This window comes from Klebsiella sp. 10982, assembly GCF_048589245.1.
Lineage (GTDB): Bacteria > Pseudomonadota > Gammaproteobacteria > Enterobacterales > Enterobacteriaceae > Klebsiella > Klebsiella quasivariicola.
The window spans coordinates 1-57,671 of record NZ_JBMAXV010000011.1 but is presented as its reverse complement, the minus strand read 5'-3'; the positions used below and the strand labels follow the sequence as shown (position 1 = coordinate 57,671).

Below are 57,671 nucleotides of genomic sequence, written 5' to 3'. Positions count from 1 at the left end.
AACCGACTGGCCCGATTGGGAAAGCGTGAGAGAGCTATATATGGGCAAGCGAACCATAATGAAGCACGGTAGTCTATTGATCGAAGGACTTCATTTTCAAATTAAAGAAGCGCCTTAAACAAATTGTTTTCTCCCTTTTCTGGTTTGTGACAATAACGCCAACCAGAAAAGGAGAACCCCAGATGACCCCTTCAAACACATATCTAACAGTCAGTCTGACAGGCACGAAGGAAGTCGCCCCAAATGACCTGGCGGCACTTTATCGAGACTGGACGAACAATTATCTGTCCGTCGCCCGGTTCGCTGAGGATTACGGCGTCAGCGTCGCCCAGGCGGAAGTTACTATTGCAATGGGCCGTGCGGTCCACGATGCCCACGCCAACTGGCTTAAAGAGTTCGTTCGGTCCGCAGACTGAAGCGAAAGGAAAAGTGGGGATCGATGCAATAGCGATCGCCCACCATAATTGGTACTATTCAATAACATACAACCGTCTAAAATCGCCGCCCGTTGAGGCGGCTTTTTGTTGCCTGTATTAGCCAGTCGTGCCGTAAACAACTTGTTTAGTGCCTGTCTGGTTTTGAGAAAATGACTTCATTGAGACAATAGCAGCAAGGAAATAGAAATGGAAATGAGCGAACAAAAGTCAGTAGAGAAGCGCAAGGTGAAAGCTGGCTGGTGGGTGGCGCTGGGACTGGCTGTCGCACTGCCAGTTGTCGCGGCCACCAAGTTGAGCATTTTTGTTGTGGCCCCTATCGGCGCCATGCCGGAAGGCAAGACGGTGATTATGTGGAAGTCTGGCCAGGTGGATATGAACTTCATCGAGAGCCCAGAGGGTATGTGTTTATCAAAACGCAGCTTCAGCGCCTGGTGCAGCTTAGGTGCGATGAATGTTGCGGTGGCTGGAAACAAGATCCTCATGCGTCTGCCGTATAGCGCAACCCTTTACAACGCTTCAGTCCGCAACCGTCTCTAACAACATCACTCTGGGAATATTATGAAACGTATCTCCGCCGCATTACTGGCCACCATACTTCTCTCGGCTTGCGCAGAGCAGCCCGTTCAGTCCGTAGTAAGTGCGGCAACGCAGAAGACGAACGCCATGCGATACCCAGTATGCGAGTTCTATTCGAAAGACACAGGCTTCTTGCACACAGATGCCTACGTTATCGATTATGGTGATTCGTTTGCCGTAATTTACGGAGAGGGTGAGGATAAAATACTGCGCAGCTTTAGAATACAGTCGGACGGGATAAATTCGGATCTGACTGATCGCAATTCTATCTTCTCCAGATATGTGTCCGAGTACGACAGCAACATAATGACCTTTGACATTTACACAGTAAAAGATAAGCGCTTCGTTAGCCTGGACTGTGACAGAGACAAAGCGTACCCGGTGGCGGCGAAACCGTTCACCCCAATCAAATAACGTTTGACTTTACCTTGACCAAACAGATCAACTTACCCCGTAATCTATAAGAGTGAGTTGATCTGACAATCAAAACCCACCCAAACCCCTCGAATACCAGACACAGCAAGCCTTCCAGCCAATTTTCACCCATCAGACCTGCCATTTAAGACACGTCAATAAAAAGTCAAAGGGAATAGTAAAATCGACCCCAAAAATTGACTTTTATGACCCGCCAGTCTTATACCCGCCAAATCCACCACAGAACAGCCACCAGAAGAGAGTTACGATTCAACCCACGCAATCATGCAGCCCAAAAAGGGAAGCGCCCAAAACGCATTACAGAGCGTTTCACGGACCCACACCCAGAGAGAAGAATCGACCCAAGAGAGAACCAACAACCAAAAAAGACAAAACCTTCCATGATAGCCTATATCCCAATACCTGAACACAACCCACCGGAAGAACACACCCCACAAAATTCACAAGCCACCCCGCCAGACACCACCCAACATCCCAGAGGCGACATGCCAATACACACCACCCAAGTTCCCCAAGGCAAACACCACCCAACATTACCCAGGCCACAGAACACCACCCAAACTCCACAAGGCTGCCGGCACCTGCCATTACCCACACCTCAGATTCCCATTATTGAGGAAACCAGCAATACCAAGGCCCAGAGAGCAATTACCAAGGAAACAACATAATTGGAACGCAAGGAAACAACCAAACAACTAAGTTACTAAACATCACCACACGCCATTACCCAAACAACAAGGAAAACGAACGAACAAAGCCAGCCCTACATGACATTACCCACACCCCAACGAAAGAAAACTCCCAAGAGAGAACAACACAGAAACACCATAGAGAAACGATAAAGGAATCACAGATAAGGACCGCCCAATAAAAAGAACCAACACAGACAGACCAGAAGAGGAGAGGGGACAGGAAGAGAGAGAAGGGCCGGAAGAGAAGACCGTATGGGAGGAAAGAAAGAGCCGTAGAGAAAGCGATAGGTGGAAAGCCGTATAGAAAGGGAAAGGCTGGAAGGGGGAGAGAAAGGAACGACCGGAAGGAACGACCGGAAGGAAGGAAGTGTAAGAGGGTCGGAAGAAAAGGGCCGCGCCACGCTTTCCGTATAAATTACACGGCCAGGTTTCCCCTCCCTACCATCCGCCCCGACGGCCCACCATCCACACGGTCAGCCGTAGCCCATCCCTTCCGGTCCCGTCGGTCGCACCACTCCCTGTCCCGTCGGTCAGGTCCGGCCCGGAACCGCACTTCAGGAACGGGTGGAAGGTCGGTTATGGAAACGGCGAGAAACGGCCAGCTTTGCCTTTACCGAGAAACGGCCAGCTTTCGGTATATGCCGCATCGGTCCGCCGGCCGGTTGTCGGTCAGGAAGAACCAGGCGGCTGCGCGGCGCCAGGACGGGAGTGTCCGTCGGGAAGTGGTCGGGATGTCCGTTGGCTGCCAGCGAACGAAGACCACCAGCATACGGATGTTCTGTCGGGTGACAACGTGGAACATTCGGTCTAAGCCGTCGGCGCGTGGGGAGACGTTCAGACCGTCGGGACCAGTGACGCCGTAAACATCTTGTTTCCTGCCTGTCCAGTCCTGGGATAATGGGTCTACACCAACAAGAACGGAGAGAAATGCACATGACTACCAAAATGCCAGACCTGCTTAACTACTGGACCGTCGATTCTGTCGCCGAGTGTATCGACGGCGTGGGTCAGGAACTGTCCCGTAAGCTGTGGTCATTTGTCACACCGAACCATTCGCCGCTGGCGAAAGTGGCCTGGGAAACGTTTACCGATGAAGAGAAGGCGGAGCTCGTCGCCGCTATCGCTAAAGAGTTCCCGGAGGAACAATGGGACTGACTACCAAGCCTCTGCTGGAGCCAACGAAGGCGCTGATGGGTGGCTGTAATGATTTACGGCTGGTCTTCCCATACGAGGGGAATCTCACGGCGGAGAAGAAGACGGAGATGGCCCGTAAGTTGTGCAGCTGGTGGAACAGCGACGCCGGTTGGGAGACGCTGAAGAAGAACGGTCGCTTTAGAACGGACATTCGCCTTGATATGGCTAACAGCCTGGGCTTCTTTGACCGCTTCTGTGGTCGGTACAAATCCGTCGAGGCGAAGACAGTGGTTCTGACGACCGGCGCGGAGATGGTGAGTTATGCCGGTGATAACTGCGGTGGGAGTATTGAGCCGCACAACTTCGTGATAATCAAGTAAGCCCCGCCACCAGCAACGGTGGCTTTCTTCCATCCGCTGCCGTCGGCGCCCATAACTTCCCAAACACCTTGTTTCCAGCCTCTCCTATTTCCTTGCGCCTTAAACAAGTTGTTTCCTGCCTCTCTTGTTCTGGGATAATGGCTTTACACCAACAAAGAGAGAGATACACATGGAACGCTTCCACTACTTCACCACTCGCAACGCTGCCAAAAACTCCTTCACTGCGATCATCACCACGCCTGTCGATGGTCAGAACGAGTTTTACGTCGCCCACGATTTGTCTAACGTGCTGGCGATGGTCAACACGTATGGGGAAGGAGATTTCGGAACTACCCGCGTACACAATGCGGAGAAGCTCGCCCTGGTGGACTTTGACACCAGCATCGACAATCTGGCCAAAGACGCTGTGCGCATGTCGAAAGAGTACGACAATGGCGCCTCTGGTGACTTCGCTTTCAAGATGCCGGATGACGCTCGTTTCGTTGAAGAAGAAGACGTGACTTTCTACATGGACCTGGATTCCATCTAAACAAGGCGCTGGTGGACACCCACCAGCCTTTCCTTCCGCTCCCACGCCGACGGCCCAATGCATCCCATCCTTACCTTCGGGGTGATGATAAGTATCCATTTACCTACACAAAACGCTATTGTGCCTGCCCAGCGCTGGTAATATACATCCCATCGAGAGAAGAGACTCTCACCCAAACAGAGGAACGAAACGATGGCCAACATCTCTTTTATGCGTAAGCTGGAACAACACGCCCGACACGATCGCGCTGGCTTCAGGATGAAGGGAAAGGAAGTTCTGCTTGCCATGTCAGTGAATGACTGCGCCATCGAAATGTTCCGGGAAACGCTCGTTAACAATCTCGGCGAGTCCAGACAACGTCTGGTTGTAGAGCAACGCTCCCGCATCTCTGACGTGGGTTACAAGACAGTACAACGTCTGTTCCCCAATGACCATTTGAGCGCAGCACACAACGCTGTGACCGCTTTAATGGTGACGCATCACTAGTCGCTACTGAATAACCATGTGCTTTGCTGAATTTCCAGCAGCCCCGAAGAAATGCGGGGCTTTTTTATTGTATGTGTCAACATACAAGGTTAGTATTGTCGGGCTCAACAACATGGAGGATTTATGAGCTTAACTCGTAACGATATGGTCTATGACCTGTACTACGCTTCAAACACCGACCCAATGACCGCAGATCGCACCGCCACGCTGACCATTCAGCTGCGCAACGAAGCGGGAGCCACCAAACTGACCACCCAGCTGTCCCGTACCATCGTCCGTGCGACCAAAGCGAAAGTCTATGCCGTAGGGCAGCAGATGATCGTTGCCGGCGATGACGCTCTGCTGGTGGCCACCGAAGCATACCTGCGTAAAGATACCGCCAGTCTGACCGAAGATCTGATTTCCAAGGTGATGGACTTCATCGAGGGGAATATGGGCGCAGGAAGCACCTGGATGGGCGTCTACGGGATGAAAATCTTCTCAGGCGAACAACTTTCCGCACTGCTGCCGGCCAGCGTCCTGGATACCGACGGCACTGCGACCAAAGCCACCGCTTAATAGCCGTTAAGCAACCTGCCAAAGCCACGCAAGCCGTGGCTTTTTTCTTGACACCATCCAGATACCCTCCGGCTACCGCCAGGCAAATACCACCCAAATCGCCTCCGGCTGCCGCGCACCTTGTTTTATAACGCCGCAAACAACTTGTTTCCTGCCTATTTCAGTCTGGGATAATCATTCCATCAAAACGATACACACAAAAATAAAAGGAAATGCACATGAATCAGTTACTGACCGTTAACACTCGCTTTGGCTCATCCACCGCGCTGTTCAACTCCATCCATAAGCGCCTAATCAGCGTGATGTGCGGAAACGACGACGTGACCGACAAACTCATGGAGTGGGAGCGCAACTCTCTTCAGAGTGACCTGGCCAGTGGCTTCGGGTACACCCAGACCTTCAACTCAGCTCGCCTCGTCTCAGCCAGCTTCGGAACATTCGTCTTCCCGCTACGTGGCAACGACTGTGAGAGCCGCCGCTTCGAGATGGCCATCCAGATCGCAAGCTATCTCGCCGCGACACGACCGCATCAGGATAGCGACTACCAGGTAAGCGCAGCAGTCCGCGCCGTAGATAAGAGCGAACGCCACTCCAATGTCGTCTACAACGCCGGACACGATCAGTTCACCGTTATCGCCAACGGCAAGACTATGTGGAAGACGCGCCTCAAATCCGACATCATCATCCTCGAAGGGAAGTAAGCCAGAAGGAAAGGGAGACTCGTTCTCCCTCTCTTATCACCTCTGTGTCACCGCAGGGACGGTCCGGTAAAACGGTCAGAGTTCGCCGTAGGGAATCGCCCGGGAAACGGCTGAAGAAACGGGAGCACGGTTTTTTCGGGAAACGGCTGGCTTTTTACATGTACCGGGCGGCTAATCGTCGGTGGGGTGGTGCCGCTCTTGCGTCGGGAGGGACGTCGGGAGCTGGGTCGCCGCTTGGGGGTGAGATGGCGGACCTCCATCCAGATGGCTGGAAAATGCATCGACAGCTAATCAATCTCTGTGATCATTCGACAGCTAACCAATCGACTGCTAACCAATCGCGGATCATTGGCGAGCGGATACAGTATCACGGATCGCTACGCTGTAAACCATGACCGGAGAATAAGAGATAACGATAAAACGCAATATGAGCCATTCTAAGCGCGTCAATTGCACGAGTAGTACCAGTGTATGGCGTGTCTCTTTTAAAGCGCTTACAGTCGATTCTGTGCGTTATTTTGCATGGTCATTCTGCGATATCTGGCATATCGTTTACGCCAACAAAAAAAGCGCCCAATTGTGGGCGCTGTGTGACGTTGTGAACGTGGGAATGTTGGGACGTGGAGCGATGGAAGCCAGAAACGAAAAAAGCGCCCATAGTGGGCGCTGAATTGCTTGTCTGTGGTTAGCTGTTCATCAGCTTGCCCATTATGTTGCATAACGCCATATAGCGTTTTTTCTTCTCAGTCAGATACCCATCGCAACAGTCAAAGAAAGTTAAATTCATTGAATCCGCTTCATTCTTTAAAACGTCGTAAAGCTCTTTTTTAAACTCGTTATATTTGGCGCGACGTTCCGAAAGATATTTTTGTTTAGTCATTTTGAAATGCTCAATTAAAAGGATTTAAAAACGCGCCCACTATGGAGCGCGTTATATTTACAAATTACGCTGCGAAAGATTCTTTCAGATAATTGTAAAAATCATTTTTAATAAAGCGATACTGTAAGGAGCCATTTTTGACAACTCCGCTTCCTTTCACTTTCTCAATCAATCCCAGACGTTCAAACAAGCAAGTCAATTGGTTAACTTGCGTATAGCCAGCGTCCAGCTTCAAAGTGCTGTTAGCGTCCGCGTCAATGATAGACTGTTTGACTGCATTCATTTCATTCAGCAGATGTTTAAGCGTGAAAACTTCCATTTCATCCGCGATCAAATCAGTCATAAGGAAAACACGCGAAGCGCTTTTATCAGCCAGTGAATATTGGCATTTTCCTTTTGCGATGGATGAAACCAAATAAACCAGCTTTTCCAAGCTATAAGAATTTTCCATTGCTTCACGGAATAACAGTTCTGGATCTTGTTTAGTCGCTTTAATGACAAAATAAAACACGCCAGAAAGTTTTGCATCATTCAACGCGCCAACAATGTGATTATTAAACCAGTTCATTTTGGTGAATGCAGCTTTAAGATCCGCAGTATCTTTCTTGGTCACGTTGCCATTGGCGCGTTTTGATTCCATTGCTTCGGATAAGATGGAATATACAGATTCCAGATCAGCGGAAACAACCATTGCAGCGGAAAGAATGGATGATTTAGAAATGTTAGAAGTAGTCATTATTTAATTCCTTATTTAAGTGTATCGCAATTGATACTATTTTTTTCGTTTTCGCCATCGTTCTGGCTTGGGATAAGAATATGCCCAAGTGATGAAACTGGCAAGCGTTTTTTTTAAAAAAAGGAAAATAATTTTTGTCTATATAGAAAATGAAAGTCTTAGGTTTTTTGCGTCATACTAGGAAGGTGTAGGTTTAATAAATTCCCTTCCGGTAGGTTGACCCTTATATATTTAATATATTCCGCTCGGTCGCTCGTTAATATATTCCGCTCGGTAGCTCAGACAAATAAAAAGCGGCGAGAGTGACCATGAAAAATACCGACCGCTCTTACCGCTCACACCCCTTATACTTTCGCTGGACGGTTAACCAACCACCTCGATGCTCGTCACCCAATCGAAGAACACTTCAACCTTGCCCTCCATACCATTTAGGTTGTCCAACCCGACTGACCATCTGTTCAACCCGGCGACCAGCCCGGCATACTGGCGACCGGTGACGGTTGTGACCCTTATAGTTTGCTCGGCTAGTCCGGCCGCCTTACACACTTCGAAGTAGTCTGCCGATGGGGTAGGGTGTGGCGGCTGCTCCGACATCTTAATCGCCACCCTGCCTTCTGGGAGTACACTACGTTCCGCAAAATGCCGACTCTCGATGGCGACAATATTAGTCACTGACGTGATATATCTACGTCCATCAAAGTCACCAAGATTTCCAATCTCAACCTTGCCTGGGCCTCTCTTTAAATTGAGAATGTTATGAATCAACTCCTGGCCTGACGCGAAATTAATCTGACACGGTCGCTTGCTGTATTTAAAGAAGGCGAGGTTGTCCATCACTTCGTCTATATATTCTTTGGTTAGTGACATGGGTAAATTCTCTTATTCGCTTTTGATGGCTCTTATACTAACAACACTGAAACGGTTTTCACCAAAAGGAAAAAGGGCTCTCGCCCTTTCCTTTAGTCCAAATCATCCGGTTCGTACATCGACTCGATATCGGCAATCGTCAGACTGGACGACTTGATCAACTCAAGCCTTCGTTGTCTTCGCGCTCTCTCGATGCGAACACTGTTAACGGCTTTAGCCATATCCTCGGCGGTCATACACTCCAGAAGGAAGTTGAGCGTCTGCGCCTTACTCATAGATAGTCCGTTCTCGGCAAGGCTCGCTCGTATTTTTTCCAGTCTGGCGTTTGCTCGCTGTGAAAGCTTTACCTGACAGGCTATTGGTTTGTCCGACATTTACTGTTCCCCCCGTAATATCGAATCAAATTTAAATTGCTGGTTTGTTGGCTGTATGCCTTCTGCAAAACCAGGCGTAGACTCCACTATCGTTTTTCTCTCCATTGAGTGCTGGAGTAGATTTTTATGAAAACCGTCTACAAAATCGGTTATGAAGCAGACATTGGCCTTTCCTTTTTTTGCTCGTAACCCGCGACCGACACGCTGACGAAACTCAACTTCGGCCTTCCCGCCACCGGCAATTATCACTGCTCCGACGCTCGGCACATCGACGCCAACGTCGAGGATTGTCGAACCCACCAGCACATCAATCTCACCTACTGCCAGACTTTTTAGCTTTTTCTTGCGAACATCATGGCTGGACTTGCCGTTGATGAAGTCGCAGCGAATGCCTTGCTCACGCATCATTTCGACAAGGATCTGCCCGTGGCGTTCAATCCTAACAAGAGTCATGCAGTTCAACCCTTGCTTTTTGTAGCTTAAAGCACTAGAAACAATCAGTTTATTACGTGCGAGATTGTATGTAACCCCTAATTGGTACGCTTTCTGGTAAGGGTCGCGAACATTAAGACGAAAATTGATGAATTTATCGGCTTTCTCTTTGTTCAGACGGATCTCATCTGGCACGTAGGTCGAATTGTGATATTGAAAATACGGTTTTGCAAGGATGCCGCGATCAATTAGATACTTTTCAGTCACTTTGATCTCAATACGACCAGAAACAGCCATTAGACGCATATTTGCCTCTGTACTGTCCTTCATGAAGGGGGTCGCTGTCAGTGCAAGCCGGTAGTCAGCGTTCTTGCACAACTTTGCAATATCGTTAAAGCTGTTCCCGGACGACTCATGCGCCTCTTCAAGTATGAGAAGAGTTACATTTTCGAGGAACTCACGCATTTTCTGACGCCTGGCCATCTGTTTTTTATATTTTGCCGGCTCCAGACTCTTGGAGGGCTCGGCCAGCCAGCTGGAGATGGTCTGCACCGTGGCAACGTTGATGTATCGTGACGGTTTAAATTCGCCAGCTCCGACGACACCAACCTTCTGACCTTTTAAATTCGGCTCCCCATGTGCGGCGCGGTAGTCGATTGAATCCTGAAAGGCGTCTGCCATCTGGAACATGAGAAGGCTTCGAGTGGTCAGGAATAGCGTCATACGGTTGATTCGCGCCGCCGCTTTACATGCGACCTGTGACTTCCCGCCACCGGTAGCGATTTGCGCAATCATCCCACCAGACTTAACCATACGCTCAACCGTCTCATCCTGATAGGCGTAGTGCGGATTAGGTGGGAAGTTGTTGATGATCGGTTTGGCTTTCCCAAGCGGCTCAACCATTGGCTTGCGAAGGTAGGTGCATTCGATGCCTTTGTTTTTCAGGTTGTTGGCGATGGAACGCGCGAATCCAGCCGGGAAGGAGTTGGTGCTCCATGAGAACATGGTCGACGTACCCTGCCAGCCGCCACCGCCATACGGACTGTAAGCGCCTTCTTCGACCTGATAGCTCAGCATATCCTGAATCATCTTTCTAACGTCATCCCCAGCACCGCCGACGACCGCGTTCACGGCATCACAAACAATTCTGACCATTGTCAATTTCCTTTTAGGTTTCTTTGTGTTAAAGCGTATGTATAATATGTAAATGGATACTTAAAGGATTATATCAGGATATGGACATCGAACTTAAATTTTTGACGGTTGGCGTCGGCTTGCTCCGGCCCAATCCGTGGAACACGAACACCGTTGGCGCGGCCAATTTTGAGAAGCTGAAAACCTCTATCGACCGTCTGGGTTTCTTTAAGCCCGTGCTGGTTCGTGAAGTAGCCGGCGGCTTTTACGAAATCCTTGGTGGCGAACATCGCTGGCGAGCAGCTGTTGAGCAAGGTCGCGAAACTATTGCCATTAACTCGGTGGGCAAGATTGATGACGTTCTGGCTAAGCAAATGTCGCTCGTTGACAACGAACGCTACGGCGAAGACGACGATCTGGCACTGCAACGCCTAATCGAAGAGCTCCAGACCTCTCTGGATTACAACTTTTCTGAAATCATCCCAATCGACGACGAGCTGCTGGCCACCGTCTCTCGCGAAAGCGCTGCCGACTTCGAAAAACTCGAAGAGCTGCTGGCGGAATCTGGCGAAGAGGAACTTCCGAAAGACCCGCGCGAGAAGAAAGAGCGTCTGGGTGTAGACCACCAGACCATGCGCTTCAAAGTCAGCTACGACGTGGCGGAGTCGGTCACCACCATCATCAACCGCATCATCGCGGAGCAGGAAATCAACACAGGCAATGAGTCAGAAGACGCAGGGGAAGCGTTGGTGTGGCTTTGCGATCACTACAAGGACGTAACCGATGAAAAATGAGTTCAAAATCGAGTATCTGGACCCCAGGACACTCGTGCCTTACGAAGAAAACGCCAAAATCCACGATGAACAGCAGATCGCGGACCTGGTTAAAGCCATTCAGAAGCGCGGGTTTGACCAGCCGATCACGGTAGATGCCAAAATGGTCATCATTACCGGCCACGGTCGTCGCGAGGCTGCAATTCAGGCCGGAATGAAGACGGTCCCGGTGATTGTCCGTCGCGATCTGTCCGAGGAAGAGACGCGAGCGAAGCGCCTTGAAGATAACCGGCTGGCCAGCACCGATTACGACTCCCTGAAGCTGCAACGTGAGCTGAAAGAGCTGATTGACGTCGAAATTGACGTATTCGGCTTCTCTGATCGTGAGCTTTCCGTGCTGGTCGAGGATATGACCCGCGATATGGACGTTGACAGCCTGGTCAGCGATCTGGCAACCGAATCTGAGCGCCAGCGCGAAGAGCACGAAGAGATTAGCTCGACGGTGGCCGCCGGCACTGCGCGTATTACCGACGTTCTGGGCTTCAAAGAGATCCCCATGAGCGAGGCAATCACTGTCGGCGACCTGATGGCCTACATGGAGGACCAGACCGGTGAGTTCGGCGTCAGCGCCTTCATTGCTTTTGCTCGCCAGATCAGCGCCGAGATGAATGCCGATGAGTAATTACAACATCAACGTCGCATTCAAGACGCGCGTCAACAAGACCGTTCGAACGCTGGAGATCGCCGAGTCCTTTGGGCTTGGCCTCGACGAAAAAGAGTGGGTTCTCTACGACAACCTGGAGCTGAACATCGACCAGGGCGACGTCGTGTACGTTACCGGTCAGTCCGGTTCCGGTAAATCCGTTGTTCTGCGTGAGCTGCAAAAGCTGATGGCGGCGGAAGGCAAGTCTGTTGCATCCATCGACCAGTTCACCTTTGAGGACGACAAGAACGTCATCGACCAGATCGGGAAGACCACCAGCGATGCGCTGGGGCTGCTTTCTATGGCTGGGCTGAATGATGCCTATCTGTTCGTCAGAAAGCCGTCAGAGATGTCTGATGGCCAGAAATACCGTCTCAAAATCGCAAAGCTGATTGAGTCCGGCGCTGATGTCTGGGTGGCCGATGAATTTGGCGCGGTTCTGGATCGTGTGACCGCGCAGGTTGTGGCATCAAACCTTCAACGAGCGGCAAGGAAAGTGGGGGCAACCGTCATTGTGGCGACGACCCACGAGGATTTGGTCAATGCGCTGCGGCCGTCAGTGCAGATCACCAAGCACTTCAAGGAACGAGTGAAGGTGGACTATGAAGTTAAGTGATTTGAAAGAGTTCCCAATTCTCGGCGCACGAGATCAGCGCGAGCTGGTGGACGAAGAGACGTGGAAGGCGTGGATGCGTTCAAAAGGGGCGTATGTGGCCAAGATTGCCCCGTACAACTCCCGCTTTGCCGTGATGTTTGGTGAAGAGAATTACGTCAACGTCTGCCGTGACCTGTTCTCGCTGGAGATGTCCCAACACATGGAGGGCGCCGGCGGTCTTGTCACGGTTCCCGGCATGGTCGATTTCGACTACATGCTGCATACCGTGTTCCTGCCGGAAAAATACGATGCGGTGGTTTACTGGCACGAGGCGCTACACCTGGCGCTGTTTGCGTGTGAAGTGTTCGGCATTAACCCGCTGGAGCAGGAAGCCGTGACCTATCTGCAAGGCCAGATTGTCAAGGATATGGTCTATGCCCGTGAGCAGTATGTCGCGGACAAGAAGCAGCCCAAGATGGAGGATGAGCCGCCACCGAAGAGTAACCGCAAGCCAAAGGTCGTTGAGACTGAAAAACTGAAGGTCTGGAGAAAGCAATAATGGACGTCACTATCACGAGGCATCTGCCTGAATCTTTCCCCAAGCACCTCGACTTTATGGAGCGGATCATCGTCACCAGAGGCACGGTTGAGGACTGGCATTCACTGAAAGACCTTCACTACAAGACAGACGGTAAGCCGTTTGCGCCAAGTTATTACAAGGCGGAGTTGGATGGTCGGCTGATCGGCGTGATGGTGATGGCATTTCCAAAACTGCTGCTGGCCCCGCGCCACCGCATGTTTCCCAAGCTGAAGCCGACCACCAATACGACGGTGGCTAATCAGTTCTGGGGGCGCAAGGTTAACTCCGAATTTGCGGTCGTCAGCCGTCTGGTTAACGACACGCAGTATCGCGGTCTGGGTCTGTCGTACCGGTTTATGAATCTGGCGTGTCGTATGCACAACCGCCCGATCCTCGAAATTCAGTCGTCCATGAGCAAATACAACCCATTTGCCATGAAAGCGGGTTTCCAGTTCATCAAACCAGAAAAGCCCAAGTCTTACGAAAGCGCTCTCAAAGTCTTTCAGCGCCATTTTCGCTCTGATCCTGGCGATAACGAGTCTGTGATGAAAGAACTCTTCACAATGGCGGAGGGGCGCAGGAAACGCGCATTGCGAGACTTGGTTGCGGATTACCACAAAAATTCGAGTCTGGCGAAAGCTGGAAGGAACAGAGGTACGACTGTTCAGGACATTGCTGATTCGCTGGTGGATGAGGCGAGCATTGTGAAGCTGCTGAAAGAGATCCACACACTGAGCTTCACCAGTCCGCTGTATGGCGTGTACCGAAACCCGGACTTTGGACGTGAGCTGCCCGACACACTGCCGCTTCTGGCATTTGATAACCAGCCGCTGGACGCGCCGCTGGACTTAACACTTTTGAAAGGACGCTGAAGATGACCTTAACCGACAAACAAAAAGACATTATCAGGACACTGAGTTTGGGCCACGAAAGAGACGAGCTGCTTGATCTGGATGAGTTGCTTGAGCTGCTGCCCTACACAACAACCAAACAGAGCATTCAGTTTTCGATTCGTATCCTGATTAAGAAAGGTCTGGTCGAGAAGCATGGCATCCGTCAACGCGCGACGGACGGCCGCCAGCGTCGAGTTTTGGGGTTGACGGCTATCGGCCGAGCGAAAGTGAAGTTGATGCGGATCTAACGTCGAACACCCCTATATGTTTTAAAGGATCTTAAAAGAAAGTTATTAAATATATACAGAGCTAGGTCTTTTTTATCGCGAAAACAGGATGTTTTAGGCGTAAAGGAACCATAAGGCTAAGGATGGCAAGATGAGTACCGAAGTAAAGAAAAAACTCACCCCAGCTCAATGGGTTGAAGTTGAAGTTAAATGGAAATCAGGTGAATACACCCTTTCGGCTCTGGAAGAAGAGTATGGGCTCAGAACCGAGACTTTCTCTCGTTACTTCAAGAAGAAAGGCATTTCCAAAGGCTCAGACTCTGTTTCGGACATGATCCGTGAGTCTTTGAAGTCCGATTCGGAACAGCGAGCGCTGGCGCGAGCAAAGCTGGTGGAGGACCGGAGAGACAGCTTCGATAAAATCTCCAACCAGATCGCCGGTTTGACCATGAAAGAGATTCACGCGGCCAGGAGTGAAAGTCGGCCGCTTTCGGTGATCGAGGATAACCTAAAGTCACTTCAACGCGCCTCAGCGATCATCGGCAAATGTTTCGACATCTCCAGTCGCGCTTTAGGTCTGGAACGAGAAGAAATGGCAGGCGATGAAATTCCGAATCTGGTCTTCGGTGAATTGACGCCGACGCAGGTTCAAGAGCTCAGGAAGATGGACGAAGGTAATTCTCTGTCTGACGATCTTGAAGAGCTCGAAGAGCTTGAGAAATCGCTCGGCGCAATCCCGGATGAGGACGACGAGAGTGAGGACGACGAGGAAGGGGAAGAGTAATGGCCCTTCCAAGTTCGTTAAGCCTGATTCAGCTGCATTCCGGGCAGATGAAGGTATTCAAGGCGCCGCACCGCTTTAAGGTGGTGTGTGCTGGTCGTCGTTGGGGGAAGTCGATGCTTTCCATCTCGATGATCATGCGAGCGGCGGCCAAGGACCGTAAGCAGCGAGTGTGGTACATCGCGCCATCCTACCAGATGGCGAGGCAGATCTTGTGGGACGCGCTGAATGAGGCGATACCGCGCAAGTGGATTATGAAAAAGAACGACACGACGATGACCATCGTGTTGAGGAACGGTAGCGAGATCTCGCTGAAGGGGGCGGATAAGCCCGACTCCCTGCGCGGTGTTGCATTGAACTTCGTCGTTCTCGATGAGTTTCAGGATATGAAGCCGGACACCTGGTACAAGGTACTTCGTCCGACGCTGTCCTCTACTCGTGGCGGTGCGCTCATCATCGGTACGCCGAAAGGCTTCTCTGAGTTCCACAAGCTGTGGCAGATCGGTCAGGACGAGACGATGCAAGCGCGGGGCCAGTGGAAAAGCTGGCAGTTCGTGACGGCGGACTCTCCGTTCGTACCAGAGAGCGAAGTTGAAGCCGCGAAAAACGATATGGACCCGAAATCGTTCGCGCAGGAATACCTGGCGTCGTTCGAGAATATGTCCGGTCGTGTTTATTATCCGTTTGACCGTGATATCCACGTTAAGCCGCTGGCGTTCGACAGTCGTCTTCCAGTCTGGGTAGGTCAGGACTTCAACATCGACCCAATGTCGTCTGTGATATTGCAGCCGCAGCCGAACGGGGATTTGTGGGCGATTGATGAGATCGTGCTGTTCTCTTCAAACACGGCAGAAGTCTGCGATGAGCTGGAAAGACGCTACTGGCGGCAGAAGTCGCAAATTACCGTCTTCCCTGACCCGGCCGGTGCATATCGCCAGCACGCTCGCGGTGAATCGGATACCGACATTTTCAAAGAGAAAGGCTTTTTGAGAATCGATCACCCGAAAAAGCACCCGCCTATCGCTGACCGTGTGAACGCCGTAAACCGTCGTCTGATGACGGCATCCGGGGAGGTACGACTGTATATTGACCCGAAATGTAAGCACCTGATTGAGTCTCTGGAGAAGGTGATTTACAAGCCTGGCAGCCGTGATATCGATAAAACAGGCAATGTGGAGCACAGCGCCGACGCCCTGGGCTATCCGGTACACCGTAGATACCCGGTGAAAAATCGTGTTATTGTTGGCGGCAGTAGATAAGTAAACACATACATACATAGCAAGGATGCGAAATGGGATTAACAAGTAAGGATATTCAGGCACTGGTGAAGCGCCGACACCCTGAATATGAATTGAGAAAGGCACATTGGGACTTCATCGCCGCCACCTACGTCGGTGGCCGCGAGTGGTTCAAGCACAATATCTTCCGCTACTTCAAAGAAGGTGACGAAGAGTATCGCGAGCGCGTTGAACGTGCTTACCGCTTCAACCATTCGCGCGAAGTGGTCAATCTGATCAACAAATACCTCTTCAAAGAGGGGATCACCCGAACCGAGGATGATGCGCCGGAGGCAATTAAAAACTTCTGGCTGAAGGCAACACGCCAGGGCGTCACCATTGACGAGTTTATGGCGGAGCTGGACCTGCAATCATCCATCTACGGGCGGATTTGGATTGTTGTCGACAGCACATTGTCTGGTGACGTTGAGTCCGTGGCCGACCAGAAGAAGCAGAATGGTCGGGCATACGCTTATTGGGTTTCTCCGCAGCAGTTGCTCGACTGCGCGTATGACGACGACGGGCAGCTTATCTGGGCGCTTATCTGCGAAGTGGCGCGTGATGATGCAGATCCTTTCACATCGTCCGGCAAAGAGTTCCTGCGTTATCGTCTCTGGACCCGCAAGCAGTGGTATCTTTTCCGTGAGGAAGGTAAACGCGCTGGTGGATTGCCTAAAGTCGTTCTGGACGGCAGTGGCGATCATAATCTTGGCGTCGTGCCGGTCTTCCCGCTGGATTGTTCCGGGCAGGGTGAATCGCCGTACTTCAGCCCATCGCTGATTGACGACATTGCGTATCTGGACCGGGCGGTAGCGAACTATCTGTCCAACCTTGATGCGATCATCCAGGACCAGACCTTCTCGCAGCTGGCCATACCGGTTCAGGCGATGTTGCCAGGCGATGAGAATCACGCAAAGGTGATGGAGATGGGGACCAAGCGCGTTTTCTCCTTTGACGGTGAGAATGGGGCGCAGCCGTTCTATCTGTCGCCAGATCCGAAGCAAGCCAGCATCATCATTCAGGCCATTCAGCAGATCATCAACGAAATCTACCATTCGGTGGGCGTCGCAGGTGAGCGCACCAAGCAGGATAATGCCGCCGGCATCGACAACTCTTCTGGCGCGGCGAAGATGTACGACTTCCAGCGCGTGAACTCGTTGCTGGTGGCGAAATCTGGCCGCCTGAAGCTGGCAGAAGCCCGTATGATTGAACTGGCGGCGAAATGGATGGGTGTTGGTGACATTGACACGGAACGGCTGCTGACATACCCGGAGAGCTTCGACATTCGCGGTCTGACGGACGAGTTTGGCGTGGCGACCAATCTCCAGCTGCTGGGCGCACCGGATTCAGCCCGTCGTTACCAGATGGAGCTGTTGCTCGATAAGGTCTTCCCGAATCTGACCAAAGAGCGAAAAGCGGAAATCGACAGCGACCTGAAGAAGTACCCGCCGCAGCCGGTTGAGCCAGCACCAGCTGGCGGAGCGAAGAAGCCCGAGCCGACTACCTCTGCCACCAAGGAAGAGAGCGACAAGAAGGCCGAAAACGATAAGGTTCGCAAGAAAGATTAAAAACAGCCCGTCTTTTGACGGGTTTTTTATTTATTTTCTTGCATTAGCCATTTTTATGTGATTCCATTACGCCATCGTATGTAAATGAATACATACTCCATCCGGTTCGAGAAACTGAACCAAGATAGCCTCAAGGATTGAGGGTTTGCCATCCGAGAAACTGGATAGCGGATAATACAAAAGGAATTGTTATGCCTCTGTGGAAAATTCAACAACTGATGCACGGCTTTACCGGCTATATGGATGTAGCAGGGAAAGAGGAGCTGCCTGGCGGCGCTGGCGCCGATAAAGTGGAAGTTACCCCTGTAGAACCTGGCCAGAAGAGCACCGACCATGCCGGTGAATTTGATAGCCTGTCTCAAGAAGAACTCATTGCTCGCCTGAAAGAAGAGCGTAAAAACTCTGCGGATCTGCTGAAGGAAAGCATGAAGCGCAAAGGTAACGAGCAGACTCTGAAAGAGAAGCTGGCTCAGTTTGGCGATGTCGATCCTGAACGTGTGAAAGCGCTGCTTCAGGCGGAAGCAGAGTCTGAAAAACAGCGTAAGGCTTCCGAAGAAGCTGAGCTGTTACGTCGCGGTGAGTTTGACGCGGTCAAAAAGCAAATGGTTGAAGCGCATGATGCGGAAGTCGCAGACCTGCGAGCTCAACTCGAACTGGCCCAAAACGAAGCCAATTCACTGAAGCGCGGCCTGATTGAGAAAACCGTCGGCACCTCTTTCGGTGAATCCAATTTCTTGCGCGAAAAGGTTCTGATGACCCCGGCTAAAGCGCGAGTGATTTACGGTAGCCACTTTGAAGTTAATGAAGACGGTCAGGTTGTCGGTTATGACAAACCTGCTGGCGCGAAAGACCGCACCATCCTCGTTGACGGAAGCGGCAACCCTCTGAGCTTTGAACTGGCTATCGAGCGCGTATTACGTGCAGATCCAGAGGCTGACGCTCTGCTGCGTAGCGAAGCGAAGCCTGGCGTTGGCTCTCAGACCAAAGCCACCACCAAAGTCACAACCGAAGCGCCTAAATCAGCACTGGATAAGCTGGCAATGGGCTTGGGTAAATTAGGTAAGTAATCTCTAAATATAAGGATATATTGAGATGCCATTATTGCGGGAAGAAGCTGAAAAGCTGAGTAATAACGAACTTGAGCAGGGCGTTATCGAAACCATTATCGATCGCGAAGACCTGTTTGCGGTTCTGCCGTTCTTCAAAGTGAACAGCAAAGCCTATCTGTACAACCGTGAAGCAACCCTGTCCGAAGCCGGTTTCATCGACGTGAACGATGTGATCGCTGAAGGCGCAGCAACCTTCACCGAGCACACCGCGAAGCTGCGTATCATGGCTGGCGATGTGGACGTTGATAAGTTCCTGGCCTCCACTATGGCGGACACCAATAGCCAGATGGCTATTCAGATTTCTTCCAAAGTTAAAGGTCTGGCCCGCGCGTTCCGTCGTAACCTGATTCTGGGTGACGAAACCAAAGATCCGAAATCCTTCAATGGTATCGGCAAGCTGATGGCTGCTGACCAGGCGATCGCCGCCAATGCGTCCATGACCTTCTCCATGTTCGATGAACTGGTGGATGCGGTTAAAGACCTGGGCGCCGACTGTCTGATGATGCGCTCCGAGCACCTTCGTGCGTACCGCGCTCTGCTGCGTACCGTGAACGTCGGCCCGTCCGAAATCATGGTGGCCAACTTCGGTCGTCCGATGCTGACCCACAACGGCGTTCCGATCATCATCAACGACTTCATCCCGGTTGTCGACGGCGCTGCTTCCATCTACGGTCTGCACATGTCCGAAGAGAACGGCCTGTCCGGTATCTACGGCGGTGATAACGCTGGTATCGTTGTTGAGAATATCGGCACCGTTCAGAACAAAGACGCCATCCGTACCCGTGTTAAATGGTACTGCGGTCTGGTGAACAAGCACGACAAAGCGATCGCGGCGCTGACCGGCGTTAAGATTTAATTGTCTGGTATGTAAATACATACATACCTAAAGGGGGTGGGCTTTCGCCCGCCCTTTTTTTTTGAAGAAAACGGGAGAATCAAGTGCCAGAGCAAAAGATGCAGATCACGTCAGAACCTTTTGACGATTACACCGGGTCGATGTTTCGTACATCGTTCACCAACTCCATCTCAGACAGCCCAATGTCCGAGCGAGCCCAGGGCGCACTGAAGGCTTGTTTCAAGTCTAAGCCATACGTCGATGCAGCCGCTGTAATTCACGTCCAGAGCGTAACGGTTGCCCCGAAGACGGCGACTGTGGTGGTGGGTGATACGGTTCAGTTGGCAGGCTCTATTAAGCCTGATGACGCCACCGACCGCTCTTACCATTGGGTTACTGAAGATTCCGGCATTGCGACCGTCGATGTGTCTGGCCTGGTGACGGGTATCGATGAAGGCAGTGTGAAGATTCGTCTGGTAGCCAATGACGGCTCTGTATTCGGCGAAGCGGCTATCACCGTAAACAATCCAGAGACAGTCCAGGTTTAACCAAAAGGGCGTCATATGGCGCCCATATTCAGGGATAGAAAATGAAAAGTGCAAAAGTGAAGTTGCTGGAATCGACCTTTAAGGGATACACCGGTCTGCTTTGTGGCGTTCAGTTCGAAGATGGTGTTTCTGTCGAAGAGCTACCGTTTGTGGATCAGCAGCGTATCTGCGCGTCGATGCGTGCGGAAACCATCGAAGGGCGCAACGTGAGCGCGTCAGGGCAGTTCTCAGAGCGTCACAACGTCTCGCTTGAAGATGTGCTTGCCAACGAGCCCAAAGCGCCCGACGTCGCTCCTATGCAGCGTGGCGTGGTAGAGCCAGAAGTACCAAAGTTCACCCGCGAAGAGCTGGAGTCGCTGGCGGACGAGCAGGGGATCTCCGGTCTGCGTGTAGTCGGTAACCGCCTGGGCGTTAAAGCGAAGGGTATCGTTGAGATGATCGACGGCATCATGAAAGCACAAGGCGGCGTCTGATGGCTATGTTAGGGGCGTTCGAAAGCAACCAGACGGTCAATATGACCTTCTCTGTAGATATGCTGACGGTCGATACTCTGACCTACTCAGTGTTTGATAACGCAGGAAACACCTTGTTATCTGAACAACCCGCCACGCTGGATTCTGATTACTCGGTTCAGGTGGCGATCCCGGCGGAAGTGAACCAAATCGGGGATGCGGACCGGGCATTACGTCGCGTGAAACTGAAGGCCACCACCGGAACCACTACGGTCGAGTTCGAAAATGTTTACGTCCTGTTGAACAACTTTGAACTGGCCGTTTTTGAGCAGTCCTTTGCCACGCTCGATGACGCGGCAATGTACGCTATCGATATGGTTAAAGGTGATGTGATCCTGAATATGAGCCGGGTCCAGCTGCGTCGTTTGCTGATTGAAGCGACCGTCAGGCTGAAGCAGATGCCTTTCTCCATCCGCCGCATCTTTGGCGTTGATTACGACGACTACGACCGACCGATGAACATGCTGAATGTTCATAACGTCTATTGGGGTCAGGAGGGCCAGTATCGTATGGACCTGATTGACTGGAGCAAAATGTCACCAGAGCTGTATGCAGGATTACCGGATGATTTCAAGAAGACGTTGCTGGTGGCTACAGTCAACGAGGTTGCCGAGATTGCTTCAACCACCGATTCACAGTCCGCTCGTGATGAGGGCATCGTATCCGAGTCCATTGGGGAAACGACCATTGCTTATCGTCAGGGTAAGGCAGCGAATCTTACCGTCAATCGCACAACGTGGCGGCTGCTGGTGAAGTATCTCAATAACCGAACAGTTGTTCGTCGCTCGTAATCGTTCGTAATCGCAGGGAGGCGCAATGAACGTAGCGTGGCAGTTGGAAGGCTCTCTTTACCGAAAGAGCAAGGAGCTGGATGTGTACGGGGAGTCGCAGTTGAGGTTTGTCGGTCGCATAAAGTTGGGCATGGTTCGTTTCGCCGATTCGGTCGAGAAGTCATCCGTCCGCGCGGATAGTTCGGCCAGCCGTGGAAAGGCGGAGCAGGAAGAGTTTGATGCGGTAATGGTCACGCCGCTCGAATCGAAGGTTCAGCAGGGCGACATTATGCTGGTGGATGGCGTGAAGCTGCGCGTCGACATGATCCACAAGCGATTCGGGTTACGAGGGAGGCCGGGTCATCTCGAAGTGGGAGCGTCAATATGGGTTTAGAGTACAACGTAGGCAAGCTGGGCCGTCTGGCCGATCGCCTGACGAACTCCCAGAAAGCCTACAAGCGAAGCCTGATTAACGACATGACCAAGCTGGCCGTAACCGCGCAGAGGCTCGCAAGAGCCCTGGCGCCATACGAAACCGGATCGCTGGAGAACAGCATTTACGCGCGGGTTAACCGAAGCGACCTTGCCAGTCTGTCAATCGAGTTGGTTGTGATGAAAGACAGAGATAGGGTGGGTTCTCTAAATGGCGGCCGCCGGTACACTGGTGATGCAAAGGTCGGCGATTACGCAGAGTACATGGAGTCTGGCCGATACAGTCTGGGGGCTCGTTCCAGGCTTAAACAGGGTGGGAATGCGCTTAGCAGGAAGGTTGGCCGACGTTTCATGGACAGGACTGCCGAGTTTATCCGAAATGAAATGAGGCGGATCATCGCCGACAGCGCACAGAAGGCCGGCTTCGGCCGAAGGAGATAACGTGATCGTAGAACAGTTCGCGACATTGCTGGAAAAGAAGGGTGTTGGCAAGGTGGGAAAGACCATCTTCGCTAATGCGATGGGGGCGGAGGTAAAGTCTGGCGTCATGGTGGTGACTACAGGCATTGAGATTGATGGGGATCTGCACGACTTCTATCAGGACAATATGATTGTGGTAGTCCGGGACGCCAGTATCGGCGCTGCAATGAAGCGAGCTGACCTGATTATGGCCGCTTTGCCGATGTGGGATGAGGAAGAGGCCGGTGTTCGTTTTCGTTACGTCAGGCCGCTGAATTTGCCGACTTTATTCCCAAGGAACGATGCATCTCTGTTTGAGGTGGGAATTTCCGTTGAGTTTGCCGCCCATTTGTTGTAATGGTTTTATAAGTATGTGTATACTTACCGTGCTTTAGATTAAGCACCCACAATTAAAGGTAAAAGGAGTTTACCGACAATGGCTAATACCCATGTAAAGAATATCAAGTTAGGCGCCTGTGCTGTTTCTTTCGGCGGCACCGATCTTGGCTACACCAAAGGCGGTGTTGAGGTAGAGATTTCCACCGAGACGCTGAAAGTCACCGTCGACCAGCAGGGCCAGACCACTCTGTCCGAGCTGGTTCAGGGTCGTAACGTCAAAGTTACCGTTCCGCTGGCCGAAAGCGTTCTGGAGAACATCGTCAACCTGATGCCTGGCTCTACCATTAGCACGGATAAGAAATCCATCTCCATCACCACCGCTCAGAGCGTGAATCTGATCGACGTGGCGCAGCAGCTGGTTCTTACCCCGCAGGATGGCACCGACTTCATTCTGACCCTGCCGAAAGCGGCCACCGCCGGCAACTTCACTATGGCGTATAAGTTCGATGACGTCCGCGTGTTCTCTGTCGAGTTCAATGCGTACCCGGATGACGCTGGTGTTTTGGGTAGCCTCACCAGCCCAAAGTAAGTGTGACGGGTGTGACTGTGGCGCCGGCAACTGCGTCGGTCAGGGTCGGTGCAACGACCACGCTGGCCAAAACAGTTTCCCCGTCTAACGCTGACGATCAAACCGGCACCTGGACATCCAGTAACCCTGCCATCGCAACCGTTGATACCAAGGGCGTTGTGAGAGGGGTTGCCGCCGGTAATGCAACGGTGACGTTTGTTACGAAAGATGGTGGCTTCTCTGCCAAGTCTACCGTGACTGTGACGGCATCTTAATCAAATCAAGGCCCAGAAATGGGCCTCTTTAACGAGATAAAAGTATGGCTAAGTTACTAAATCTGGACACGCTGGTTCCCGCCGTTAAGCAGGTTCAAATCGGCGGAAAGCAATATCCGATTGTAGAGATGAGTGTAGGTCTGTTCGCGGAAATTAAGCGCTTCGAAGGTAGCGAAATTGAATCCATGAGCATTGCTGATCAGGTTGCTGCGTATGCGGTTCTGGTTCAGAAGCTGATCCCCTCTCTGCCGCAGAATGTGTTGGACGATCTCTCCGTTATCAACCTTCAGCAAATTTTCACCTTCGCACTGAACGTTGCGGATGAAACGAACGAAGCCGCCGCTGGCGACGAAGTAAAGTAGAAACCCGCGATGAATCCGATGAGGTGGTTTTGTCCATCGACTTCGGGTTCTATTTCAGTCGTGTAGCTGCTTATTACTCCTTGCCACCGAAACAACTACTGGAAATACCGCTTGAGACATTCTGGATGATGAGTCGAAACATCGAACGAATCCAGTCAGAGCGCGACTTGAGAGATTTTCAGGTCGCCAGGGTCGCTCAGGCCGGTGTTGAAGATGCTAAGGCGTTCATGGAGGGTTTGCAGCTAAGGATTGGAAGACCTGTCATCACTGATAGGGTGTACAACCCAGAACGAGTCAAAGCAGACCCTGACGCCAAAGCGCAATTAATGGCAGTCTTTGGAAAAGGATAGGGAATGTCCGACAATATCGTAGATTTTAAGCTGATCCTCAATGATAAGGAGTTCGAGGTATCAGCTAAAAATGCCGGGAAGTTACTCAAACAGCTGAGTGTGGATGCGGGTTTAGCGTCCAAGAAAATCTCCAACCTTGATGTTTCTGTCAACTCTCTGACGCGAAACATCAAAATCTTCACCGTAGCAGTGGGTAAAGCGGCCTCGGAACTCCAGGATTTGGGAGTCGGGGCCGAACTCGCTGGCAATGCGCTTCGTGATATTCGTACTCACATTGCCGCAATCAGTCACAGCTTAACAGTATTCAACGACCGCGTTGGCAAAACCACAACCGCACTGAAAGGTATGGCGAGTGAGCTGCGCAAGGTTCAGTCTGAACTTTCCGACTTCAGTGATTATGCCAACCACGCAGGCAAGTCTACGCGCGACCTGACCGCGAACGTAGACGATCTCAATAAGAAAGCCTCCACCACAAATCGTCGCTTAAACAATACGACAAAGGCACTGGCCGGCTGGAAGGACTCTGGTGACAAGGCGAAGGACGCGCTGAAAGAAATCATCAGCCAGATGGATACGCTCATTGACCGTCAGAAAGAGCTGAAGGGTTTGGGACGTGCTGATGTTGGCGGGCCAGGTCGCGGCGGTCGCGGCGGTAGTGGCGGTAGTGGCGGTAGTGGCGGCGGTCACCACCGTAGCAGTTCTTTTGGCGGCGTAATAGGGACCATCTTTGCTTTAGGCGAAGTGGGTGATGCAGCCCGAAACGTCAGAGATATGCTGTTTGGCTGGCAAGCGCCCATCATCGAGGCAGCAGCTGAAATGCAGAAGATGCAGATGCTTCTGCAAGGTATAAACAAGGATGCAGCCGATCCATTTGCCGCAGCGGCGAAGGATATGGACTACATCATCGCCACCGCTAAAAGTGCGCCTTTTGCGATTGGCGAGTTGACGGGCTCATTCGTCAAATTCAAGTCGGCAGGATTAGATCCGACGAATGGCTCGTGGAAGACGCTGATCGACTCCGTTGCCCGATTCGGCGGCAGTAGTGAAACGCTTGACCGCGCAGCCGTCGCTATCCAGCAGATGGCAGGTAAAGGCGTCATCTCGATGGAAGAGCTGCGTCAGCAGCTGGGTGAGGCTGTTCCTACCGCAATGAAGGCGATGGCGGACGGCATGGGCGTTACTGTAGCCGAGCTTACAAAGCAGATCTCTACCGGCACAGTGAATGCTCAGGAAGGTTTGCGTCTCATGTTCGTTGGTATGGATGCCATGAACCGTGGCGCCGCGAAGAGCATGATGGTCACCTACATTGGCGCCCTGGCTCAGATGAAGACCGCCTTCATTCAGTTCTCTAAGACGGTTGGCGATTCCGGCTATCTCGAAGCTATGTCAAAGAGTCTCAACGAGATCACCGCGTTGATGAATAGCACAGATGGCAGGATGTTTGCCGCGTCTCTGGGCCAAAACCTGGCGACCGCGATCACGTCTCTGACGTCTATGGCCAGGTGGCTTGTCCAGAATCGAGAGCTGATTATCAATCTCGGCGCAGCTATTGCGGCGTTCGTAGGCTTCAGGTTGCTTCGCTCTGGGATCTTGGGGGTGATTAGCGTCGGCAGCCAGATGGGGTCTGTGCTCGGTAAAAGCGTAACCGGATTACAGGCTCCATTTAATCTCCTGTCGACCTCAGTGACCAGATTTAATCGAGCGTCAAGGCTTGGACTTGGGACTATCCCGGCTCTCCTGTTCTCGATCAGGGGTGGTCTGACGGCAGTTAAGGCGGCGTTTGCTTCTCTGTCTGCGTTCATCGTCTCCAACCCGATTGGGGTCGCATTGCTTGCGATATCGACTGCCGTCGGCGCTATCGTTTGGGCGATGGAGAAGCTGAGAGATAAGACCGCGCAGACCGTAGAAGAGCTCAAGAAGATGCCTGAAGCGATGACGCAGGTCCAGCGCACTCAGATTATGCTCGATGTCAAGAAGCGAAACGCGGAGATTGAGCGTGACGAGAATCTTCTTCAGTCAATCAAATCAGGCAAGCTCTCGGCGGACGCTCTGCCGGCAGACATCGCAACGGGCAGACAGCTGACTGTTAAAGATGTCGAAAACAGAGTTAAAACAAACAAGGCGATAAATGGCGACTACACTGGCCTGGTCACGAAAAGCGACGAGATAAAGGCCAAGGAGACGGCATCAGGCGTAACTAAGGCGGTGTTCGAAGACATTGATAAGCGGCTCAATGTCGGTATGGCTAAATTCGCGGCAGGTCAGATGCGAGAGAATGAGGCCAAAAGGATCGCTTTGGACGCCGACAAATCTCTCTCCAAGGAAGAGAAGGATAAGCGCCGGGATGAGATAAACCGCTCAGAGGCAAACGCTCAAGCCGACCTCTACAAGAAGGCCGCTGACGAGATGGAAGCGCGGGTTAAAAGTGTCGCCACACAGGTTAAAAACTTGGATGAGGCGCTGAGTAAACCTGGCCTGAGTGAAGATCAGAGAAAAATCCTGACCGCTCAAAAGTACGGTTACGCGAGCAACTATGAAGAGTCGAAGCAGCAGCTCGACGACATGCGCAACAAGGAAAAAGATACCCGAAACAGTCGCCACGGTATCCCTGACGCCAGCGGCGAATATTCCAGCGCATCCGGGGCTAAAGCCGATCACCAGGTTTACGTAGCCAGAGTTAAGAACGACTTCAAGAACGGCGCAACGAGCATCATCGGCGAAGATGGCCAGATCGCCAAGGATGTTTTGGGTAATGACATCGAGGGCATTAACCAGTTCAGAGCCAACGAGACTATCATCTCCAAATACGGCTCAAACGTAACCGGGGAACAGCGTAAGAAAGCCGAGGAAGCGTTGACGGCTGCCATTTTGCGAGACACCCAGATCCGCACAAAGGCAGCCGAAACGGCAAGCAAGAAAGAAGAAAGTGCTAACAACAAGGCGCAAAAGGCGGCCGAGCGTAAGCAGAGGGAACTTCAGAAAGAGGCTGATGGCTACAACAAGACGCTGAACTCTTCTGAGCAGATGATCTCCATGATGGAGACGGGCTCTAAGAGAACCGTTTCGTTTGCCCAGAACGTCGAGAAGACGTCCGTGTCGCTTGAGAAGCTGGCTAACTCTTCCCCTACCGAGCTCATCACGCAGGAGATGATCGACAAGGCGAAAGAGTATCTGGAGACAATGAAGACGCTGTCTCCTGACTATCTGAAGCGACTGGAGAAGAAGGCCGCCAAGAAAGATTTGGACGATGTCGCGCCAAATGCAGCCGGTATCATTAGTTCCGGGCTTGATGGTTCGCAATCCAGAGACGAGCAGGTTGAGGCGTTCAGGACCAAGTATGACGAAAGTCTGAACGCGCTTGAGAGCCGTCGCAAGCAGTACATGAGTCAGTTGAAAGACGACCCAAGTATGCAGGTTTACGTTGAAGAGTCGACCAAGCGGATCAATCAGCTGATTAAATCTGGCAACGTCGCGCTCATCAAAGAAACCGGCACCGCCACGCAGAAGCTGGCGCTGGAGTATGGCGATCTGGCTACGCAGATTGAAAGCGTTTGGGCGGATACCTTCTCTGGTTTGACCGACACGCTGACCGAGTTCTTCTCGACGGGCAAGGCGAGCTTCAGTGACTTCGCCTCGTCGATTATGAAGGACATCACCAAAATGATCGTGAAGAGCCAGATCACACTGCCTCTCATGAACATGTTGGGGATGGGCTCGGGACAGACGGCCATGCAGCAGACGGGCCAAGGCAATCTGATGTCGTCTCTTGCTAACCAGGGCGTCTCTCTGTTTTCTGGCGCAGCAACGAATGGCGGCGGCACCAACGTTGTTAATGGCGACGGTAACGTGGCCACCAACAGCAAAACGGCCTCGCAGTCCGTTGGTAAGTTAGGCTCGACAACCGCATCGACGACGGAGGGTGTGAGCTCTCTTGGGACGGCGGTGGTCGGAGTCGGCGGTGCGTTAAGCAATGTGAGCACGGCGGTAGGTTCCCAGACCAAGGCGATCATGTCGAACATCTTCAGCATGAAGGGGCTACAGACCGCCTCCAATGCGCTGATGTTCACCTTCGCCGCAATGTCAGCCAGTTCCTCGTCCAAAACGAGCAAGTGGTTGGGCTTCGCGGGTACGGTAGCTTCTGGGGTCGCCTCGATATATGCCGGTGGTGGATTCAGTGGCGGCGGTAGTGGCGGCGGTTCTGGTGAATCTCCTGGCGGCGGAACGGCGATTCAGAATGCCGGGGCAAACTATAAATTCGCCAAGGGCGGGATTATGGGGCCGGATGGTGCTCTGCCGCTGCACAAGTATGCCAAGGGCGGGATTGCAACGTCGCCTCAGCTGGCGCTTTTCGGCGAGGGCTCTCATAACGAGGCATATGTCCCGCTGCCGGACGGCCGGTCCATTCCTGTCACGATGTCCGCCGAAAAGACAGCTGGTCTTGGCGCTGGCGCTGGTGTGGTGGCCCCTGTTTCCATCTCCATCAACGTTCAGGCTGACGGTGTCTCTTCTGCAAGCGGCGCTGACTCGACCCAGGGGTGGAAGGATGCAGCTGAGAAGATGAAGGCGATCGCACTCGACACCATCCGTCAGGAGAAGCGACCTGGCGGATCGCTTAACGCAAACACGACGGGCAACCGTTAACAACCAAAGTGCCGCAGAGATGCGGCACACAACTCAAGGATGAGGAAATGGCCAGAGAAACATTTGGGTGGAACCCTGATTCGCAATCGAAAAAGACCATAAAGCCGAACGTGACCGTACTGAAGTTCGGTGACGACTATGAGCAACGCCAGACCATTGGTCTCAACCGCGTGAAGGAAGAGTGGAGCCTGACGTTCCAAAGGCAGCGATCGGAAGTTGAGAAAATGGACGTTTTCCTGACGAAGAGAGCTGGCGTGGAATCGTTCTACTGGAAGACGCCGCGCAACCAGACAATCATTGTGGTTTGCGACACCCACGATGTTGAGTACGACAGAGGGGCGGCGAAGTTGACCTGCACATTCAGACAGGTTTTTGAGTCTTGATATGTATGTGCTTACATATTAACATGGATCAAATTAAGGCTTAACTCACGGAAGATTATGGGAATCAAAAAGGAAATACAAAGCCTGTCACCTTCGTCGGTGATAGAGCTTTTCATTTTGGATATGTCCGTTACCACCTCTGGCGGTAAGCGGTATTTCCACGCAGGTACGAACGAGATCCGCGACAGCATCGTCTGGCAGGGCGTGGTTTACGAGCCCTGGCCACTCAAAGCGACCGGGTTCGATATCTCCGGGCAGGGCACTCTGCCTTCACCGAAAATTTCCATCGCGAACTTTGGCGGAAGCATTTCAGCTGAAGTCCAGGCTAACGATGATTTGGTCGGCTGTACCGTCATTCGTAAACGCACACTGGCTCGCTTCCTCGATGCGGTCAACTTCTCAAGTGGCGTCAATCCAACCGCCGATCCATCTCAGTTCTTCCCGGACGAAAGCTGGTTCGTCGAGCAAAAGACGCTGGAGACTTTCGAGGTCGTCGAGTTCGAGCTGTCCAGCGTATTCGAACTGATGGGCGTGAAGCTGCCGTATCGCCAGATCATCAAGAACACCTGCCCGTGGAAATATCGCGGCACAGAGTGTGGTTACACGGGTCCGTACTTCGACAAAGACGATAAGCAGACCTCCATTTCTGGATCTGACTACTGCACTAAACGTCTCGACTCCTGCCGCGCCCGTAAAAACTACTTTGCGAACGGCATTATCCACTTCGGCGGTTTTCCGGGGGCCACTCGTGTCTCTTGATAGCAAGTTCATCATTGGTGAGGCGCTATCTGGCGCCTTTATGTCCTGTGCTGCCAAAAACTACCCGAATGAAGCGTGTGGCTTTGTCGTTTCTGGCGCGGGTGGGAAGTATCTCTTCGTTGAAGCCAGAAACACGTCAGAAGACCCACAGGAGCGTTTCGTTATGCACCCTGACGACGTTATGGCTGCGGAGGATAAAGGGGATGTGGTGGCTGTGTGGCACTCTCACACTGACCAACCCGCGACACCATCAGAAGCGGATCTGGCTGGCTGCGAAGCGACGCAGCTGCCCTGGGTTATTACCGCCATTCACAAAAACTACGACGACAGCATTGATGTCGATTTCGTCTTTTCAAGTCCCGTCGTTTTCCATCCCACAGGATTCGAGATGCCTTACACCGGCCGCATTTATGCGTTCGGCGTTTTCGACTGCTGGACCCTGTGTCGCGACTATCTTGGCCGCGAATTTGGGATCAGCCTGAACCTCCACGAAAAGTTTCGCATCCCCAACTGGAGCGAAGGCGATGTGGACATTCTCGGCGACAACTTCGCTGGTGAAGGTCTGGTTCGCCTGGCGAATGGTGAGGAGCCTCAGAAGGGCGACATCTTCTTCATGCAGTACGGAAAGATGCCGGATCACTGCGCCGTCTACATCGGTGACGACCAAATTCTCCATCACCACAAGGACCGTCTCAGCTGCCGAGCCGTCTTTGGTGGGATGTACAAAAAGCATGTGACGCACCACCTGCGCCACCGGAATCTACTTTCAGGGAAAGAGAAATGTCTGAATTAGTTCACGTTCAATTGGGCGGTGCGCTGGCGACCAACTTCGGTCGCCATTGGCATTTAAACGTCCGAAACGCCAAACAAGCCTTTGATTTGATCGACGCCAATAAGCCTGGGTTTAAGGCGTGGATTCGCAAACACGCGAAGTCGATTAGCAAGTACCACATCCAGATTACAAACAAGCAGGGCCACAAGTATTCAATGGATGAAACCGAGTTTCAGATGATGGGTGAAAGCGACAACATCGCCAAAATCCGCATCACGCCAGTTCCGCATGGTAGTGGCGGGAAGGGCTTTGCGTGGTTTGAAACCGTTGTTGGGGCTGCACTTTTGGTTGCCTCGATTTTCATTCCAGCGCTGGCCCCTTTAGGCATAGCTCTCCTGATGGCCGGCGTCCAGGGGCTTCTCTCCCCACAAGCGAAGAAAGCACAGGGGCCGGCTAACAACTCTGATGCGACCTACTTTGACGGCCCACAAAACACGACGAATCAGGGCAACCCGGTTCAGCTTAATTACGGTGAAGAAATTCTCGTCGGATCTCAGACCGTGTCCTCATCAATCACCATTGAACAGACCGCATAAGGGCGTACATGGAACAGTTCAAAAAAAGAAAACTGCCTGAAATTATCGCAGGTGCTGGCGGCAAGAAGTCGTCCGGCTCGTCAAGGACACCGGTAGAGGCGGACGACACCGTTAACTCGAATGTCAAAGTATCCATTCTGGACTTGCTGGGTGAGGGCGTTATTGGCGGTCTGAAGGACGGCGCGAAGTCGATCTTCCTTAACGACCTGCCATTGCAGAACTCTGACGACACTTACAACCACTCAGGCGTAACCTGGTGGTTCCGTGATGGCTCTCAGGACCAGAGCATCATCGAAGGCTTCGACTACACCGAAACGCCTAAAACCATCGGCTTGCAGGTCAAGAAAACGAGCGCCGTTACGATGGCGGTCGACAGTGACAGCGCTGACCGCTTCCGCGTCATTCTGAAATTCCCATCGCTGAAATCTGTCGACAAAAAGACGGGTGACACCAGCGGTACTTCTGTCACGTACAAATTCCAGGTGAGCAGTGCCGGCGGCGCATTTGTTGACGTGGCGCCAGAGGGCGAGTCCTCCGGGACCGTTACGCTGACCGCGAAGAAGGCCGGCGTTTATTATCGAAGCTACATACTCAACCTGCCGAAGCCGGGCTCTAAGTATCAGGTTCGTGTTGTTCGTGTTACCGACGACAACAAAGACACGACCTACCTTGCCAACGATATCTATGTGGATACCGTCGGGGAGATCATCAACACCAACATGAACTACCCGAACTCTGCGCTGGTCGGCCTTCGCGTCAACTCAGAGCAGTTCGGCTCGTCCATGCCGTCTCGTTCGTACCTGATTAGCGGTATGAAGGTCCGCGTCCCGTCAAACTACGATGAAGTCACCAACGAATACCGAGGGACATGGGACGGTTCGTTCAAACTGCTGTCGTCCAGTAACCCGGCATGGATTCTGTATGACCTCGTGACCAATAAGCGCTATGGTCTGGGTGAGTTCGTCAGAGAGTCAATGTTTGACCTTGGCCAGCTTTATCAGATCGGCCGGTACTGCGATGCGCTGGTTGACGACGGCTTTGGTGGCAAAGAGAAACGATTCGCCATCAACACGCAGATCACCACGCTTCAGGACGCCTATCGCTGCGTTCAGGATATTGCTGGTGCTTTCCGTGGGATGGTTTATTGGGCCGGCGGCATGGTTCATGTGACGCAGGATAGCCCGTCAGACCCGATCGCCATCTACTCAAACTCCAACGTAATTGATGGTCGATTCTCCTACAAAGGCTCTGCCCGTAAGGATCGCCCTTCTGTCGCGCTTATCACCTACAACAACAAAGAAGACAATTACAAGCAGAATATTGAGTATGTCGAAGACTTAGAAGCCATTAAGCGCTACGGGATACGCAAGACGGAGTCTGTAGCGTTTGGTTGTACTTCTCGTGGCATGGCTCATCGTGTGGGCTTGTGGACGCTTTATACAGGGCGTATGGAGTCGGACGTTATCACGTTCCAGACAGGGATGGACTCAGCATTCCTCGTTCCGGGCGACGTCATCCTGATTCACGACAAGTTCCGCGCCGGCCGTCGTAATTCTGGTCGTGTTGTCGCATCCACCGCAAACAGCATTACACTGGACTCTACGGTCGACATGACCAAGGCTGGCACCATCACCTTCATTAACGCTGAAGGCCGGATGATTAGCCGCGACATCCTTGAATCTGGCGTAGTGAGCAAAGTCACCTTTAAAGATGCAGTGAACGAGGCCGACCGCCCGGTTGCTGATGGCATCTGGGTGATTTCTCAAAGCGATCTGAAACCGCTTCAGGCTCGCGTAGTTGGTGTTACCCAGGGTGAAGACGGCGTTGGTAGCACGATCACCTGTATCCAGAATAACCCGTCCAAATATGCTGCCATTGATGACGGCGCCGTGCTCATCCCGCAAAACACGACCGTCCTTGATCCGACATTCTCGAAACCCGAGAACCTGAAGATCACTGAAGGAACATACCTGTCCTCTCCGGGCAACCTAAACGTATCGCTGACGGCGACATGGGAAGGCAAATCCGCAGAGTATTGGGTTAGCTGGCGCCGGTCAGATGCCGGTAATGTGTCCAACTGGCAGACGGCCAAAGTTAACGAAGAGCAGTTCGAAGTTAAGCCGGTCGCGGAGAGCGGCAAATACGACTTCCAGGTGTACGGCGTTTCCGTCTCCGGACGTAAGACCGAAATCCTCAGCACAACGTATCAGGTTCTGGGAACCATGACGCCTCCGGGCGCCCCATCGTCTCTGACTGCCGTTGGCGACTACCGCCAGATTATCCTTGGCTGGTCTAACCCGTCGTCCGTCGATTTGGATCACATCCAGATTTACGCCTCGAAGACCAACGACGTCACCAAGGCGACTCTTCTGGCTAAATCCACGACCACCAACTTCACCCACAGCGGTCTGGAAGATTCGGTAACGTGGTACTACTGGATTCGCTCGGCCAACAAACGCGGCATGACCAGTGACTGGAGCTCGAAGCTCGGTACGTCGGCAATGACGCGCGATGTATTGTCGTTCCTGCAAAACAAGATCACCGAATCCGAGCTCGCCAAAGACCTTCTGGCTGATATCGACAGCAAGGCGGTTGCTGCTGAGGTTGATGCTTCCATTGAAGACGCGAAGTCCGAAGCTACCGCGCAGGTTGAAGCCGCCAAGAAAGAGGCGTCCAGCGCCTTAAGCGCAGCCCAGACCACGCTGAACAACGCCATCATGCAGGAAGCGACTGACCGCAATAATGCTGTTGCTGACGAAGCTAAGCAGCGCTCCCAGGCTATTTCGGCAGAAGCTGATGCGCGTACCAAGGCTATCTCCGATGAGGCTATCGCTCGCGCTGACGCAATTACAAAAGAGTCCGACACTCGCACGAGGGCAATGGCCGACGAAGTCACCGCACGAAACAAGGCTGTAGCTGACGAAGCCGCCGCCCGGACAAAGGCTGTGTCTGATGAGGCTGTCGCTCGCGCCAAGGCTGTGTCTGATGAGGTGGCGGCCAGAACCAAAGCTGTCGCTGATGAGGCCACCGCTCGCGCCAAGGCGATATCTGACGAAGCCGCCGCACGCGCTACGGCAATTAGCGATTCGGTGGCGGTTGAGGCTACCGCTCGCGCGAAGGCTATCGCAGACTCCGCGTCGTCTCTCAGCGACAAAATTGAAAAAGAGGTCACCGATCGCGTCAAGGCTGTTTCCGATCTGGACACCAAAACCGCAAACGCGATCTCGTCCGAATCATCAAGCCGCATCGCTGCCATTTCTGATGAGGCGAAGACTCGCGCTGACGCTATTCTTCAGGAGAAGAACAGCCGCCAGGCGGAAATTAAAAATGTGTCCGCTCAAATGCAGACCGCCAACGAGTCTCTGGCGCAGCAGATTTCACAGGTCGCAGCGGGAACAGGCGAGCAGTTCGACAGTCTCAAGATCTGGTATTTCGATGCACAGACAACTGAAGGGTGGAGCGGCAACAAGAGCGCTATTCTGTCTGCTGACGGGTGGATTCGCTCAGGCAATGGCGGGGATACATGGCTGACATCGCCAGCAGGTCTTGCTATCGCCGGCGCGTCCTATCGCTTCATGAAGATGCGTATCCGAAAAGTGGGTAATCCAGTTTGGGAAGGCGCAATTCGCTGGATCACCAAAAGCGGCGATACCTTCAACAATACAAATTTCATCACGGTAAGCGAACCGGAGTACAACGCCCAGGGTGTTGCTACGCTGACGGCAAGCGATATCAAGTGGAATAACGATACCATTCACCAGATTCGTCTTGATCTTTCCATCTCGACCGATGATTCAAACTACATCGAAATCGACTGGATCGCCGTCGGCCGACCAACTCCGGGCGCCGGCATGGCCGCTCTGCAAGATGAGAAGACCGCCCGTACCAACGCTGATGCAGCAGAAGCAGCCAGCCGCTCAACTCTGGCAACACAGCTGCGTGGCTCTTATGACGGGACTGACATTACAAAGCTGAGCTCTGGCCTCATCTTCCAGGAGCAGCAAGCGCGTGTAACTGCCGATAAAGTAGAGGCGACCGCACGTCAGTCACTGGAAACCAAAGTGAATGACAGCGTATCGAGTATCAACAAGTCGCTCGATACGCTGAACACGAAAGACCAGGCGATGGCGTCAGACATCACCGGCCTTAAGTCTTCTTTAGACGACAAAGCTGATGCGTCGGCTGTTCAGACACTCAAGGCGTCGGTCGAGCAGCAGGGCTCGAATATCTCTACTCAGGGACAGTCGATCACCAAGCTCCAAGGCGATCTGAATACCACCAACACCAATGTTGGGAAGAAAGCCGACCAGACGGCCATGACCGCGTTACAGGGAACTGTGACCCAGCAGGGCAAGGATATCGCGGCAGCTAACAGCAGCATCTCCACCCTGAAGTCTTCTCTGGACACTACGAACGATGCGGTGGCCAAGAAAGCTGATGCGACGGCGGTCAGCGATCTGTCTTCTCGCGTAAGCGCGACAGAAGGTAGCGTGTCCAGTCAGGGCGACAGCATTGTCCAGCTGAATAACTCACTGAGCAACGCTCTGGCGGACTCTGACGCTTCAGCCAAGACTCCGAACAACCTGATCGTCAACTCATCGTTTGAGCGTGGTATGGACGGTTATATTGGCGTATCCAGTCTCAGCACGGTCGTTGCTATTCAGATACCGCATGTCGGCACAAAAGCACTGAAAATTGATCCAGGTAGCTCCGCATCTCCGGGCCAGTACATCGATTTTGTCAAAGGCCGTACTTATGAGATCGGCGTCTGGGCTAAACAGGTTTCTGGAACAACAGATAATGGGCAGGGTAACAACAAACTGCGAGTGGGCAATAGTGCTGGAGCGCCAGTGTTTGAGGTCCCGTTCGTAAACCTCACCGTTGACTGGACGAAAGTTAGCAAACGATGGAAGGCTACCGAGACGGGAAGTCTGCCCGTTACGCTGAGCAACTATCTGACCGCCGGCAACCGCTACTTCGATGACTTCTACGTTATCGACGTAACCGACACCGTGAACATCGATGCGAGCGCCTCCGCGATTTCTTCGTTGCAGAGTACCGTCACGCAACAAGGTAAAGACATTTCGTCGCAGTCCACCAGCATCGCTGGCCTGAACAACAGCCTGAATACAACCAACGAAAACGTCGCGAAGAAGGCTGATTCCTCTGCGGTCCAGACGTTGCAAAATACTGTGACGCAGCAGGGCAAGGATATCTCCACCGCCAACAGCAGCATCACCAGTCTGAAAGGCAGTCTGGATGCGACAAACGATAAAGTCGATACCAAGGCTGACGCTTCAGCAATGAGTGATCTGGCGTCTCGCGTATCCCAGAATGAGAAGGGCATTGCCACGCAATCCGACTCTCTGACCAAGTTAAGTAACAAGGTGTCCAGCATTGACGTCGGCGGTGTGAACCTCATCACCAACGGCGATATGAGCGCGGCGCCGGTATCTCTGCTTTCCACTACGACAAGTTTTAAATCGTTCGATCGTACCGTGACTGCCGATATTCGTGGCGTGTCAGTGGTGACACCTCGTTCGATAACGTTGTCCGTATGGTTCAAGGAGCTGTCCTCTGGATTCGGCACGACGAAACCGTTCACCAGCGTCGTAATTGGTAAAAGCGCTGCCGGCGATAATTGGGGCGTTCGTTTCTGGGCCAGCAACGGAAGTGTGTCGCAGAAAGGGGATATGTTCGTCTGGACCGGTACGATTAACCTGAAAGCCGGCGACACGATGTTCAATGACCCGACGACGATCCGCTTCATTCTGGAAGATAAAACCCAGAAGACTGGCGCCATCTTCTACCGCGTTAAGTTGGAAAACGGCAACATCGCAACCGACTGGTCTGCAAGCCCGGATGAGGTGAAGTCAGGTCTGGATGCCAATGCGTCTGCACTGAATGCACTGACGACGCGCGTTGCTTCAACCGAGGGTAATGTTGAATCTCAGGGCAACAGCATCACTTCTCTGAAGAACGACCTGGCGACAACCAACGCCAACGTTTCGAAGAAAGCTGACTCGTCCGCTGTAGCGACAATCCAGAGCACGGTAACGCAGCAGGGCAAGGACATTGCATCCTCCGCGTCCGACATCTCATCGCTGAAGAATAGTCTCGCCACAACGGACGGCAACGTCGCGAAGAAGGCGGACGCCTCCGCTCTGTCAACGCTTCAGAATACCGTATCACAGCACGGTGATTCCATTGCGTCTCAGAGCGACTCAATAACCAGTCTGAAAAACAGCGTCGGTTCTTTGGTTAACATGGGCGACAATCTGGTTCAGGACTCCAGCTTTGACAACGGCGGGCAAACGTTCAGGACTCAGCAAAATTCTGGAACATCTGGAAGTATTGTTGCGTTTGGTGCGTTTGGTGAAAACTCGGCCGGTGTGCGTATGGTTAAAGTCAACAGTACGTCGCCTGGTCTGTTCGCTAACAGCAAACTGCCAGTTCCGGTAAATGGCGCGAGAAAATACCGTTACATTGTTCGCGCGAAGGGTGTTTCCGGGGCAATGAATATGCTGCTGCGCCGCTGGAATTTTAACGGCAATACGGAAGGGGCGTATGAAGACAAGAACAATACGCTGACAACCGACTGGCAAACCATCACCTGGGACACATCCTTCTCGCCGAAAGACGGCGTTGACGGTCAGTCCTTTGGCATCTACTGCCATCCGAATAATGGCGAGATCTGGATTGATTCATTCCAGGTGTTCGACATTACCGACGCGACCAACAATGAGACGACGGCCAGCGCGTTAAGCAATCTGTCGACGACCGTTTCCAGGCAGGGTGAAACCGTCACCTCTCAGGGTACGGCGATCACCAAGTTGCAGAATGACCTCAGCTCCACCAAGACCGATCTGGCTAAGAAAGCGGATGCGTCGGCGCTTCAGACACTGCAAAGCACCGTGACCGATCAGGGTAAGACGCTGACCAGCCAGGGTGATTCGATCACGGCGCTGAATAACACCGTTAATACGGTGAAAGGTGATGTGGCAAAGAAAGCCGACTCCTCTGCGCTTCAGAACCTTCAGAGCACCGTAACACAGCAGGGTAAAGACATCTCCACCAATGCCAGCAACATCACGGCGCTGACTGGAAACCTTGCCACCACAAACGCTGCCGTCGCAACGAAAGCTGATGCTTCTGCGTTGAACAACCTCACAACGAGAGTGACCCAGAACGAGAAGAACATCTCTTCTCAAAGTGACGCCGTAACGAAGCTGTCCAACACGGTAAGCAACATCGCGGTAGGTAGCGCAAACCTGATTCCGAACTCCGGCACAATGGAGGGATGGTCTGACGTCATTAGCGACACCTATCGTGGCAACAAGGTCTTCTCGTTCACGAGAAAAGCCAACAGCTCAAGCTACGTTCAGTCGAACGAGATTGTGCTGGCCGGCCCGGTGGACTCCGACAGCTACGTCTACAGCTTCTGGGCGAAAGCCGCGAAGGATGGCACTGTCATCAACGCCTACTTCTACAACCCAAGCAACACGACCGGTTCTGAAACAAGCCAGGGTGTTAAGGGTAGCAGTTCTGATGGCTCTGCGGCGATCACACTGACCACCTCATGGGCGCGTTATTGGGTTAAGTGGACTCATTCTCCGACAACCGGAACGAAGCGCTTCATTCCGGCGCGACTGAACAATTCCTCAACTGCCGACCAGACTGTCTTCATCAGCTCGCCGCAGCTGGAAACCGGCAACGTCGTAACCGACTGGAAGGCGGCAGACAGTGATTTCGCCTCAGCCTCCGCGCTCAGTACGCTGACCAGCCGTGTAACCTCGGATGAAGGCGTTATTTCATCTCAGGGTTCGGCAATCACCGATCTGAAAAACAGTCTGGCGATAACAAACTCGACCGTTGCAACAAAGGCGGACGCTTCAGCGTTGAGTTCGCTTCAGAACACCGTAACCAAGCAGGGTACGGACCTGAAGTCGGCGTCTGATTCCATCACGACGCTGAAGAACAGCATCGCGGCGACTGATGCCAATGTTGCCAAGAAAGCGGACGCATCCGCTCTTCAGACGCTCCAGAGCACCGTCTCTACGCAAGGGGATAAGATTGCCAGTCAGGGTAATTCTATCACCAGCCTGGGCAACTCACTGGACACCGTGAAGGGTGATGTTGCGAAGAAGGCGGATGCCACGGCGCTGAATAACCTGTCCACTCGCGTCAGCAATGCCGAAGACAAGATCAGCAGCAGCAGTGACGCCATCACTTCGCTGAACAGCTCGCTGAACCAGCAGTCTAAGCGCGGCGCAAACATCCTGCCAGACGGGACATTCGAGAGTTATTCGAGCGGGTACAATATCACCAATGGTCGCGTCATCGTGACTGCTGACGATTCTCACGGCGGCAACAAATGCATCCGTGTGACACGTCCGAACGACTACAATGCCAATGCAACTGACAACAGCGACAACCACATCTTCAGCGGCTTCCAGGTTCGCGACAACGCGGTATTCTATGTTGAGTGCTGGGTTAAGCTGGACGCCAAGAGCACGACGATGGATGGCTCGGTGCAGATTGCGGTCGGCATGTCGTTGCAGTATCAGGATAACTCCTGGCAGTGGCCGGCACTCATTAAGTCGGCAAAAGATCTGTCCGCAGACACCTGGACGAAAGTCAGTGGCTATCTGAAGAGCAGCAAGAGCGGTATCAAACAGGCGATGGTGCGGATCTCCATGCCAAACGTATCGACTGTTAAGGCGGGTAACTCCTTCCTCGTCGATGATTTTGTCATTACCGACGTGACAGACGCCTACAATGCCCAGCAGACGGCTGATGCCACTGCGAGCGCGGTATCAACGCTTCAGACGACTGTGTCCAGGCAGGGCGACAGCATCACCTCGCAGGGCGACAGCATCACAACCCTGAATAATGGCCTGGCCACGGCGAACAAAGCCATTGGCACCAAGGCTGATGCCTCTGCGCTGTCATCGCTGCAAAACACCGTTACCCAGCAGGGTAAAGACGTTGCTGCCAACACCAGCAATATCACTGCGCTGTCAAATCAGGTTGTCAACGGCAAGCAGGACACTTGGGCTCGCCGCATCTACAAGTGCCAGCTCGCCAACGCCGGCACCGAACCGACGTTTAGCGACATTCAGGGGCTTTCCCCGGTATTTATGGATGAAGTGGCCGACGCAGCCAGGATGGACTTCTCTGGCGCCGGATCGTATGTAGTCGCGCATTACAAGGCGATGGTTCGTGTTGCTGCGGATACCACCATCTCTGTGTCGCCTGGCTCTCGTGTGTTTGATGACTCCGGTGCGGTGTATGTGAATGGTGTTCGTCAGGCTGCTGCGTTGTCTGGAACAGCTGTACTCAATTTCACACTGTCCGCCGGCTGGAATACTGTAGAGTTTCTGGTTAACCAGTGGACCGGTAATGCCTATGTCAATCTGGGCTTCAAGCTGGGCGACAAGGTTGCCGAGCTGTATTCTGGTCTGGGCGTCTCTTCACTGTCTTCGGCGCTGAACTCGATCAGCTCCAACGTCAGCAAGGTGGGTGATCAGGTTTCCAGCAACAGCACGGCGATCACCTCTCTGAAGAACGGCCTGAGCGATACCAACTCTACCGTTGCGAAGAAAGCGGACGCTTCGGCTCTTCAGACGCTGCAAAACACGGTTACTCAGCAAGGTAAGGATATTGCAAGCCAAAGCGACAGTGTTACGAATCTCAGCAACGCACTAAGTAACGTTTCTATTGGTGGCGTCAACCTGATCAAAAACTCAGGCGACATGGCCGGGTGGTCTGGTAAAACCAATGAAATCTTCCGTGGCAATGCGGTGATTAGCGCGACTACTAAAGCGGGCAGTTCCTACCGAGATCTCAAGGAGATTACTCTCGACGCTCCAGTCGACAATGCAGAGTACGTTTACAGTTTCTTTGCAAAAGGTGGTGAGAACGGTCAAAGCATGACCGCTTACTTCTACAACCCTAACTCGACGACATCTGGGGTTAGTAGTCAAGGTGTGTCAGACGGCAGTGTTGATGGTCGTATGTCATTCACTTTGACAACTGAGTGGGTTCGTTATTGGGTTAAGTGGAAGCAGAAGCCGGGAACTGGATCTAAGAAACTAATCCTTGCTCGCATCCAGGCATCTTCGACGAAAGACCAGACCGTCTCTATCACCAGTCCTAAGCTGGAAGTTGGCAATATGCCTACAGAGTGGTCTCCGGCGCCGAGCGATATGGCATCGTCTAACGATCTGTCATCGCTGAAGACTACGGTTGACGCGAATAGCGGCGCTATTCAGTCTGTGACCTCTCGCGTCCAGAAAACTGAAGACAGCATCTCCACGCAGAATACCGCGATCACTAAGCTTCAGGGTGATTTGTCGAGCACCAACAATCTGGTTTCCACGAAGGCTGATTCCACCGCGCTTCAGACGCTGTCTGGTCGCGTCGATAAGACGGAGTCCAGCATCAGCACCCAGAACGATGCGATCACCAAGCTGAACAGCAGCCTTGATACCACAAATAAAGCTGTGGCTAAAAAGGCGGAGCAGTCGTCTCTCGATACGCTGAGCGGCCGGGTGTCCAGCACTGAAAATGGGATTACGGCGGCGAACTCCAGCATCACGTCTCTGAATGCGGCTATTCGCGCAGAGAACGCGAGCAGTGGGGATTTGATTACCAACCCTACATTTGACCCTCAGTACGCTCAGATGGGCTTTACCGTCGTCTCAGCCGACACAGATGGTGTTCCAGCAAACTGTCCATTCAGATATGCGGCTAAACTTGCGGCCCGTGACCATCATCCAAACTTCAACACCATTGTCGCAACGCTGGGCGATGTGTTTGAAATTTCTGCGCTGGTGGCGTGTGGCGCCGGCAATGCTGACTTTAATCTCTATATTGGCACAGCAAACGGCCCAACTGGTGGGATAGGTGGCCCGCTTTATAATGGCGGAAATACCAAAGCTACAAGCACCTGGACTCGCGTAACATGGAAGTTCACTGTTAGCCAGGCAATGGTTGATAAAGGCTACATTCGTCCGTTCCTGCAAATCAACCAGTCTTCACCGTTCGGCACGATCTGGTATGTGACTGACTGGCATATGCGCAACATCACTGCGGCATCTAAGGCGCAGGATACAGCGAATGCCACATCCAAGGCGGTCGATTCTCTGACGTCCACAGTGAACCAGCAGGGCAGCGATATTTCCTCGATCGGCTCTCGCACAACGTCGCTTGAGAATGGTCTTAGCACTACCAACGCCAACGTTTCGAAGAAGGCTGATTCTTCTGCGCTTCAGACGCTACAGAACTCGGTGACGCAGCAAGGTAATGACATTTCTGGCCAAGGTTCTCGCGTAACGTCTCTGGAAAATAACCTGACGGCCGGAGCAAACCTCATTCCTAACCCAGCGATGCTTAACGGCGCTCAGGGCTGGGCGGGCTCCGCTACAACGGTTGATGGTTACGCGGCGGTCGTCAGCAGCTCAGGCTGGTCGCCATCGTCGTCCTACTTCCAAGTGACGCCAGGCGACATTATCGATTTGAGCCTGATGAGTCAGAGCGAAGGTGCAGCATCCATCTCATGGGGGCTCCGCTTCGACGGCCCTGGACTGAGCAATTTCTGTCTCTACGCCCCTGCGTTGACCTTCGCGGCTGGAGAGAAGAAGAGTGTATCTGCGGCTATTACCGTACCTGCTGGTGCAACAAAGGCGATGTTCCAGGCAAGCGCTAAGGCGACTTCCGCACGTACCGTATATAACATCATTGCTACCCGCCGTGATGCTGGAACCAAAGCCAACAGCTCTGCGATTGATACGTTGAACAGCACCGTCAAAACGCAAGGTGACACGCTTAGCTCGATCGGAAGCCGTACAACTTCGCTGGAAAATGGGCTGAGTAGCGCTAACAGTGCTCTCTCACTGAAAGCGGACGCATCGGCACTGTCATCGCTGACAAATACCGTGACCCAACAAGGCAAGGATCTGGATGCAGCAGAAGCCAATATAATTGCGGCGAACACCAGCATCACCTCCATGCAAGCGTCACTGACTCGTCGCACTGTATTTACGGTAACGGCGAAAGGCAACGGTAACAGCGCTAATCACGGTCTCTTTGATGAGTCAGGTAAAAGTCTGTTTACGCCTGGTCGCAGCTATGCGCTGATCACGTTTAAAGCGAATAGCGACGGCTCGACGGTCATTAATACCAGCAAAACCTATGACGTTTTTGGCTCTGCCAACAACGGGAAGGCGATGTCTGACGATATTGCGGCTCTGGCTAATGGCGTTTACGTTTGCGTGATGACTTATGACGAGCCGTCGGGTCAGCGTAACTCGATTGCATCTGCCTTAGAGTTGCTCGGTGGCACAACTGAAGTTATTAACTCTCTGCCATATCGCGGCGCGTACATTCTCCTTGGCCGTAAAGGCATGAAGGCCGGCGACGGTCTGGAGTTACGCGCACCTACAGGTGGTGACTCCAGCGCATTTATTTCCACGTCCGTTGAGTTTGTGAACGGGGTAATGATGGGGTTGGGCGCCGCCGGCGGTGTGATGATGAAGGCGGATGCGAACGCCAGTGCAATCACCACTCTGCAAAACACCGTTAAGCAGCAGGGCGACACTATCGCTTCGAGCAGTAGTGCCATCACCTCTCTGCAAAACGACATGAGGACGGTTAATGACAATGTCTCTAAAAAGGCAGATGCATCGGCGCTTCAGACTTTGCAGAACACGGTAACGCAGCAGGGTAAAGATATCTCTACCCAAAGCGCGTCGCTGACGCAGCTCAATAACAGCCTCAGCGCGACGAATGCCAGCATCGATGCGTCGGGCAAGATCCCTGGGAACCTGATCGTCAACTCGTCATTCGAGCGCGATAAAGATGGCTACACCGGCTGGAGCTCTATCGCCTCCGTCATCGCAGCGTCGGTGCCACACTCAGGAAGTAAAATCCTCAAGCTGGCTGCCGGCGGATCTGTGTTAGTCGGGCAGGACGTTACCTATCTGAAGGGTCGCACCTATAAAATCGGCGCATGGGCTAAGCAGGATTCAGGCACCGTTATTCAGGCTGCGGACAACACGAAGTTCCGTATCGCGGATAGCACAGGTTTGCTGGCTAGTAGTGTTTACGGTCCTTTCACGTCAAACTGGCAGGAGATTAGCTTCACCTGGAGGCCGGGTAAAGATGTGACAGCGGCGACACAGATCACCGCCTACCTGTCCGCCGGTGCGATGTATTTCGACGACTTCTACGTTATCGACATCACCGACCGCGTCGATCTGGATGCCACGGTGTCTGCGGTTTCCGGTCTGACGACGAGAGTGTCCAATGCTGAAGGGAATATTTCTTCCCAATCCGACAGCATCACCACTCTGAACAACGGTCTTAGCACTCTGAACAAGACGGTCAGCACCAAGGCCGATGCCACGGCGCTGTCTTCACTTCAGAATACCGTGACGCAGCAGGGTAAGGATATTTCGTCGGCGAGCGGAAGCATCACCAGCCTTCAGAGCAGCCTGAATACGATCAAGGTTCAGAGTAACCCTTGGATTGACGGTACGTTTGAAACCTATGACAACGGCCAGCAATTGGCCGGGAGCTCTGCGGTTGTTACGACGGACTTTAGCTACTCCGGCAGCAAGTGCCTGAGAGCGACACGCCCGGCGAACGCCAGTGGCAACTCCGACAAAAGCATCGGCTCTTATTCGGTTGTGCGTCAGAGTGCAAAATACCGCGTTGAGTTCTGGGTAATGATGCCGGCCAGCGAAACCCCGCCTACCGGGTGGACCGCCGTCGTCGGTCTTCACGCCATCAACAAAGATGGGGCGAACGACTGGCAGGGGCTTGTTGTCAGCGAAGCCGTTCTCGGTGGTCGTGACAAGTGGGCCAAAGTATCAGGCATCGTGTCGCTTGGATCGTCGGCCACCCGTGCCCATGTGTGGATTTCCACACGCGGTCTGAGCGGCTCCGGTACGCCGGGGTACAACCTGTATATCGACGACTTTGTTATCACCGACGTTACTGACGCCGTTGAAGCGCAGAGTACGGCCAACGCTAACGCCGACGCCATCTCTTCTCTGCAAACGAAAGTTGGCGATATCGACGGCAAGGTTACGGCGCAAGCGTCGCAGTTGTCCTCTCTCTCTTCGAAGGTGGATAGTTCATCGTCGAAAGTGGATCAGATGAGTAAGACGCTGTCTGACAGCCAGAGCACTCAGGCTTCGCTGAACACCAGCCTTCAGTCTCAGATTGATGCCCAGGCTTCCGCCAACATCAAGAACCAGACTGATCTGAACTCGGCGGTCACGAGCATTGCGACCATTAAGTCTACGCAGGCTACGCAGCTTAGCGCAATTGCCAAGCAGCAAACCGATATGACGGCATCGCTGAACAATCAGTCGGCGTCTATCCAGACGCTTCAGGAGTCTGTCGCAAATAACGATTCTCTGAAGAGCACCTGGATGGTGAAGATGGAGACGAACAGCGCCGGCCAGAAATATGCAGCGGGTATCGCGCTGGGTGTGGATGGGAAGAGCCAGCAAAGCCAGTTCTTGGTTCAGGCAGATCGCTTCGCGCTGATTAATACCAGCAACGGCAATACGACGACACCGTTTGTTATCGATAACGGCGTAACCTACATGAATTCCGCGTACATCAAAGATGGGGCAATTACCGATGCTAAGATTGCTAACGCCTCCATTAGCAGTGCTAAAATTGCGCAGCATATCCAATCCGATAATTATATTGATGGCCAGCGGGGTTGGGCGATCAATAAGAATGGAGCAGCGCAGTTCAACGACGTTGTCGTTCGCGGTACTATTTACGCGACTGACGGCTGGTTTAACGGCACCGTGTACGCTAACAGGGTCGAGGGGGACATTGGTTCTTTCGCCATTAACATCGCACAGCACCGTACCCGCAAGGTGCCGAAGGCTACGTGGCAGTGGTTCGAGCTGGCTCGATTCCGTCGTCAGAACTTCGATCAAGTGATCAACATTCGAGGCGGGCTCATACAGACAGACAGCATCACCATTGACGGTGGCGCGAAACTTAGAGCGGGGATGTCTTATTCCCCTGGCGCAGATGGCGGCCTCGATCCGGGCTACCTGTCTTATGCTATGTTGCTGCGTGGTACTGGTGCGACTTCTGGCGGCGGCAGCATGGAAATCGGCATTGAGCTGGCCTACGAGACTGGCGGGGCTACTCGCCTGCTGACGGCGCAAGCGTCGATGGACGTCGATAACATGTCGTTCGTTGTCCCTGCCGGCTCAGGTGATGCAATCCTCCGCTACGGCTGTTACCTTGATCGTAACGGTCAGATGGTATTGACCATCCTTTCACGATTCGACGCTTTTGCAGCGCGGAACAACAACGTAGTTCGTGGTTCGTCCACGCCGTAACATGGAGGCGACCCTGTAATTGCAATACTGAACGGAGGTTGTGATCTTTATCACAACCTCCATAAGCTAAAATACTATTTCTCAAGGAAGAAAAATGAGTATGTATGAAGTTGGCACCATCGCGGGTGCCGCAAACCAGGCGAAAGTGACTGGTACAACGACCAAGTGGTCCAATGCCGCGCTGGGTGTCCAGCAAGGTTCTATTCTGGTTGTTTACAGGAGCGGCAATGCCGATCTGTATGCGATCAAGTCTGTCGATAGCGACACGCAGTTAACGCTGTCCAGAAATATCACTGTCGCTTTCTCTGGCGCGTCGTATGGCATTATTACGTCAGAGACAGCCAGCACGTCAGCTTTTGCCAATCAGCTCGCCAGCGCGTTCTCCCTTTGGCGTAGCGTCGTCGAAGGATGGTCTGCTGCGCTGACGTCGACGGGCAACATTACGATGACAGATCCCATCACAGGAGTGTCAGTTACGATCCCTGCCATTAATGGGATGGCCAGGATTGCCGGCGGCAACAATTTAACCGGAACGCAGAGTCTCGACAGCGACGACTCCGGGTTTATTCTCGGCAGGAATGGCGACATTGGTCTGGTTAAAAAGAGCGGGACCTACGGAAAGCTCATGGTCGGCAAGTCGACCCGATTCTCCCTCGTGAGAAGTGCCAATGACAGGATTTCGGCATCCGATGAACAGACGGAGATTTTTGGCATTGAGAGTAACGGTGACGCCAAAGTCGCAAATTCACTTTATGTTAAAGGCGTTGTGCAAAGTGATTATCAGGTTAGAGCACAAAGTATCGAGCTTTCATTCTCCTCGCCTTACATCGATTTTCATTATGGGAATAGCGCAGCCGACTATACTCATCGAATTATTGCGGATGATCCGGTGGCGTTGGGGTTTGAGTGCAGTATAAGAGTTTCCAAAAATATAAGAGCGCAAGAAGGTATAAAAGCAGATAAGTATGTACGCGCGGCCAGTCGTTCTGGTTTCATTGCGCAATATGACAGTGACCCCGGCGGAAATAACGGTGATATTCGAGTTGCCCCAATCTTGTGCAGCCAATTCGCAACTGTAGGCTATGATGGAAACGGGAACGCTGGCTCGAATTTTTGGTTTGAGGAACACATAGGTAATAACCACCGTCTGGTAACTCAGGTCAAGGGATATGGTGCGGCGGTTCAGTATTGGCATCATCGCAGCGATGGGATGATTTGGAATAGTCAACGTGGGGATGTGGCGTGGGCTGCAACCTCTGATAAAAATCTCAAGCATGACATTAAACCCACAGACGGTCGACAGTCTCTGGATAACATCAACGCTATGGATCTCGTTACGTTTGTTTATAACGATGACGAACAAGGCAGAACGAGACGTGGCGTGATAGCGCAGCAACTTCAGGAGATTGACCCATGCTATGTGAAGACTAGTCGTGGCGAAATACTCAAAGATGAAACTGAAGACGGCACGGGGACTCCGGTTGTTGTTGAGAAGCTCGTTCTGGACACCAACCCTCTCTTGATGGATGCACTGAGTGCCATTCAGGTTTTGTCGAGAGAGATTGAATCCCTAAAAGCTGAGTTAGCCTTGCGCTCTTAGCTTGCGATGATATGTAAGTGTATACATACTAGCCTAGTGCGGCTATCATACAGGCTGGAATCGGTTTGACAGACATGGAGGACGAAAATGTCAAACGAAATGCACGGTGTGAGCCGCACGGAAGTGGAGCGCATTGCGCAAATTGTCGCACGAGAGGTCTTGCAGGGCTTGCGCGACGAGGTTGGGGAAGAGGTCGATAAGCGCCTTAAGGCTTATCTCGGAGACATGACGTCGACGCAGCACAGCATTCAACACGCGAATCTGGACAAGCTGCTCAACCGAATGGACGCCATCTCAAGCGGATTTTTCGGTGGGGTCGTTTCGAAGGTGACGTCTTTCCTGATCACAGCATTGCTGCTGGGGCTTGCAGCATACGGCGTTAAAAGTGGAATTGGACAGTAAGGGGAAAAGGATGACTCCAAGAGGTATTCGCAACAACAACCCAGGCAACCTGGATAATACGAACCCGTGGCAAGGTCTTGTGGCCAACAAGAACGAATCGCGGTTCGCGTCATTCAAGGATGCGACATGGGGGATTCGTGCATTAGCGGTCACGCTGATCACTTATCACGACAAGCGCAAAGCGAAAGACGGCTCTCGAATCGACACGATCCGCGAAGTTGTCGAGCGCTGGGCGCCACCGTCCGAAAACGACACCGTGGCTTACGTTAAGGCGGTGTCCAAGGCGGTTGGCGTGTCGCCAGATATGGAAATCGATTTGCACCAGTACCAGATCCTGAAGCCTACCGTCGAGGCGATTATTCGTCACGAAAACGGGCAGGGTCCGCTGAAGACGGCAAATACGTGGTATTCCGACGACGTCATCGACGAAGGTTTACGCCGTGCCGGTGTTGTGAAGCCGACCAAGGCAATGAAGTCCATCCCTGTTACCAAGGAGACGGCCGGCGCTTCATTGACCGCCTCTCTCGGTATTGCACAGCTGGCGCAGATTGCACCGCAGATCAACGATGCAATGAACAAGGCGCAGGACAACATTTCCAGCGGTGATTGGGTGCGCATTGGGTTTGGTGTCGCGACGATCGTGATTGCCGGCTTCATTGCCTGGTCGCAGGTTCGCAAGTATCAGAAAGGGACAATCTGATGGGTTTAGTAGTCGCTTTGATTAGTAAGTTCAAAGTGGCGCTGGCGACGGTTTCGGCCGTCGTTTTAGTGCTTTTCGGCGCTTACATGTTAGGTGGTCGCTCTGCTCGGCGAGCGGTCGAAATTAAAGAGATCCGCGAAGAAGGTCTTCGCAATAAGAAAATCGTAGAGGCAAAGGTTGAAACATCAAAGCAAGTTGCAAGTCGGTCTGATGATGCCGTGCATTCTGAGCTTCAGTCTGATTGGATGCGCGATTGAAAAGCCGGTCACAATAGGCTTTTGTGACGTGTCGGCACCAATATACGCAAGTCGATCCGATCTCATGACGCCGGAAACGGAGCGTCAGATCCTCGAACATAATTTACTAGGTAAGAGACTGTGTGCTTGGGGAAAAAAGAAATCCGTTGATTGATGGCTGAGCGCCCACATTTAGAGGCGCTCGTTTTTTTTGTTAGTTGTATTAGCTCAAACTTGATCTTACACTTTTACTGTATAGGGCTTAACCTAAGCTGACAGTCCGCTCTGTGCCAGGAGCGGAAGTTGCTAAGTTTGGTCTGCATTAATTTGAAGGGAGCAGAACACATGAGCCAAGAACGAATTTCTGCGAAATTTTTTTCGTGCACCGCGGAGGTGAAAGGTCATAAATGGTACGCCAGCACCGACTTTACCTAGCTTTTTTTAAGTTCAGCAGCAAAACCTGCCTTGCAGGTTTCCTGCGTCGGGATAATCGATACTGAACCTTGTGCATACCGTTCTCATCAGTTAAATTAAGGATTCCACACTCTTTGCCGATATCACCTTGGTTCTTGCTTGTGATGCGTTCAGTGTTCAGCGCTGTTTGCTGTAGCCCTCCAGACTGATTACAGACCGCCTCTTAAAAGCCAATCCTTACTCTAAAGGGAACTCATGAGATTAAAATACTCAGCACTCTTACTCGCCGTTGCCATTACAGGCTGTGATAACAAAAAAGACGTGATCGGTTGTTCCTCTGAAATGACCCAGTCAGCTCTCATGGATTTAATAAAAAAATCTGCTTATGAAGGTCTCTCTGAACAGGTCGACAAATACCCTGACGTCACTAATCAGACCAAACGAAGCGCTTTGGACAAGATTAAACTGACCATCTCTGAAATCTCCACAACTTCAAGTGACACGGGCAGCACAATGAAAACTTGTGAAGGGACCGTGACGATGACCCTACCTGCGAACGAGTACGCACAGCTTTCTGATGCTTACAGAAAGAACTTTAACCGTAATCTCGACAAGCAAATGGAAAGCCTGTCTTTGGATAACAACGCAAACGCCTTTTCAAAACGCATCTCCTACACCGCACAGGCAACCGACGATCAGAAAAACGTTTTTGTGAAAGCTACTTCTAACAACCCAATATCAGTGGGTGCCGCTGCACTGACATCGCTTTCCATCATCAACCCGATCGTTGAGCAGCAAAAAATCCAGCAGGCTAAGGATGCCCAGCGAAGTCAAATTGAAGCGGAACAACAGGCACAACTCAGGGCGCAGCAACAGGATAAATATGAGGCGGAGCAGCAGGTTCAGCAAACCATTCAACAACAATCCTACCAGCAGCCTCAGCAACAAAAAGCTGACAACCTTGATCAGTCCCGAATGGCTTTTGCGAATGCTGACTCTGATTTGAATACCGCTTGGAGCACATTAACACCAGAGAAGAAAAAAGAGTTGCTGCCTTCTCAGCGCCAGTGGATCAAAACTAAGGACGCTATGTGCGGCAAAGTTTCAATGCAGGGAACAGATGCTGAAGTCAAGAAAATGCTCGACTGCCAGACGCAAATGACCCTTTCAAGGACCGCGTTCTTCAGAAATCAATAGCGGAAACTCCCTTCAATCTGGTGGCCAAGGCTAAGCTGGCGCCAGCGTAATGCGGGATAATTTCAGCCGTTGTTCCCTGATGCCCCACGCCGGATATTTTACTCGCGGTTAGAACGGGATTTTGGGACGTAAATATTTCATTAAAGGCGATGACCATCATAGTCATCGACTACATGAATTTTCTGTTAAAGATATGCAAGTATTAAGACATCTTACTTTCCGTGATTACCAATGATGTTAATCGTTGCAGGCACTCAAAAAAGAATTCATCGATCATCAATTGCAACAAGAATTGCTTGTCCGGGATCGAAAAATACAAATTAAATTTGTTACTGGAAAGTGCTGTCTAATTAATCGGGAACGCTCCACTGCCATGAGTAAAATGTCTGCACTTCGCTCAAAGCAGACTGTCAGATTTGGTTGCATTTTGCCTACGCAAACTGTCAGTTCGAGCCTGAGCTAATACATGTTAGTTGCAGCCTGACTGGTTGCAAAAATGTGTGTAGCTCTCGCCTTGTGAGTTAATCCCGCTAACCGTGTAGCTCCCGCCACCAGTGTTTGTTCTGGTTTCGTTCCAGTTTGCGCCATTAGATGCAGTCCCTGTTGTGTAGGTGTTGCCACCACCCATAGACGTTGTCGTTTGATTCCAGGTAGTCCCGTCCTGGCTTGAGCCGTTTACCGTGGTCATGTTGCCAGATCGCATCACGGTGTAGTTGTTGCCGTTGTCGTCGTTGCAGGTTGAGAACGACTCGCTTCCGATACATTGTGCATAGGATGCGACGGATGATAGAGACAGAATTGCGGCGAAAACGATTCTTTTCATTTTGTTGAGCCTTGTGTGTATTTGTTTTCAGATGTGTCTTAGTTTTTCGAACTGAATGAATCGTACTTCAAATTAAAAAAACCACAAGATGCACCTGATTAATGTCCGCACATCGTCGCAACGTAACGCATTTTGAGACGTTCTAATTGTTACTGGTACGTTTGCTTATCGATCCTCTCTCCATGCCACCAGCGCCCCAATCCCTTCGTTTAAAACGACATCAAAACCAAGCTATTGCATTTTACAGCGAATCGAAAAGCGGCTAGTATTCCCTAAACAAGAAAACAACATGTTTACTAACGAGGCAGTGTATATGCAAACTACCGTTATAGTTGTTGGTGGAACAAAAGGCGGGCCGGGCAAATCAACAATCGCCCAGCAAATAGCCGCCTATCTCATCCTGAAAAAGAAAAAAACCGTGTTCATTCTCGATATCGACCCCCAGATGACGACCGCTCGCTGGTGCGAAGACCGCTCTGAGAATGAAGATCTGACCATCATCCCATTCGCCGCCAAACAGCACGATATCGATCAGACTATCGCCAGCTTGCGAGGAAGATATGACTTTGTGGTTATCGATGCAGGGGGCTTTGACTCCGACATTCAGCGACATGCTCTGAGACACTCTGACGTTGTTCTTCTGCCGCTAAGACCGAAACGTCGCGATCTGCGTTCACTTGGCGATGTGGATACCGTTGTCGCGGCAGCCAGAGCGTCTAATCCAGATCTGAAAGCCTACGTCGTCATGAATCAGTGTCCGTCACTGCCGTCTCAGGCGAAGCGCATTCTGGTGGCGAAGGATGTATGTGAGACGTTTGGTCTGGAAACCACACCGGTCAATCTTTACAACCGCAACGTGTACGACGATGCAGAGTGGGCGGGGCGTTCCATCTTTGAAGTGACTGGCTCTGAACGTGATCCGAAAGCGGAATCGGAAATTCAAGAAGTCACCAATTTTATTCTTTCTGGAGGTAATTAAGCATGGCGGACGATTTGAAGAAGGCTGGTGGGTTTGGTGACTTGACAAGCGGTGCTCGTCAATCGAAGCGCATCGAAGAAGCCGACAAACCGGCTCGCGTATCAAACAAGACCCAAGGCGCTCCACTGAAAGGTAAGACGGCAATCAGAAGTCGCACCATCAGCCTGGAAGAAGAGTACGTTGAGTTCATGGAAGTTCTGGTTAAGCGCCTTCCTGACCTAAGCCTGTCACGGTCAGATATCGTCCGTGTTGCACTGGTCGCTCTCAGCAAGATGAAAGCCGAGAAGCTGAAGTCTGTCATCGAACAGAACCGTTTGACCACCAGCAATGAAGTCGGTCTTCGCATTACCGAACTGGAGCGAGAGTTTGACAAAGCTGAACGAGAAGAGCTGTTGAAGACTATCACGCCGGAAGAGCTGGAAAGGCTAATTGACCGCAGCTGATTTTGGAAAGCTGGCCTACCCCTATATGTTTTAAGATCTTTTAAAAGAAAGTTATTAAATATATACAGAGCTAGGCTTTTTAACGCATTCAAAAGGCTTGAAAAGACAACACCCAGATACCTTTCAGGTACTGGCTGTTAACGTCAAAACCCAGAGTCAAAACCACGGAGCCAGGCATCTTTCAGATGCCTTACTCCGTTCAGTTAAAGACGGTTCTGGGGTGATTGTTTAAGCCAAAACCCAGCCTTTTCTTCCTTCAAAAAGACCTAGCTCTGTATATCTTTTAATACTTTCTTTTAAAGTCTTTAAAAACATATAGGGGTATTCGACGTTCACCCCAGACCTCAAAAAGAAGCCGCCAAAGAACCTACATTTCCCACTTTCAAAAATCACGCAGCCACATTACACTTGGCACAATTGTAAGTATGTAAGTGTATATATACATAGGCATCATAAAAATGATAAAGCTGCACATGGCGCTGGATTTCGAAAAGTACGACATTCTGGAGACGATGGATACCGCGACAATGGACTTGTGGGTATCCCAGCACGTCGGTCTTTCCCGATGCAAGGCTGAATCGTCGCTGTACACCAGTAAGTGGTTCGACTACCGCATCATGCACCCTCTTGTGGCCACCTGTCTTTTTACCGAAGTGTATAAGCTCAAACACTCCCAGATTACCCGTACCCACGGAAGAGAGGATCTGGTGAGAGCCTACTTCACCACAGGTTTGAAGAGAGTTTCATACCTTGACATGTCGAAGGCGAACATCACGTCTCTTTGGAAAGCGAGGCAGGTGGCGGACAGGTACTGCGTCCCATACGACTACTTTGTCGAGACCATCCTCAGCATCGCAGCATCGAGACTATGGGATAAGCTGCCGCGACCGCAGCATATGTGGCAGGAAGATCTCATTGAGATTTTTGAAGAGAAGATGAAGACGCGCATGAAGACCACCTTCGACGATTCCGATTTCAGCTTCCAGAACGCATCCCAGATTGTCAACCGTGAAATTCAGATGGCTTATTGCCAGTGGATCATCAACCGCGTGAAGGATATGCCGTCCAGCAAGCGTGTTTACGCTATCGCTAATGTCGCCGTCCTGAATCGCCTCGTGCCGATGTCCGTCATGCAGAAGTGCTTTCCGGCCGAGTCGGAGAGAGCTCAGGTCTTCTGTTGATGCCCTTGTGTAGTTTGAAATAATTAACCCATGAAACAAGTTGTTTAGGAAATAAGAGAAAGGACATGTCAGAAGATACCAGCGTATTGCACACCGGTAAGCCACTGTCTGAAGAGTTTAACGACGACTTTCAGAACCGCCTGGCCGCCTATTTTTGTCGCGACTTCCAGTTCACCAGCCGCGCCGGTGATTTGGTTGAGCCCGATCAGTTTTCAAGTGCAGCCAACGGCTTTCTGGTAGACCTGGTCGGTTCGTACTTCAAGATGTACCGCAGCATTCCTTCGACGAAGGTGCTGGTCGAGCTTGTTCTTCAGGCCAACAAAAAGGGTCGCATCCGCGCCGAGCTCATGCCAGATATTAAGGCGGCGATTGCCCGCTGCATCAAAGAGCCGCTGACGGACACGAATTACATGGTCGATAAGGTGGCCACGTTCGCTCGTTCCTGTGCTTTCGATGACGCGCTGATCAAAGCCGCCACGCTGAAGGAGAAGGGCGAGTTCGAGAAAGCGATGGTCGTCATGAACAAGGTCAACATGGTTGGCGCTTCAGGCGCAGACGATGTTTACGATTATCTGGCCCGTGAAGAGGAACGTCTGGCCGCGCGTGACTTTGAAGCGTCGGATGATTACGTGCCAAACTCCATTCCGACCGGCGTCCGCATTCTGGATAAGACGCTTTATCAGAAGGGCTGGGGCCGCCGTGAGATGGTTCTGATTATGGGCTTCGCTAAAGCAGGTAAGTCGACTGCGATGGGCGAGTTCGCAGTAAACGCAATTCTAGCGGGTTATAACGCGCTCTACGTCTCTCTGGAAGTACACACATCCATTTTGTCAGACAGGTTCGATGCGCGTCTCTCTGAGCTTCCTATGGAGAAATTGACGGAACGACGCGATGAGGTGCATCGGAAGCTACGCGATATCGGCGCGGATGGGAAACTCGGTTCGCTATGGATTGTCGAGCGTCCGTCTGGCTCCTTCTCACCGGCAGACCTGGACCGTCTTATCGATAGCATGGGAGCATCCGGGAAGAAGGTCGATATGGTTGTTGTCGACTATGCCGATCTGATGAGAGCGACGAACCCATCCAAAGACGACCGCGTTGATGTGAAGAACATTTACACCGATCTTCGTGCCGTGTTCGATAAACATAACGTTGCAGGTATGACTGCTTCGCAGACAAACCGTGACGGTGGCAGTGCAGAAACAGCGACCATGATGCACGCCGCAGACAACATCGAGAAGGTCCGTATCGCCGACCTGATTATCTCAATCAACAAAACGGAAGAGGAAGCGGAGAAAGGCGAAGCGCGTTTGTTCTTTGCGGGCTCTCGTAACCAGAAAGGCGGGTTTGCTCTGCGTGTCCAGCAAGATCTGGAGCAAATGCGATTCATTAAGAGCGTGTTAGGCGTCATCTAAAAAAAACAGGTGCGAGCTGACGCTACGCACCTTATTTCAGAATCGAAATCAAGCTTCACCGGTTTTTGGAACCGAGAAAATACACATGAGATTAAATCTTACCAAAAGCGCCATTTCTGGCAAGAGGTAGATATGTCAGAGCTTCAGGAACTATCAGAAGAGCTGGACTTCGAGCAGTGGCTTGACTCCGAGGGCGTAACGTATCGTCGCGGTTCTGTTTCGTCTCGCGGTCGAGAGCTGAATATCAAAGAGTGTCCGCACTGCGGCAGCGCCGGCTGGAAACTTTATTTCAACGTAACGACCGGTTTGGGTAAGTGCTTCGCGGGCGATCACCCGGAAGACGTTCAGTTTAACAAGCTGACATTCATGAAAAGCCATTTAGGTTGCAACTGGACGCAGCTTAAACAGGCGATCAAAGACGAGCTCCGTCAGCAGGGCTGGAAGCCAAAGACAACCGAAGAAGAGACGCTGGAAAGCAAGCGGGAGCTGGTCAGCGATCTGACGTTGCCATTTCACTACATGCTTCCCATCGAGGGCCAGCTGCCAACGTATCTGGTGGAGCGAAACGTGGGCGTCGACCTGACCACGTATTTCGATTTGCGCTACTGCGTGAGCGGCCAGCACGTCTATCTCGACTATGTGACGAAGAAGCCGAAGATGCAGTGTTTCGATATGCGCATCCTGATCCCCGTCTACAGTCTCGATGGTGAGATGAAGACGTTCCAGGGGCGTGACGTCACCGGCGTAGCGGAGAAGCGCTACCTCTTCCCCAACGGACTGCCGGCGTCGGGGAAATTTCTCTACAACGGCCACAATGCGATTGGCAAAAAGACGGTCGTCGTTTGTGAAGGTGTTTTCGATGTCATAGGGGCCAAGCGAGCGCTGGCGACGGAAATGTCCATCAGAGAGCTTGTGGAGCCAGTGGGGACGTTCGGTATGCACTTGAGTGGAAACGTCCGTGGTGAGGATGAAGACCAGCTGGGGGCGTTTCTGGAGCTCAAAAAGCAGGGGCTGGAAACCGTCGTCATGATGTGGGATAGCGAGAAGCAAGCGATACACAACACGTTTGGCGCGGCCAGACGTCTTATTTCGATTGGGTTGAAAGTCAGGATCGCCTGTTTGGGCGAGGAAGGGCTCGACCCAGGCTCAGCAACTAACGAGCAAATCATCCTGGCCTTCTATCGTGCCAAGCAGTACACCAAGGCACTGGAAATGATGGCAATGTTAAAAGGAATCGAGGCGTTAAAATGAAAGAGATCAGAGCGTTTGTCGAAAGAGAGGCGAAGTTCGTATTCGCGCACTTGCTTGAAAATAAGGGGATCACCGCGAAAAGACGACAGACCATCGAAGAGCGAAGCATTGATTACGCGGTCAACTTACTGCCTCGCAAGGAAATTTTTGATGACGTGATAATGATGACGCAACCCGGATGCATCGCAGCAG

The 57,671-nt window shown here is 52.2% G+C and carries 52 protein-coding genes and 1 pseudogene (1 of these 53 running past the window's edge); 47 read left to right on the top strand and 6 right to left on the bottom strand.

What is annotated here, in order from left to right; translation table 11 throughout:
* The 10 genes from ACKLKD_RS11525 to ACKLKD_RS11480 form a co-directional block, all read left to right on the top strand.
* On the top strand, positions 1–118 hold the 3' portion of the coding sequence (locus tag ACKLKD_RS11525) for a hypothetical protein (RefSeq protein ID WP_087804881.1). 71 nt of this gene lie to the left of the window's left edge; only the last 118 of its 189 coding nucleotides appear in the window; the start codon falls outside the window, past its left edge; it ends in the stop codon at positions 116–118.
* A 64-nt stretch (positions 119–182) separates the two neighbouring features.
* Positions 183–416: a hypothetical protein gene (locus ACKLKD_RS11520; RefSeq protein ID WP_049140237.1), complete on the top strand. Its 234-nt coding sequence runs from the start codon at positions 183–185 to the stop codon at positions 414–416.
* A gap of 207 nt (positions 417–623) precedes the next feature.
* Entirely contained in the window at positions 624–974 is a 351-nt protein-coding gene (locus ACKLKD_RS11515; RefSeq protein ID WP_087804826.1) for a hypothetical protein, read from the top strand.
* 21 nt (positions 975–995) lie between these two features.
* A complete protein-coding gene (locus tag ACKLKD_RS11510; RefSeq protein WP_087804828.1) occupies positions 996–1,427 on the top strand; it encodes a hypothetical protein in 432 nt (143 codons plus the stop codon).
* Positions 1,428–3,073: 1,646 nt separating this feature from the next.
* On the top strand, positions 3,074–3,295 hold the full coding sequence (locus ACKLKD_RS11505) for a hypothetical protein (RefSeq protein ID WP_256597402.1): 222 nt from the start codon (positions 3,074–3,076) through the stop codon (positions 3,293–3,295).
* Positions 3,286–3,654, top strand: coding sequence for a hypothetical protein (locus ACKLKD_RS11500; protein ID WP_087804831.1), 369 nt, complete (start codon positions 3,286–3,288; stop codon positions 3,652–3,654). The genes ACKLKD_RS11505 and ACKLKD_RS11500 overlap by 10 nt, the downstream gene beginning before the upstream one ends.
* A 169-nt stretch (positions 3,655–3,823) precedes the next feature.
* Positions 3,824–4,183, top strand: coding sequence for a hypothetical protein (locus ACKLKD_RS11495; protein WP_087804833.1), 360 nt, complete (start codon positions 3,824–3,826; stop codon positions 4,181–4,183).
* Between the two features lie 192 nt (positions 4,184–4,375).
* Positions 4,376–4,669: a hypothetical protein gene (locus ACKLKD_RS11490; RefSeq protein ID WP_087804836.1), complete on the top strand. Its 294-nt coding sequence runs from the start codon at positions 4,376–4,378 to the stop codon at positions 4,667–4,669.
* Positions 4,670–4,792: 123 nt separating this feature from the next.
* Entirely contained in the window at positions 4,793–5,227 is a 435-nt protein-coding gene (locus ACKLKD_RS11485) for a hypothetical protein (RefSeq protein ID WP_087804839.1), read from the top strand.
* Positions 5,228–5,445: 218 nt separating this feature from the next.
* The gene (locus tag ACKLKD_RS11480) at positions 5,446–5,928 is read left to right on the top strand and encodes a hypothetical protein (RefSeq protein WP_087804841.1); all 483 of its coding nucleotides are present in this window, start codon (positions 5,446–5,448) and stop codon (positions 5,926–5,928) included.
* 685 nt (positions 5,929–6,613) lie between these two features.
* Here the strand turns inward: ACKLKD_RS11480 and ACKLKD_RS11475 are convergent.
* From ACKLKD_RS11475 to ACKLKD_RS11455, 5 genes are all read right to left on the bottom strand, one after another.
* Entirely contained in the window at positions 6,614–6,808 is a 195-nt protein-coding gene (locus tag ACKLKD_RS11475) for a hypothetical protein (protein ID WP_064186097.1), read from the bottom strand.
* Positions 6,809–6,872: 64 nt separating this feature from the next.
* Positions 6,873–7,544: a hypothetical protein gene (locus tag ACKLKD_RS11470; protein ID WP_087804843.1), complete on the bottom strand. Its 672-nt coding sequence runs from the start codon at positions 7,542–7,544 to the stop codon at positions 6,873–6,875.
* A gap of 363 nt (positions 7,545–7,907) precedes the next feature.
* The gene (locus ACKLKD_RS11465; RefSeq protein WP_087804845.1) at positions 7,908–8,411 is read right to left on the bottom strand and encodes a hypothetical protein; all 504 of its coding nucleotides are present in this window, start codon (positions 8,409–8,411) and stop codon (positions 7,908–7,910) included.
* A 92-nt stretch (positions 8,412–8,503) separates the two neighbouring features.
* A complete protein-coding gene (locus tag ACKLKD_RS11460) occupies positions 8,504–8,785 on the bottom strand; it encodes a hypothetical protein (RefSeq protein ID WP_087804847.1) in 282 nt (93 codons plus the stop codon).
* Positions 8,786–10,372 carry a DEAD/DEAH box helicase gene (locus tag ACKLKD_RS11455; protein ID WP_228295554.1) on the bottom strand — a complete coding sequence of 529 codons (1,587 nt, stop codon included), beginning with the start codon at positions 10,370–10,372 and terminating at the stop codon, positions 8,786–8,788.
* Between the two features lie 80 nt (positions 10,373–10,452).
* Between ACKLKD_RS11455 and ACKLKD_RS11450 the strand changes: the two genes are divergently transcribed.
* The 31 genes and pseudogenes from ACKLKD_RS11450 to ACKLKD_RS11300 all read left to right on the top strand — a co-directional run bounded on the left by ACKLKD_RS11450 (position 10,453) and on the right by ACKLKD_RS11300 (position 51,387).
* Positions 10,453–11,145, top strand: a complete 693-nt coding sequence (locus ACKLKD_RS11450) for a ParB/RepB/Spo0J family partition protein (RefSeq protein WP_087804849.1) — start codon at positions 10,453–10,455, stop codon at positions 11,143–11,145.
* The gene (locus ACKLKD_RS11445) at positions 11,135–11,806 is read left to right on the top strand and encodes a ParB/Srx family N-terminal domain-containing protein (RefSeq protein WP_049140259.1); all 672 of its coding nucleotides are present in this window, start codon (positions 11,135–11,137) and stop codon (positions 11,804–11,806) included. Before ACKLKD_RS11450 ends, ACKLKD_RS11445 begins: the two co-directional genes overlap by 11 nt.
* Positions 11,799–12,443, top strand: a complete 645-nt coding sequence (locus ACKLKD_RS11440; protein WP_064186104.1) for an ATP-binding cassette domain-containing protein — start codon at positions 11,799–11,801, stop codon at positions 12,441–12,443. The genes ACKLKD_RS11445 and ACKLKD_RS11440 overlap by 8 nt, the downstream gene beginning before the upstream one ends.
* Complete coding sequence (locus tag ACKLKD_RS11435) at positions 12,430–12,981, top strand: hypothetical protein (protein ID WP_132312489.1); 552 nt, start codon at positions 12,430–12,432, stop codon at positions 12,979–12,981. The genes ACKLKD_RS11440 and ACKLKD_RS11435 overlap by 14 nt, the downstream gene beginning before the upstream one ends.
* The gene (locus ACKLKD_RS11430; RefSeq protein ID WP_064757908.1) at positions 12,981–13,874 is read left to right on the top strand and encodes a hypothetical protein; all 894 of its coding nucleotides are present in this window, start codon (positions 12,981–12,983) and stop codon (positions 13,872–13,874) included. Before ACKLKD_RS11435 ends, ACKLKD_RS11430 begins: the two co-directional genes overlap by 1 nt.
* 2 nt (positions 13,875–13,876) lie before the next feature.
* Positions 13,877–14,143, top strand: coding sequence for a hypothetical protein (locus ACKLKD_RS11425; protein ID WP_049140264.1), 267 nt, complete (start codon positions 13,877–13,879; stop codon positions 14,141–14,143).
* A 130-nt stretch (positions 14,144–14,273) separates the two neighbouring features.
* Entirely contained in the window at positions 14,274–14,906 is a 633-nt protein-coding gene (locus ACKLKD_RS11420; protein ID WP_049140266.1) for a hypothetical protein, read from the top strand.
* Complete coding sequence (locus ACKLKD_RS11415) at positions 14,906–16,162, top strand: phage terminase large subunit (protein ID WP_049140267.1); 1,257 nt, start codon at positions 14,906–14,908, stop codon at positions 16,160–16,162. The genes ACKLKD_RS11420 and ACKLKD_RS11415 overlap by 1 nt, the downstream gene beginning before the upstream one ends.
* 32 nt (positions 16,163–16,194) lie before the next feature.
* A complete protein-coding gene (locus tag ACKLKD_RS11410) occupies positions 16,195–17,748 on the top strand; it encodes a phage portal protein (RefSeq protein ID WP_087804851.1) in 1,554 nt (517 codons plus the stop codon).
* A 191-nt stretch (positions 17,749–17,939) separates the two neighbouring features.
* Positions 17,940–18,815: a DUF6651 domain-containing protein gene (locus ACKLKD_RS11405; protein ID WP_064186109.1), complete on the top strand. Its 876-nt coding sequence runs from the start codon at positions 17,940–17,942 to the stop codon at positions 18,813–18,815.
* Between the two features lie 25 nt (positions 18,816–18,840).
* A complete protein-coding gene (locus ACKLKD_RS11400) occupies positions 18,841–19,713 on the top strand; it encodes a major capsid protein (RefSeq protein WP_087804853.1) in 873 nt (290 codons plus the stop codon).
* A gap of 83 nt (positions 19,714–19,796) precedes the next feature.
* Positions 19,797–20,240, top strand: coding sequence for an Ig-like domain-containing protein (locus ACKLKD_RS11395; RefSeq protein WP_087804855.1), 444 nt, complete (start codon positions 19,797–19,799; stop codon positions 20,238–20,240).
* 41 nt (positions 20,241–20,281) lie between these two features.
* A complete protein-coding gene (locus ACKLKD_RS11390) occupies positions 20,282–20,713 on the top strand; it encodes a hypothetical protein (protein ID WP_087804857.1) in 432 nt (143 codons plus the stop codon).
* A complete protein-coding gene (locus ACKLKD_RS11385) occupies positions 20,713–21,543 on the top strand; it encodes a hypothetical protein (RefSeq protein ID WP_049140277.1) in 831 nt (276 codons plus the stop codon). Before ACKLKD_RS11390 ends, ACKLKD_RS11385 begins: the two co-directional genes overlap by 1 nt.
* 25 nt (positions 21,544–21,568) lie before the next feature.
* On the top strand, positions 21,569–21,916 hold the full coding sequence (locus ACKLKD_RS11380; protein WP_064186111.1) for a hypothetical protein: 348 nt from the start codon (positions 21,569–21,571) through the stop codon (positions 21,914–21,916).
* Positions 21,907–22,395, top strand: coding sequence for a hypothetical protein (locus tag ACKLKD_RS11375; RefSeq protein ID WP_049140281.1), 489 nt, complete (start codon positions 21,907–21,909; stop codon positions 22,393–22,395). Before ACKLKD_RS11380 ends, ACKLKD_RS11375 begins: the two co-directional genes overlap by 10 nt.
* A 1-nt stretch (position 22,396) precedes the next feature.
* Positions 22,397–22,771 carry a minor capsid protein gene (locus ACKLKD_RS11370; RefSeq protein ID WP_049140283.1) on the top strand — a complete coding sequence of 125 codons (375 nt, stop codon included), beginning with the start codon at positions 22,397–22,399 and terminating at the stop codon, positions 22,769–22,771.
* A 78-nt stretch (positions 22,772–22,849) separates the two neighbouring features.
* Positions 22,850–23,595, top strand: a pseudogene (locus ACKLKD_RS11365) (Ig-like domain-containing protein).
* A gap of 44 nt (positions 23,596–23,639) precedes the next feature.
* The gene (locus ACKLKD_RS11360) at positions 23,640–23,957 is read left to right on the top strand and encodes a hypothetical protein (protein WP_087804859.1); all 318 of its coding nucleotides are present in this window, start codon (positions 23,640–23,642) and stop codon (positions 23,955–23,957) included.
* Between the two features lie 125 nt (positions 23,958–24,082).
* Positions 24,083–24,307 carry a hypothetical protein gene (locus ACKLKD_RS11355; protein ID WP_049140328.1) on the top strand — a complete coding sequence of 75 codons (225 nt, stop codon included), beginning with the start codon at positions 24,083–24,085 and terminating at the stop codon, positions 24,305–24,307.
* A 3-nt stretch (positions 24,308–24,310) separates the two neighbouring features.
* Positions 24,311–28,948 (top strand): tape measure protein, encoded by a 4,638-nt coding sequence (locus ACKLKD_RS11350; RefSeq protein ID WP_087804861.1) that lies wholly within the window; start codon positions 24,311–24,313, stop codon positions 28,946–28,948.
* A gap of 47 nt (positions 28,949–28,995) precedes the next feature.
* Entirely contained in the window at positions 28,996–29,331 is a 336-nt protein-coding gene (locus ACKLKD_RS11345) for a phage tail protein (protein WP_049140289.1), read from the top strand.
* Between the two features lie 57 nt (positions 29,332–29,388).
* The gene (locus tag ACKLKD_RS11340) at positions 29,389–30,090 is read left to right on the top strand and encodes a phage minor tail protein L (protein ID WP_049140291.1); all 702 of its coding nucleotides are present in this window, start codon (positions 29,389–29,391) and stop codon (positions 30,088–30,090) included.
* A gap of 40 nt (positions 30,091–30,130) precedes the next feature.
* Complete coding sequence (locus tag ACKLKD_RS11335) at positions 30,131–30,883, top strand: C40 family peptidase (protein WP_049140329.1); 753 nt, start codon at positions 30,131–30,133, stop codon at positions 30,881–30,883.
* Positions 30,871–31,458 carry a tail assembly protein gene (locus ACKLKD_RS11330; protein ID WP_049140293.1) on the top strand — a complete coding sequence of 196 codons (588 nt, stop codon included), beginning with the start codon at positions 30,871–30,873 and terminating at the stop codon, positions 31,456–31,458. The genes ACKLKD_RS11335 and ACKLKD_RS11330 overlap by 13 nt, the downstream gene beginning before the upstream one ends.
* Before the next feature lie 8 nt (positions 31,459–31,466).
* On the top strand, positions 31,467–46,838 hold the full coding sequence (locus ACKLKD_RS11325) for a phage tail tip fiber protein (protein ID WP_087804864.1): 15,372 nt from the start codon (positions 31,467–31,469) through the stop codon (positions 46,836–46,838).
* A gap of 94 nt (positions 46,839–46,932) precedes the next feature.
* On the top strand, positions 46,933–48,438 hold the full coding sequence (locus ACKLKD_RS11320) for a tail fiber domain-containing protein (protein ID WP_087804866.1): 1,506 nt from the start codon (positions 46,933–46,935) through the stop codon (positions 48,436–48,438).
* Positions 48,439–48,525: 87 nt separating this feature from the next.
* Positions 48,526–48,840, top strand: a complete 315-nt coding sequence (locus ACKLKD_RS11315; RefSeq protein ID WP_049140301.1) for a hypothetical protein — start codon at positions 48,526–48,528, stop codon at positions 48,838–48,840.
* A 10-nt stretch (positions 48,841–48,850) separates the two neighbouring features.
* Positions 48,851–49,540 (top strand): hypothetical protein, encoded by a 690-nt coding sequence (locus ACKLKD_RS11310; protein WP_087804869.1) that lies wholly within the window; start codon positions 48,851–48,853, stop codon positions 49,538–49,540.
* The gene (locus ACKLKD_RS11305) at positions 49,540–49,797 is read left to right on the top strand and encodes a hypothetical protein (RefSeq protein ID WP_064186116.1); all 258 of its coding nucleotides are present in this window, start codon (positions 49,540–49,542) and stop codon (positions 49,795–49,797) included. The genes ACKLKD_RS11310 and ACKLKD_RS11305 overlap by 1 nt, the downstream gene beginning before the upstream one ends.
* A 648-nt stretch (positions 49,798–50,445) precedes the next feature.
* Complete coding sequence (locus ACKLKD_RS11300) at positions 50,446–51,387, top strand: lysozyme inhibitor LprI family protein (RefSeq protein WP_087804870.1); 942 nt, start codon at positions 50,446–50,448, stop codon at positions 51,385–51,387.
* A 469-nt stretch (positions 51,388–51,856) separates the two neighbouring features.
* On the opposite strand, the gene ACKLKD_RS11295 is transcribed toward ACKLKD_RS11300, so the two are convergent.
* Positions 51,857–52,210: a hypothetical protein gene (locus tag ACKLKD_RS11295; protein WP_132312486.1), complete on the bottom strand. Its 354-nt coding sequence runs from the start codon at positions 52,208–52,210 to the stop codon at positions 51,857–51,859.
* A 313-nt stretch (positions 52,211–52,523) separates the two neighbouring features.
* Between ACKLKD_RS11295 and ACKLKD_RS11290 the strand changes: the two genes are divergently transcribed.
* From ACKLKD_RS11290 to ACKLKD_RS11265, 6 genes are all read left to right on the top strand, one after another.
* Entirely contained in the window at positions 52,524–53,189 is a 666-nt protein-coding gene (locus ACKLKD_RS11290; RefSeq protein WP_087804887.1) for a division plane positioning ATPase MipZ, read from the top strand.
* Positions 53,190–53,191: 2 nt separating this feature from the next.
* Positions 53,192–53,632 carry a hypothetical protein gene (locus tag ACKLKD_RS11285; RefSeq protein ID WP_049140148.1) on the top strand — a complete coding sequence of 147 codons (441 nt, stop codon included), beginning with the start codon at positions 53,192–53,194 and terminating at the stop codon, positions 53,630–53,632.
* A 458-nt stretch (positions 53,633–54,090) separates the two neighbouring features.
* Positions 54,091–54,813 carry a hypothetical protein gene (locus ACKLKD_RS11280; protein ID WP_087804873.1) on the top strand — a complete coding sequence of 241 codons (723 nt, stop codon included), beginning with the start codon at positions 54,091–54,093 and terminating at the stop codon, positions 54,811–54,813.
* 65 nt (positions 54,814–54,878) lie between these two features.
* Positions 54,879–56,228, top strand: a complete 1,350-nt coding sequence (locus tag ACKLKD_RS11275) for a DnaB-like helicase C-terminal domain-containing protein (RefSeq protein WP_049140150.1) — start codon at positions 54,879–54,881, stop codon at positions 56,226–56,228.
* Between the two features lie 132 nt (positions 56,229–56,360).
* Positions 56,361–57,479 carry a DNA primase gene (locus tag ACKLKD_RS11270; protein WP_087804875.1) on the top strand — a complete coding sequence of 373 codons (1,119 nt, stop codon included), beginning with the start codon at positions 56,361–56,363 and terminating at the stop codon, positions 57,477–57,479.
* Positions 57,476–57,671, top strand: a 196-nt coding sequence (locus ACKLKD_RS11265; protein ID WP_420061971.1) for a hypothetical protein, incomplete at its 3' end; no start/stop codon positions are given. The genes ACKLKD_RS11270 and ACKLKD_RS11265, both read left to right, overlap by 4 nt.

What these genes read in the sequence shown, in the direction of transcription:
- ACKLKD_RS11285 (WP_049140148.1), top strand. Translation starts at nt 53,192, where the DNA reads ATGGCGGACGATTTGAAGAAGGCTGGTGGGTTTGGTGACTTGACAAGC.
- ACKLKD_RS11375 (WP_049140281.1), top strand. Translation starts at nt 21,907, where the DNA reads ATGGGTTTAGAGTACAACGTAGGCAAGCTGGGCCGTCTGGCCGATCGC.
- ACKLKD_RS11515 (WP_087804826.1), top strand. Translation starts at nt 624, where the DNA reads ATGGAAATGAGCGAACAAAAGTCAGTAGAGAAGCGCAAGGTGAAAGCT.
- ACKLKD_RS11360 (WP_087804859.1), top strand. Translation starts at nt 23,640, where the DNA reads ATGGCTAAGTTACTAAATCTGGACACGCTGGTTCCCGCCGTTAAGCAG.
- ACKLKD_RS11320 (WP_087804866.1), top strand. Translation starts at nt 46,933, where the DNA reads ATGAGTATGTATGAAGTTGGCACCATCGCGGGTGCCGCAAACCAGGCG.
- ACKLKD_RS11335 (WP_049140329.1), top strand. Translation starts at nt 30,131, where the DNA reads ATGTCCTGTGCTGCCAAAAACTACCCGAATGAAGCGTGTGGCTTTGTC.
- ACKLKD_RS11290 (WP_087804887.1), top strand. Translation starts at nt 52,524, where the DNA reads ATGCAAACTACCGTTATAGTTGTTGGTGGAACAAAAGGCGGGCCGGGC.
- ACKLKD_RS11475 (WP_064186097.1), bottom strand. Translation starts at nt 6,808, where the DNA reads ATGACTAAACAAAAATATCTTTCGGAACGTCGCGCCAAATATAACGAG.
- ACKLKD_RS11505 (WP_256597402.1), top strand. Translation starts at nt 3,074, where the DNA reads ATGACTACCAAAATGCCAGACCTGCTTAACTACTGGACCGTCGATTCT.
- ACKLKD_RS11470 (WP_087804843.1), bottom strand. Translation starts at nt 7,544, where the DNA reads ATGACTACTTCTAACATTTCTAAATCATCCATTCTTTCCGCTGCAATG.
- ACKLKD_RS11275 (WP_049140150.1), top strand. Translation starts at nt 54,879, where the DNA reads ATGTCAGAAGATACCAGCGTATTGCACACCGGTAAGCCACTGTCTGAA.
- ACKLKD_RS11440 (WP_064186104.1), top strand. Translation starts at nt 11,799, where the DNA reads ATGAGTAATTACAACATCAACGTCGCATTCAAGACGCGCGTCAACAAG.
- ACKLKD_RS11450 (WP_087804849.1), top strand. Translation starts at nt 10,453, where the DNA reads ATGGACATCGAACTTAAATTTTTGACGGTTGGCGTCGGCTTGCTCCGG.
- ACKLKD_RS11485 (WP_087804839.1), top strand. Translation starts at nt 4,793, where the DNA reads ATGAGCTTAACTCGTAACGATATGGTCTATGACCTGTACTACGCTTCA.
- ACKLKD_RS11325 (WP_087804864.1), top strand. Translation starts at nt 31,467, where the DNA reads ATGGAACAGTTCAAAAAAAGAAAACTGCCTGAAATTATCGCAGGTGCT.
- ACKLKD_RS11520 (WP_049140237.1), top strand. Translation starts at nt 183, where the DNA reads ATGACCCCTTCAAACACATATCTAACAGTCAGTCTGACAGGCACGAAG.
- ACKLKD_RS11490 (WP_087804836.1), top strand. Translation starts at nt 4,376, where the DNA reads ATGGCCAACATCTCTTTTATGCGTAAGCTGGAACAACACGCCCGACAC.
- ACKLKD_RS11380 (WP_064186111.1), top strand. Translation starts at nt 21,569, where the DNA reads ATGAACGTAGCGTGGCAGTTGGAAGGCTCTCTTTACCGAAAGAGCAAG.
- ACKLKD_RS11500 (WP_087804831.1), top strand. Translation starts at nt 3,286, where the DNA reads ATGGGACTGACTACCAAGCCTCTGCTGGAGCCAACGAAGGCGCTGATG.
- ACKLKD_RS11385 (WP_049140277.1), top strand. Translation starts at nt 20,713, where the DNA reads ATGGCTATGTTAGGGGCGTTCGAAAGCAACCAGACGGTCAATATGACC.
- ACKLKD_RS11305 (WP_064186116.1), top strand. Translation starts at nt 49,540, where the DNA reads ATGGGTTTAGTAGTCGCTTTGATTAGTAAGTTCAAAGTGGCGCTGGCG.
- ACKLKD_RS11430 (WP_064757908.1), top strand. Translation starts at nt 12,981, where the DNA reads ATGGACGTCACTATCACGAGGCATCTGCCTGAATCTTTCCCCAAGCAC.
- ACKLKD_RS11330 (WP_049140293.1), top strand. Translation starts at nt 30,871, where the DNA reads ATGTCTGAATTAGTTCACGTTCAATTGGGCGGTGCGCTGGCGACCAAC.
- ACKLKD_RS11300 (WP_087804870.1), top strand. Translation starts at nt 50,446, where the DNA reads ATGAGATTAAAATACTCAGCACTCTTACTCGCCGTTGCCATTACAGGC.
- ACKLKD_RS11400 (WP_087804853.1), top strand. Translation starts at nt 18,841, where the DNA reads ATGCCATTATTGCGGGAAGAAGCTGAAAAGCTGAGTAATAACGAACTT.
- ACKLKD_RS11425 (WP_049140264.1), top strand. Translation starts at nt 13,877, where the DNA reads ATGACCTTAACCGACAAACAAAAAGACATTATCAGGACACTGAGTTTG.
- ACKLKD_RS11410 (WP_087804851.1), top strand. Translation starts at nt 16,195, where the DNA reads ATGGGATTAACAAGTAAGGATATTCAGGCACTGGTGAAGCGCCGACAC.
- ACKLKD_RS11455 (WP_228295554.1), bottom strand. Translation starts at nt 10,372, where the DNA reads ATGGTCAGAATTGTTTGTGATGCCGTGAACGCGGTCGTCGGCGGTGCT.
- ACKLKD_RS11350 (WP_087804861.1), top strand. Translation starts at nt 24,311, where the DNA reads ATGTCCGACAATATCGTAGATTTTAAGCTGATCCTCAATGATAAGGAG.
- ACKLKD_RS11405 (WP_064186109.1), top strand. Translation starts at nt 17,940, where the DNA reads ATGCCTCTGTGGAAAATTCAACAACTGATGCACGGCTTTACCGGCTAT.
- ACKLKD_RS11445 (WP_049140259.1), top strand. Translation starts at nt 11,135, where the DNA reads ATGAAAAATGAGTTCAAAATCGAGTATCTGGACCCCAGGACACTCGTG.
- ACKLKD_RS11510 (WP_087804828.1), top strand. Translation starts at nt 996, where the DNA reads ATGAAACGTATCTCCGCCGCATTACTGGCCACCATACTTCTCTCGGCT.
- ACKLKD_RS11340 (WP_049140291.1), top strand. Translation starts at nt 29,389, where the DNA reads ATGGGAATCAAAAAGGAAATACAAAGCCTGTCACCTTCGTCGGTGATA.
- ACKLKD_RS11495 (WP_087804833.1), top strand. Translation starts at nt 3,824, where the DNA reads ATGGAACGCTTCCACTACTTCACCACTCGCAACGCTGCCAAAAACTCC.
- ACKLKD_RS11420 (WP_049140266.1), top strand. Translation starts at nt 14,274, where the DNA reads ATGAGTACCGAAGTAAAGAAAAAACTCACCCCAGCTCAATGGGTTGAA.
- ACKLKD_RS11355 (WP_049140328.1), top strand. Translation starts at nt 24,083, where the DNA reads ATGATGAGTCGAAACATCGAACGAATCCAGTCAGAGCGCGACTTGAGA.
- ACKLKD_RS11390 (WP_087804857.1), top strand. Translation starts at nt 20,282, where the DNA reads ATGAAAAGTGCAAAAGTGAAGTTGCTGGAATCGACCTTTAAGGGATAC.
- ACKLKD_RS11480 (WP_087804841.1), top strand. Translation starts at nt 5,446, where the DNA reads ATGAATCAGTTACTGACCGTTAACACTCGCTTTGGCTCATCCACCGCG.
- ACKLKD_RS11295 (WP_132312486.1), bottom strand. Translation starts at nt 52,210, where the DNA reads ATGAAAAGAATCGTTTTCGCCGCAATTCTGTCTCTATCATCCGTCGCA.
- ACKLKD_RS11280 (WP_087804873.1), top strand. Translation starts at nt 54,091, where the DNA reads ATGATAAAGCTGCACATGGCGCTGGATTTCGAAAAGTACGACATTCTG.
- ACKLKD_RS11310 (WP_087804869.1), top strand. Translation starts at nt 48,851, where the DNA reads ATGACTCCAAGAGGTATTCGCAACAACAACCCAGGCAACCTGGATAAT.
- ACKLKD_RS11270 (WP_087804875.1), top strand. Translation starts at nt 56,361, where the DNA reads ATGTCAGAGCTTCAGGAACTATCAGAAGAGCTGGACTTCGAGCAGTGG.
- ACKLKD_RS11415 (WP_049140267.1), top strand. Translation starts at nt 14,906, where the DNA reads ATGGCCCTTCCAAGTTCGTTAAGCCTGATTCAGCTGCATTCCGGGCAG.
- ACKLKD_RS11315 (WP_049140301.1), top strand. Translation starts at nt 48,526, where the DNA reads ATGTCAAACGAAATGCACGGTGTGAGCCGCACGGAAGTGGAGCGCATT.
- ACKLKD_RS11435 (WP_132312489.1), top strand. Translation starts at nt 12,430, where the DNA reads ATGAAGTTAAGTGATTTGAAAGAGTTCCCAATTCTCGGCGCACGAGAT.
- ACKLKD_RS11460 (WP_087804847.1), bottom strand. Translation starts at nt 8,785, where the DNA reads ATGTCGGACAAACCAATAGCCTGTCAGGTAAAGCTTTCACAGCGAGCA.
- ACKLKD_RS11465 (WP_087804845.1), bottom strand. Translation starts at nt 8,411, where the DNA reads ATGTCACTAACCAAAGAATATATAGACGAAGTGATGGACAACCTCGCC.
- ACKLKD_RS11345 (WP_049140289.1), top strand. Translation starts at nt 28,996, where the DNA reads ATGGCCAGAGAAACATTTGGGTGGAACCCTGATTCGCAATCGAAAAAG.